The sequence below is a fragment of the Kitasatospora sp. NPDC092286 genome, from assembly GCF_044755565.1.
Taxonomy (GTDB): domain Bacteria; phylum Actinomycetota; class Actinomycetes; order Streptomycetales; family Streptomycetaceae; genus Kitasatospora.
The window spans coordinates 57,755-115,267 of sequence record NZ_JBIVRD010000020.1 but is presented as its reverse complement, the minus strand read 5'-3'; the positions used below and the strand labels follow the sequence as shown (position 1 = coordinate 115,267).

45 protein-coding genes (1 of these 45 running past the window's edge) are annotated in these 57,513 nt (G+C 74.4%); 23 read left to right on the top strand and 22 right to left on the bottom strand.

What is annotated here, in order from left to right; all coding sequences use genetic code 11:
- Positions 1-540 carry the 3' portion of a hypothetical protein gene (locus tag ACIQIB_RS21505; protein ID WP_363609892.1) on the top strand. It extends 66 nt beyond the left edge of the window, so only the last 540 of its 606 coding nucleotides appear in the window; its start codon lies off the left edge, out of view; its stop codon occupies positions 538-540.
- Between the two features lie 7 nt (positions 541-547).
- Positions 548-2,113, top strand: coding sequence for an AAA family ATPase (locus tag ACIQIB_RS21500; protein ID WP_363609894.1), 1,566 nt, complete (start codon positions 548-550; stop codon positions 2,111-2,113).
- 63 nt (positions 2,114-2,176) lie between these two features.
- Here ACIQIB_RS21500 and ACIQIB_RS21495 read toward each other — a convergent pair whose 3' ends face one another.
- The 3 genes from ACIQIB_RS21495 to ACIQIB_RS21485 form a co-directional block, all read right to left on the bottom strand.
- Positions 2,177-5,137 carry an AAA family ATPase gene (locus ACIQIB_RS21495; RefSeq protein WP_400759784.1) on the bottom strand — a complete coding sequence of 987 codons (2,961 nt, stop codon included), beginning with the start codon at positions 5,135-5,137 and terminating at the stop codon, positions 2,177-2,179.
- Positions 5,138-5,388: 251 nt separating this feature from the next.
- Positions 5,389-5,580 carry a hypothetical protein gene (locus tag ACIQIB_RS21490; RefSeq protein WP_400655376.1) on the bottom strand — a complete coding sequence of 64 codons (192 nt, stop codon included), beginning with the start codon at positions 5,578-5,580 and terminating at the stop codon, positions 5,389-5,391.
- A gap of 306 nt (positions 5,581-5,886) precedes the next feature.
- Positions 5,887-9,030, bottom strand: a complete 3,144-nt coding sequence (locus tag ACIQIB_RS21485) for a type 2 lanthipeptide synthetase LanM family protein (protein WP_400759781.1) — start codon at positions 9,028-9,030, stop codon at positions 5,887-5,889.
- Positions 9,031-9,576: 546 nt separating this feature from the next.
- On the opposite strand from ACIQIB_RS21485, the gene ACIQIB_RS21480 reads away from it, so the two are divergent.
- The 6 genes from ACIQIB_RS21480 to ACIQIB_RS21455 all read left to right on the top strand — a co-directional run bounded on the left by ACIQIB_RS21480 (position 9,577) and on the right by ACIQIB_RS21455 (position 15,317).
- Complete coding sequence (locus ACIQIB_RS21480) at positions 9,577-10,416, top strand: sigma 54 modulation/S30EA ribosomal C-terminal domain-containing protein (RefSeq protein WP_400759779.1); 840 nt, start codon at positions 9,577-9,579, stop codon at positions 10,414-10,416.
- 32 nt (positions 10,417-10,448) lie between these two features.
- On the top strand, positions 10,449-10,931 hold the full coding sequence (locus ACIQIB_RS21475) for a pyridoxamine 5'-phosphate oxidase family protein (protein WP_400759832.1): 483 nt from the start codon (positions 10,449-10,451) through the stop codon (positions 10,929-10,931).
- A gap of 288 nt (positions 10,932-11,219) precedes the next feature.
- Positions 11,220-12,995: a cytochrome c oxidase subunit I gene (gene ctaD, locus ACIQIB_RS21470; protein ID WP_400759776.1), complete on the top strand. Its 1,776-nt coding sequence runs from the start codon at positions 11,220-11,222 to the stop codon at positions 12,993-12,995.
- Between the two features lie 246 nt (positions 12,996-13,241).
- Entirely contained in the window at positions 13,242-13,769 is a 528-nt protein-coding gene (locus ACIQIB_RS21465) for a hypothetical protein (RefSeq protein ID WP_400759774.1), read from the top strand.
- Between the two features lie 141 nt (positions 13,770-13,910).
- Entirely contained in the window at positions 13,911-14,642 is a 732-nt protein-coding gene (locus ACIQIB_RS21460; protein ID WP_363609905.1) for a response regulator transcription factor, read from the top strand.
- A gap of 246 nt (positions 14,643-14,888) precedes the next feature.
- Entirely contained in the window at positions 14,889-15,317 is a 429-nt protein-coding gene (locus ACIQIB_RS21455) for a pyridoxamine 5'-phosphate oxidase family protein (RefSeq protein ID WP_400655387.1), read from the top strand.
- Positions 15,318-15,438: 121 nt separating this feature from the next.
- On the opposite strand, the gene ACIQIB_RS21450 is transcribed toward ACIQIB_RS21455, so the two are convergent.
- Positions 15,439-17,136 carry a GAF domain-containing protein gene (locus tag ACIQIB_RS21450; RefSeq protein ID WP_400655390.1) on the bottom strand — a complete coding sequence of 566 codons (1,698 nt, stop codon included), beginning with the start codon at positions 17,134-17,136 and terminating at the stop codon, positions 15,439-15,441.
- Positions 17,137-17,637: 501 nt separating this feature from the next.
- Here ACIQIB_RS21450 and ACIQIB_RS21445 point away from each other — a divergent pair.
- Together ACIQIB_RS21445 and ACIQIB_RS21440 are read left to right on the top strand one after the other, a co-directional pair.
- Positions 17,638-18,534 (top strand): universal stress protein, encoded by an 897-nt coding sequence (locus tag ACIQIB_RS21445; protein WP_363609911.1) that lies wholly within the window; start codon positions 17,638-17,640, stop codon positions 18,532-18,534.
- Positions 18,535-18,798: 264 nt separating this feature from the next.
- Positions 18,799-19,797, top strand: coding sequence for an Acg family FMN-binding oxidoreductase (locus ACIQIB_RS21440; RefSeq protein WP_363609913.1), 999 nt, complete (start codon positions 18,799-18,801; stop codon positions 19,795-19,797).
- Positions 19,798-19,921: 124 nt separating this feature from the next.
- Here the strand turns inward: ACIQIB_RS21440 and ACIQIB_RS21435 are convergent, their stop codons facing one another.
- The 3 genes from ACIQIB_RS21435 to ACIQIB_RS21425 form a co-directional block, all read right to left on the bottom strand.
- Positions 19,922-20,425, bottom strand: a complete 504-nt coding sequence (locus ACIQIB_RS21435; protein WP_363609915.1) for a copper chaperone PCu(A)C — start codon at positions 20,423-20,425, stop codon at positions 19,922-19,924.
- A 32-nt stretch (positions 20,426-20,457) separates the two neighbouring features.
- Entirely contained in the window at positions 20,458-22,854 is a 2,397-nt protein-coding gene (locus ACIQIB_RS21430; RefSeq protein WP_400759771.1) for a heavy metal translocating P-type ATPase, read from the bottom strand.
- A 368-nt stretch (positions 22,855-23,222) separates the two neighbouring features.
- Positions 23,223-25,304 (bottom strand): TerD family protein, encoded by a 2,082-nt coding sequence (locus ACIQIB_RS21425; RefSeq protein WP_400759829.1) that lies wholly within the window; start codon positions 25,302-25,304, stop codon positions 23,223-23,225.
- 326 nt (positions 25,305-25,630) lie between these two features.
- Between ACIQIB_RS21425 and ACIQIB_RS21420 the strand changes: the two genes are divergently transcribed.
- From ACIQIB_RS21420 to ACIQIB_RS21405, 4 genes are all read left to right on the top strand, one after another.
- Positions 25,631-26,287: a hypothetical protein gene (locus ACIQIB_RS21420; RefSeq protein WP_363609919.1), complete on the top strand. Its 657-nt coding sequence runs from the start codon at positions 25,631-25,633 to the stop codon at positions 26,285-26,287.
- A gap of 178 nt (positions 26,288-26,465) precedes the next feature.
- Positions 26,466-27,887 carry a hypothetical protein gene (locus tag ACIQIB_RS21415; protein ID WP_400759768.1) on the top strand — a complete coding sequence of 474 codons (1,422 nt, stop codon included), beginning with the start codon at positions 26,466-26,468 and terminating at the stop codon, positions 27,885-27,887.
- Positions 27,888-27,971: 84 nt separating this feature from the next.
- Positions 27,972-29,234 carry a MoxR family ATPase gene (locus ACIQIB_RS21410; RefSeq protein WP_363609923.1) on the top strand — a complete coding sequence of 421 codons (1,263 nt, stop codon included), beginning with the start codon at positions 27,972-27,974 and terminating at the stop codon, positions 29,232-29,234.
- A complete protein-coding gene (locus ACIQIB_RS21405; RefSeq protein ID WP_363609925.1) occupies positions 29,231-30,487 on the top strand; it encodes a DUF2201 family putative metallopeptidase in 1,257 nt (418 codons plus the stop codon). The genes ACIQIB_RS21410 and ACIQIB_RS21405 overlap by 4 nt, the downstream gene beginning before the upstream one ends.
- A gap of 226 nt (positions 30,488-30,713) precedes the next feature.
- Here the strand turns inward: ACIQIB_RS21405 and ACIQIB_RS21400 are convergent, their stop codons facing one another.
- Positions 30,714-31,142 (bottom strand): hypothetical protein, encoded by a 429-nt coding sequence (locus ACIQIB_RS21400; RefSeq protein ID WP_400759766.1) that lies wholly within the window; start codon positions 31,140-31,142, stop codon positions 30,714-30,716.
- A 395-nt stretch (positions 31,143-31,537) separates the two neighbouring features.
- Here ACIQIB_RS21400 and ACIQIB_RS21395 point away from each other — a divergent pair, with 395 nt between their 5' ends.
- A complete protein-coding gene (locus ACIQIB_RS21395; protein WP_400759763.1) occupies positions 31,538-32,359 on the top strand; it encodes a lipase family protein in 822 nt (273 codons plus the stop codon).
- 84 nt (positions 32,360-32,443) lie between these two features.
- On the opposite strand, the gene ACIQIB_RS21390 is transcribed toward ACIQIB_RS21395, so the two are convergent.
- The 9 genes from ACIQIB_RS21390 to ACIQIB_RS21350 all read right to left on the bottom strand — a co-directional run bounded on the left by ACIQIB_RS21390 (position 32,444) and on the right by ACIQIB_RS21350 (position 40,159).
- Positions 32,444-32,647, bottom strand: a complete 204-nt coding sequence (locus ACIQIB_RS21390; protein WP_363609931.1) for a hypothetical protein — start codon at positions 32,645-32,647, stop codon at positions 32,444-32,446.
- A 186-nt stretch (positions 32,648-32,833) separates the two neighbouring features.
- Positions 32,834-34,054 carry a saccharopine dehydrogenase family protein gene (locus tag ACIQIB_RS21385; protein WP_400759760.1) on the bottom strand — a complete coding sequence of 407 codons (1,221 nt, stop codon included), beginning with the start codon at positions 34,052-34,054 and terminating at the stop codon, positions 32,834-32,836.
- Positions 34,055-34,217: 163 nt separating this feature from the next.
- A complete protein-coding gene (locus tag ACIQIB_RS21380) occupies positions 34,218-34,811 on the bottom strand; it encodes a DUF6461 domain-containing protein (protein WP_400759757.1) in 594 nt (197 codons plus the stop codon).
- Positions 34,812-34,884: 73 nt separating this feature from the next.
- Positions 34,885-36,516 (bottom strand): ISL3 family transposase, encoded by a 1,632-nt coding sequence (locus tag ACIQIB_RS21375; protein WP_400759755.1) that lies wholly within the window; start codon positions 36,514-36,516, stop codon positions 34,885-34,887.
- Positions 36,479-36,838, bottom strand: coding sequence for a hypothetical protein (locus ACIQIB_RS21370; RefSeq protein WP_400759752.1), 360 nt, complete (start codon positions 36,836-36,838; stop codon positions 36,479-36,481). The genes ACIQIB_RS21375 and ACIQIB_RS21370 overlap by 38 nt, the downstream gene beginning before the upstream one ends.
- 196 nt (positions 36,839-37,034) lie before the next feature.
- Positions 37,035-37,547: a DUF1877 domain-containing protein gene (locus ACIQIB_RS21365; protein ID WP_400759749.1), complete on the bottom strand. Its 513-nt coding sequence runs from the start codon at positions 37,545-37,547 to the stop codon at positions 37,035-37,037.
- Positions 37,548-37,730: 183 nt separating this feature from the next.
- Complete coding sequence (locus ACIQIB_RS21360) at positions 37,731-38,279, bottom strand: GNAT family N-acetyltransferase (protein ID WP_363609935.1); 549 nt, start codon at positions 38,277-38,279, stop codon at positions 37,731-37,733.
- A gap of 17 nt (positions 38,280-38,296) precedes the next feature.
- Positions 38,297-38,713, bottom strand: coding sequence for a PPOX class F420-dependent oxidoreductase (locus ACIQIB_RS21355; protein WP_363609937.1), 417 nt, complete (start codon positions 38,711-38,713; stop codon positions 38,297-38,299).
- A 105-nt stretch (positions 38,714-38,818) separates the two neighbouring features.
- On the bottom strand, positions 38,819-40,159 hold the full coding sequence (locus tag ACIQIB_RS21350; protein WP_400759827.1) for a D-alanyl-D-alanine carboxypeptidase family protein: 1,341 nt from the start codon (positions 40,157-40,159) through the stop codon (positions 38,819-38,821).
- 279 nt (positions 40,160-40,438) lie between these two features.
- On the opposite strand from ACIQIB_RS21350, the gene ACIQIB_RS21345 reads away from it, so the two are divergent.
- Both ACIQIB_RS21345 and ACIQIB_RS21340 read left to right on the top strand, forming a co-directional pair.
- Positions 40,439-41,707, top strand: coding sequence for an MFS transporter (locus ACIQIB_RS21345; RefSeq protein ID WP_400655425.1), 1,269 nt, complete (start codon positions 40,439-40,441; stop codon positions 41,705-41,707).
- A 10-nt stretch (positions 41,708-41,717) separates the two neighbouring features.
- Positions 41,718-41,924, top strand: a complete 207-nt coding sequence (locus tag ACIQIB_RS21340) for a hypothetical protein (protein ID WP_400759747.1) — start codon at positions 41,718-41,720, stop codon at positions 41,922-41,924.
- On the opposite strand, the gene ACIQIB_RS21335 is transcribed toward ACIQIB_RS21340, so the two are convergent.
- Positions 41,921-42,715 carry a TetR/AcrR family transcriptional regulator gene (locus ACIQIB_RS21335; protein WP_400759745.1) on the bottom strand — a complete coding sequence of 265 codons (795 nt, stop codon included), beginning with the start codon at positions 42,713-42,715 and terminating at the stop codon, positions 41,921-41,923. The genes ACIQIB_RS21340 and ACIQIB_RS21335 overlap by 4 nt on opposite strands.
- Positions 42,716-42,811: 96 nt before the next feature.
- Here ACIQIB_RS21335 and ACIQIB_RS21330 point away from each other — a divergent pair, with 96 nt between their 5' ends.
- Entirely contained in the window at positions 42,812-43,711 is a 900-nt protein-coding gene (locus tag ACIQIB_RS21330; RefSeq protein WP_400655429.1) for a siderophore-interacting protein, read from the top strand.
- Between the two features lie 64 nt (positions 43,712-43,775).
- Here the strand turns inward: ACIQIB_RS21330 and ACIQIB_RS21325 are convergent, their stop codons facing one another.
- Positions 43,776-44,606 (bottom strand): hypothetical protein, encoded by an 831-nt coding sequence (locus ACIQIB_RS21325; protein ID WP_400759743.1) that lies wholly within the window; start codon positions 44,604-44,606, stop codon positions 43,776-43,778.
- Positions 44,603-45,133, bottom strand: a complete 531-nt coding sequence (locus tag ACIQIB_RS21320) for a SigE family RNA polymerase sigma factor (RefSeq protein ID WP_400759741.1) — start codon at positions 45,131-45,133, stop codon at positions 44,603-44,605. The genes ACIQIB_RS21325 and ACIQIB_RS21320 overlap by 4 nt, the downstream gene beginning before the upstream one ends.
- A 197-nt stretch (positions 45,134-45,330) precedes the next feature.
- On the opposite strand from ACIQIB_RS21320, the gene ACIQIB_RS21315 reads away from it, so the two are divergent.
- Both ACIQIB_RS21315 and ACIQIB_RS21310 read left to right on the top strand, forming a co-directional pair.
- A complete protein-coding gene (locus ACIQIB_RS21315) occupies positions 45,331-48,756 on the top strand; it encodes a S8 family serine peptidase (protein WP_400759738.1) in 3,426 nt (1,141 codons plus the stop codon).
- Positions 48,757-48,899: 143 nt separating this feature from the next.
- The gene (locus ACIQIB_RS21310) at positions 48,900-49,877 is read left to right on the top strand and encodes an alpha/beta fold hydrolase (RefSeq protein WP_400759735.1); all 978 of its coding nucleotides are present in this window, start codon (positions 48,900-48,902) and stop codon (positions 49,875-49,877) included.
- 34 nt (positions 49,878-49,911) lie between these two features.
- On the opposite strand, the gene ACIQIB_RS21305 is transcribed toward ACIQIB_RS21310, so the two are convergent.
- Together ACIQIB_RS21305 and ACIQIB_RS21300 are read right to left on the bottom strand one after the other, a co-directional pair.
- Positions 49,912-51,360 (bottom strand): VWA domain-containing protein, encoded by a 1,449-nt coding sequence (locus tag ACIQIB_RS21305; RefSeq protein ID WP_400759732.1) that lies wholly within the window; start codon positions 51,358-51,360, stop codon positions 49,912-49,914.
- Positions 51,357-52,229, bottom strand: a complete 873-nt coding sequence (locus ACIQIB_RS21300; protein ID WP_363615170.1) for a MoxR family ATPase — start codon at positions 52,227-52,229, stop codon at positions 51,357-51,359. Before ACIQIB_RS21300 ends, ACIQIB_RS21305 begins: the two co-directional genes overlap by 4 nt.
- 314 nt (positions 52,230-52,543) lie before the next feature.
- Here ACIQIB_RS21300 and ACIQIB_RS21295 point away from each other — a divergent pair, with 314 nt between their 5' ends.
- From ACIQIB_RS21295 to ACIQIB_RS21285, 3 genes are all read left to right on the top strand, one after another.
- On the top strand, positions 52,544-55,936 hold the full coding sequence (locus ACIQIB_RS21295; protein ID WP_363615172.1) for an ALF repeat-containing protein: 3,393 nt from the start codon (positions 52,544-52,546) through the stop codon (positions 55,934-55,936).
- 121 nt (positions 55,937-56,057) lie between these two features.
- Positions 56,058-56,444 (top strand): hypothetical protein, encoded by a 387-nt coding sequence (locus ACIQIB_RS21290; RefSeq protein WP_363615174.1) that lies wholly within the window; start codon positions 56,058-56,060, stop codon positions 56,442-56,444.
- Between the two features lie 255 nt (positions 56,445-56,699).
- The gene (locus tag ACIQIB_RS21285; protein ID WP_363615176.1) at positions 56,700-57,224 is read left to right on the top strand and encodes a hypothetical protein; all 525 of its coding nucleotides are present in this window, start codon (positions 56,700-56,702) and stop codon (positions 57,222-57,224) included.
- Positions 57,225-57,513 lie beyond the last annotated feature (289 nt).

The window sequence follows — 57,513 nt, the reverse complement described above, 5'->3', positions numbered from 1 at the left end:
GCGGACTACCTGGAACGCTGGTCCGAGGGCGCGCCGGAGGACCCGGACGGCCTGCCGGCGCTCGACCCGGCGCGCTACCCGGCCGACACCCTGGCGCGGCTGGCCGGGCGGATCTCCGAGGCGCTGGGCGCGCGGTTGCAGGGCTGGTCCGACGCCCTGGTGTCCGCGCTCAACGCGACCGGCGACGAGTTCGCGTTCGGCCGGGCGCTCACCCAGGCGCGTACCGGGCTGCACCGGATCCGCGCCCTGGCGGCCCACCCCGGTCTGCCCGAGGACCTGCGCACCCGGCTGACCGCCACCGTGGACGAGCAGGTCCGGCGTGTCCAGGAGGACCTGGAGCGGGGCCTCGACCGCCGCAGCGCCGCGGGCCGGGACCCGGGGTGGGTCGAACAGCGCCGCCGCACGCTGCGCGACAACCCGCTCACCGCCGTCCTCGCCCAGCGGCCCCCGGCCGATCCGGCCGGCTGGGCCTACGACCACGCGGCGGCCCCGGGCCGCCGCGTCGTCCCGGGCACCCCGCCCCGCCCACCGAAGGACTGACGCCACCATGCCGAACTACGCCGAGAGCCTCGCGGACCTCGACAGCTACCTCACCGCGCGGGTGCCGGTCATCGGCCTGCGCAGCATCGAACAGCAGCGCGCGCTGCGGCTGGTGACGGAGATCGCCACCCGGCCGCGCCGCAGCGGCCAGCAGTTCTGGATCTACACCAGGGCGACCGGCCTGCGCGATCTGCGGACCAACAGCACCGTCCAGGACGACCGCTCGCTGACCGGGGCGATGGAGTTCGCCGCGGCCCAGTTCACCAGCCGGGCGCAGGCCACGCTGATCCTGGTGGATCCGGACGGCCTGGAGAACGACACCCCGTTCACCCGCCATGTCGCCGAGCTCGCCCGGCTCGCCGACGCCAACGCGGGCTGCATCGTGCTGATCACCGACAGCCCGATCTGGAGCGGCCTGCAACGGCTCGGGATGAGCCTGCAGCTGGACCTCCCCGACGCCGACGAGATGTACCGCACCGTCACCGGCTTCCTGGACGACCACCGCGGCGTGGTGCCGATCGACTGGAGCGAGGACGACGCCCGGCGGGCGGCCGAGTTCCTGATCGGCGTCACCGAGGCGGAGGCGGTCAACCTGATGGCGACCGTGGTCGCCCGCGGGGCCGTCCGGCGGGAGGACGTGATGGTGCTGGCCAGTGCCAAGGACCGGATCTTCAGCGATCTGGCCGGGCTGGAACGGGTCCAGCTCAAGGACGCCGACTACGCGGTCGGCGGGCTCGCCAGCCTGCGGGCCTGGCTGGACCGCAAGCACCGGCTGATGCACGCCGACCTGCGCGGCAGCGGGCTGCGGCCGCCGCGCGGCGTCCTGCTGGTCGGTGTGCCGGGGTGCGGCAAGTCGCTCTCGGCGAAGGCGATCGCGTCCCAGTGGCGGCTGCCGCTCTACCGGCTGGACATGGCGAGCATCCACGGCAAGTACCTCGGCGAGTCCGAGGGCCGGATGCGGGAGGCGCTGGACACCGCCGACCGGGTGTCGCCGTGCGTGCTGTGGATCGACGAGATCGAGAAGGGGCTGGCGGGCCGCAACGACGGGACGGGCGTGCCGCAGCGCGTCATCGGGCACTTCCTGTTCTGGCTCCAGGAGTCGCGGTCCCGGGCGTTCGTCGTCGCCACCGCCAACGACGTCCGGGGGCTCCCCCCGGAGCTGCTGCGCAAGGGGCGCTTCGACGAGCTGTTCTTCGTCGACCTGCCCGACCCGCAGGACCGCCGGGAGATCATCGAGCTGTACTACCGGCGCTACCTCAAGGCCGAGCCGGCCGGCGACCAGGTGGACCTGCTGGTGGACCTCTCCGAGGGCTTCGCCGGGTCGGACATCGAGGCGGCCCTGCACGAGGTCGGCGCCGAGGTGTTCCTCAACGGCGGCGCCGAGCGGCTGAAGCCCTCCTTCGTGCTGGACACCTTCGCCAACACCACACCGTTCAGCCGGACCAACCCGGAGCGGATCGAGGAGATCCGCGCCTGGGGCCGTGACCGGGCCGTCCCGGCGGGGCGTTCGACGGTCGCCGGGCCGGCCGGGCCGGCCACCGGCGGCCGGCGGGTGGTGTTCATGGGGGACTGACCGGGCCGCCCCCGTCCGGCTGCCCGGGCGGGCCTGCCGGATCCGGTGCGCGCCGCCCGGCCGCTACCCGCGGGTGTCGAGTTCGGCCGCGAGTTCGCAGAGCGCCGCGCGGTCCGGGCGGCCGGTCTTGCCGAGCAGGTTCGCCATGTGCTTCTCCACGGTGCGCGGCGAGATGGACAGGTTCCGTGCGATCTGCTGGTTGCCGGGCCGGTCCGCGAGCATGACGAACACCTCGTACTCGCGCAGCGTCACCCCGCAGGCCCGCAGCCGGGCCGGGATCTGGTCCCGGCCGCCGCGGTGCTGGGCGACGCTGGCCCCGGCCCGGCGCAGCAGTGCCCGGCAGGCCCCGGCCACCGGCTGGATCTCGGTGTCGTGGAAGTACTCCTCGGCGGTGCGCAGCCAGGACACCGGGTCGCCCCAGCCGTCGGCGAGCGCGGCCTCCGCGGTGAGCCGCAGCGCCAGGTGGTGGGCGAGCGGGAACGGCCCGGCCGCCGCGCGGGCCTCCTCGACCGCGCGGGCGGCGTCGTCCCGGCGGCCCTCGCGGCCGAGCAGGACGGCGTCGGCGAACCCCAGGAACTGGCGGTTCCAGGCGAGTTCGGCGGCCGGGGCGGCGGCGGCCTTCTCGAAGTCGGCGCGTTCCCAGGCGCCGTCCGTGACCTCCAGCAGCGGGTGCAGTCCATGCCGTCCGGCCAGGTAGAAGACGCTCGGGTGCTCCTCCTCCCAGGCGAGGCCGGCGGCCAGTTCGGCCCGGGCCCCGGCGCGGTCCTCGGCCAGCAGCGCGCCGACGGCCCGGCAGAGGCCGTACCGCAGCGGCATCAGGAGCGACTCCTCGCCGCCGGCCTGCCGGAACCGGGCCAGCTCGCGCTCCATCTCGCGGCCGCGGCCCAGGTGGGCGGCGAGGGTGGCGGAGGTGAGCAGCAGATAGCGGTGCGCGGAGAGGTTGCGCAGCCGGGCGGTGGCGTCCAGGCAGCGGTCGATGATCTCCCGGCCGGTGCGCCACTCGCCGCGCAGGACGGCGTTCATGGCGAGCAGCCCGTCCACGGTCTGGGTGAGGACGATCGCGCCGAGCCCGGCGGCGGCCTCCCTGGCCCGTTCGAGCCGGGCGCCGTCGCCGGTGCGCATGAAGGCGTTGGCGCCCAGGCGCAGCAGCGCCTCCACCCGCCAGACCGGCAGGGCGTGGGCCTCGGCGACGGCCAGCATGCGCTCCAGGCAGGCGTCGGCCGCGTCGAAGCCGCGTTCGCGGGCCAGCAGGGCGAGCAACTGCCAGGCCTGGCAGGCGACCACCGGAAGGCCGGCCCGCTCGGCCACCTCGGCGGCCCGGCGGGCGCGCCGCTCGGTCTCGACGAGCCGGCCGCGTCCGTCCGTCCCGCCCTGGCTCTGGTCGGGGAACAGCGCCAGATGGCCCTCCACCACGGCGAGGGCGGCGTCCTGTTCGGGGCGCGGGCGGGTGCCCGAGAGGGCCCGGGCGGCGGCGATCTGCGGGACGGCCTCGGTGATCCGCTCGACCATCACGGCCACCCAGGCGAGCCGGGTGTGCAGGTGGATCCGCCGGTCGACGGCGTCGGAGCGGCCGGCCGCCGGGTCGGCGTGGACCGGCGGAAGGGTGCGGACCAGCTCGAACGCCCGGTCCAGCTGCCCGGATTCGGCCAGGGCCAGCAGCAACCGCTCGGTGACGGCGGTGCGTTCGGCGTCTCCGGCGAGCTCGTGCGCGCGTTCCAGCAGGACCACGGCGGACCCGGCGGCGCCCGCCTCCAGCACCCGCCGTCCGGCCTCGGCGAAGTGCACGGCGGCGCCGGCCCGGTCGCCGCTCGCCAGCAGCAGGGAGGCGACCAACTGTCGCCTTTCGTCCATGAGTTCGGGATCGGCCCGGATGATCGCCCGGGCCGCCCGGCGGGCCACGGCGGCCCGTTCGGCGGGTGCCAGGGCGGCGGTGACGGCGTCGGCGGTGAGCGTGTGCCGGAAGGCGTAGCGGTCGGGAGCGGCGCCGTCCGGCACGATGACATTGGCCTCGGAGGCGGACCGCAGGTTGCTGAAGAGCGTCCGGTCGTCGTACCCGGTGATCAGCTGGACGGTGGCCACCGAGAACCGGCTGCCCAGGGTGGCGGCGGTCAGCAGCAGTTCGCGCACCTGCGGGTCGAGCTGGTCGATCCGCCGGCCCCAGCTGCGGACGATGGTGCTGGGCACTCCGGTGCCGAGACCGCCGATCACCTGCCACCGCCCGTCCTCGCGCCGCAGTGCCTCCGAGGCGAGCATGTCGGCGAGCAACTCCTCGACGAGGTAGGGGGATCCGTCGGCGCGCTCGACCAGCTGGTCCAGTACGGCCGCGGGCACCTCGGCGGTCTCGGCCTCCAGGACGGCGGCGGCCATCGCCCGGACGTCGGCGGGCGGCAGCGGCCGCAGCTCCGCGACGGCGGCCGCCCGCCGCCGCTCGGCGGCCCGGACCAGGTCCAGCGCCGGGCCCGGCTCCGCCCGCAGGGTGCCGACCAGCAGCACCGGCAGGCCCGCCAGGTTGTCGACCAGGTACTCCAGGACGGCGACCGTCTCCGCGTCGGTGTCGTGCAGGTCCTCCAGCAGCAGGACGCAGCCGTGCTCCCGGCCGAGCACCGCCAGCAGCCGCAGCAGCGCCTCGGCGAGCTCGACCACCGTCTCCGGGTACGCGCCCGCCCCGGCCGCCGCGGCGGCCTCACCGCGCCACTCCGGCACCAGCCGGGCGAGCGCGGGACGGTACGGGTCCAGCTCCGGGTCGGAGGGCGTCCCGGAGGCCCGGAAGCGCGAGGAGAGCGCCTCGATCAGCGGCCGGAACGGTGTCACCGTCCCGGTCGAACTGCCCCGGCCGCGCAGCACCGGCAGGCCGAGCCCGTACGCCTGGAACGCGCACTCCCCGGCCAGCCGGGACTTGCCGATACCGGCCTCGCCGAGCAGGAAGACCGCCCGTCCGGACCGCTGCCGGGAGGCGGCCAGCGCGCTGCTCAGCAGGCTGGTCTCGGCTGCCCGGCCGACGGTGATCGACGAAGTGGTCCGCATGGCCGCAGGCTACTTGACGGCCCATCCGTTCTGTAGGGTATTGAACCGGCCACTGCGCGGGCACACGGTCGTCACAGGTCGATTACCGTGCGCCCGCATCAGGGGCGCCCCGGTCCGCTCCGCCACCGGGGCGCTGCCCGGTCCCCGGTGGCGGACGGCCGGCCGCGTCGTCGCGGGCGGACCGCCCGGTGGGCGTCGCGGGGAGTCCCCGCGGTGCCGGCGACGTCGTCGGGTGCCCTCGTCGGCGCAGGTCAGATCGGTACGGTCATGGTCGGGAACTCGAAGACCGGCGGCACCGCGCCCCCGCCTCCGGCCAGCAGCTGGGAGCGCAGGCCCAGCCCGCCGCCCGCCCGCAGCCGGATGTCACCCGCGGGGTGGTCGACGGCCTCGTCCGGCCGGCCCTCCGGCCGCTTCCAGCTCAGCACCAAGTCGCTGTCGTTCATGCGTTCCTCTACTCCCATTCGTCGTTGAAGTGAGTGGTTTCCAGGGGGTGGTACCGGAGCAGGCCCCGGTACCCGGGCGAGGGTGCTCGCCCGCCGCGCCGGCCCGCTCGTACGGACTCGTGCTCGGCGGCACCCGGCCGTACCGAGTCCTGCCGAGTGCCGCTGGGTCGTACCGAGCCGTACCGAACGGTGAACGGTGGAGCGGTCAGTGCGGCCCGCGGGCCGGTGTCGGTCGAGTGGCAGGGGTGGTCACGAGGGCCGGTCGCCGGGGCGGCCGCGGGGCCGGGGTGTCGGGGCGGCGGGCGGTCACGGGGCCGGGCGGGCCGGTGCGGGCGCCCGGGGGCGGAGCAGCAGGGCCGGCGGCACCCGCTCGGGGAAGCCGAGCCGCAGCAGTCCGTGCCCGATCCCGGCCAGCCCGGTGAGCAGCCCCGGATGCGGGACGAACTCCGGGGTGCCGCACCGCGGCCCGTCCTGGTCCACCCCGGCCAGCAGCGCGCCCGCCCGCCGCACCCAGGGCGTCCGCCCGGACGGCGGCCCGCCGCGGCCGAGCAGCTCCAGCACGCCCAACTCGCCGTGGCAGAGGCTGTGGTCGGGCAGCGGCGCGGCGCGCGCGGTGTTCCGGACGGCGCGCTGCGCCCAGTCGGCGAGCCCCTGGTCGGCCAGGGCGGCCGGGCTGTCGGTGACGGCGAGCGCGGTGCCGGGCCGGCCGCGGCACCAGGAACCCTCCCGGGACCGGAGGGCGGTGGCGGCGCGCAGGGCGGCCAGGCCCGCGTGGTGGTACGGCCCGCCGGCGGGCTCCGCGGCGGCCTCGGCGAACCGCAGCAGCGCCCAGCCGACGCCCGCCGAGCCGTGGGCGAAGCCGGTGACGGCGGGTGCCGGTACGGCGGTGAGCCGCTCCGCGCACAGGGCGGCGGCCCGGAGCGCCTCGGACCGGCCGGTGGCGGAGTGGACGGCGAGCATCGCCGCCAGCCCGCCGGCCGTGCCGCTGTGCACGCCGGTGTCGGTCTCGCGCTCGGCGGCGGCCGCGGTGAGCGCCACCGCGGGGCCGGTCCACTGCCGGATCAGCGGGTCGTCCAGGGTGCGGGCGATCTCGGTGAGCGCGTAGGCGATGCCGCCGAGCCCGGCGAACGCGCCCGAGCCGACGGCGGCCGGCCCGTCGGGGTGCCCGCCGAGGGTCTCCAGCAGGGCGGGGAGGGGGGCCAGCGCCCGGCGGGCCACCTCGGCGTAGCGGTCGGAGCCGGTGAGCTCGGCGAGTTGGGCCAGGAACAGCGCCGTGCCGGTGTACCCGCCGGCCAGGTCGGCGCCGAGCGGCCGGACCCGCCAGTACCGCTCGGCGAGCAGCTCCAGGCCGAGCCAGTTGGTGCGGGACCGGCCCCGGTAGGCGAGGGCGACCAGCTGGTCGCCCACCCCCCGTGCGGCCGTGAGGAGTTGCTCGGGCTCGGGCGCGGTGGCCCAGACGTTCTCGGGCACCGGCCGCCCGGGCCGGTGCGCGGGGGTGCCGGCGGCGCCCGCCATGGCCGCGCGGATGATCCATTCCTGGTCCTTGCGGTCCACGCCGCCCAGCGCGGCGAGTTTCGCCTCGGCGCGCGCCAGCCCGGGCTCGCCCAGCTCGCCGGGGAGCCGGAGCCCGGTGGCGGTCCACAGGTCGCGGCTGCCGGGACGGGTGGTGAACAGCGGGACGTCACCGGCCCACAGGTCGGTGAGCTCGTGGTCGGCCAGCCCGGGGCGGCCCGGGTCGCCCACCGCGTCCGTCCGCAGCAGTTCCAGGACGGCGCTCCGGGCGGCGGCGTCGCGCAGGACGTCCGGGTGGGTGGACTCGTCCAGCAGCCGCGCGTAGACCCGGGTGGCCCGCGGTACGACCCGCACCTCGTCCCCCGCGAAGGCGTTCAACAGGCCCTCCGGCCCGACGAGTTGGTCGCGGCCGGCGGCGAGCGCCGCGTAGCCGGCCCGGAAGCCGGCCACCAGCTCCTCGGTGTACCCGGCCGGATCGACGGGCGCGCCGCCCAGCCGCGGCCGGTTGCGGGCCTCGCCGAACGGGCGGGCGCGCCGCACCAGCCGCATCTCGTCGGTGCCCGCGCCCGCCCAGTCCACGCCCTCCACCGGGGACGAGGCCGGCCGGCCGCCGCTGCCGCCGCCGATCCCGGAGACGTCCACCGCGCCGTCGTCGCCCAGCAGCAACTGCGGTAGCAGCCCCACCCGGTGGACGGAGCCCTGGAGCGCCCGGGCCGCCGGATCCTCCCCGGGGCCGGCCGGGGCCGACGGGTGGAACAGCGTCTCCACGTCCACCAGCACCGGCTGGTCCCCGCAGGCGACCAGGTTCTCGAAGTGCAGGTCGGTGCCGTCCAGGACGTGCAGCAGCGCCAGCAGCGCGCCCTGCCGCCGGTAGAACCGCTCGACCTCGTACCCGGTGTGGCAGGGCCGCGCCTCGGCGTACTCCGTCCAGCCGTAGCCGACCCGGTCGAGCACGGCGAGCGCGCGCAGCCGGGGCACCCCCGGCTGCGCGTTGTACCAGCCGAGCAGGCCGTTGAAGTGCCGGTGCGCGGCCGGGGGCCGGGGGCGGTGGACGACGGCGGTGCCGTTGGCGAAGTGCAGCACCGCGACCGTACGGCCGCGCCGGTGGCGGTCGCCTGCCTCGGACTCCAGGGCCACCAGCGGCCCGGGGTCGGTGCCGCGCAGGAGTCCGGAGACCAGCAGCGGCCGGTCGGCGGCGAAGTGGAGGAGCAGTTCGGCGTGCGCGTCGGCGGTGTCCAGGCAGGTCTGGGCGAGCAGCCGGGCCAGTACCGGGTACTCGCGCAGCAGGGCGGCGAGCCCCTCGCGGCGGGCGGTGAGCGCCAGGAAGGAGCGGAACCGCTCCTGCGGGGTGCCGCCGCTGAGCCGGCCGCTCACCCGGGCCACGTTCAGCTCCAGCACCAGCGTGCGGGCGGCGATCCGGCTGAGCCGCCCGGTGAGCCGGGCGGTGAAACCCGCGCGGAGGGCGGGCAGGTCGAGGTGGTCCCCGGCCCGGACGTCGCGGGGGAGCGCGGCGAGCAGCCGGACCAGGGCGCGCTCGGCGAAGGGCGCGAGGACGAGGGCGAAGCCGCTGAGGCCCGGGTACCCGACCCTCGGCACGATGGGCCGCACGGGTGCGGCGGCGACGGCGGCCTCGGTGAACGCGGCCCAGTCGGGACGGGTCCCGGGGACCGGCTGAGCAGGCGTCAGCCCGCGCTGCCACCAGGGCGACCGGGTGGCGCGGCCGGTCCGGCGCCGAACCGGCAGCGCGCGGGCCGGGAGCTCACGCGCGGGGAGTTCGCGCACCGGGAGGTGGGGTGCCTGGAGGCCGCGCGTCTGGAGGCCGTGGACCGGGGGCTCGCCGGGCATCGGAGTGTGCGGGGTCGGAACGGCTGCGGTGGCCACCGGTGCGACCGGGCCCTGAACCGGTACGCCGCCCCCGTCGAGGCGCGCTCTGCGCACGGCGTTCACCTCAGCCACCACCGCACCTCCGATGCCGGGAGGGGGCGCGCTGCCGTCGAAGACGCTGCCCCCCGGTGCTGATCCTTGCCCCGGCGTGGCCACCGGGGCATGGGGGACCGGCCCCCATCTTTGTGACGTTCGGCCCGCATGATCCGGGGCCGGACGCCCGGGTCGGGCGGGATGGCCCGGCTGCGGCCGGTCGGTGGCGGGCCGGTGGCGGCTCGGTGGTGGGTCGGGGACGGGTCGTGGCAGGGGCATGGACGGCGGGCGGCGGGGCGGTGACGGGATGACGACAGGGCGGTGACGGGACGGTTCAACGGCCCTGATGGGGCCGTTCGGCCCTTGTGGGCACCGCGCGGTGGCGGGAGGGTGATCGCCGCGTGGGTATGCGGGCCGGCCGGGGGCCGACGTGACCGGCGGGGCCGTACCCGGTACGGGGAGCGCCCCGTGCGGAACGGGCCCGGTGGTGCGCGAAACGGATTCGGCAGTACGTGGAACGGGCGTGGCAGTACGTGGAACGGCGTGGCGGAACGGGAGAGGCCTGACATGGGCGAACTGGTCACGGTGCAGGTGTGCGAGGGAATTTCGCGGAACTTCGCGATCGACGCCAAGGCCCGGGTCGCGGCCGTGGTGTGCGGCGCGGACGCCCTCGTCGAGGCACTGCGGGTACGGGTCGGACTGGTCGGCGCGGCGACCGTGCTGGCGCAGGTCAACGCCGAGGTCGACGGCCGGCGGATCCGCGTCCAGGAGGCCGCCGCCGACCTCGGCGAGGCCCTGGACCGGCTGGCCGACGGGCTGCGCGGCCGGATCGCCGCCGTGACCTCGGGCTGGACGCCCAGGCCCTGGCCCCGCCGGGTGCGCGGAAGGGGGCTGCTGGCCACCGTCCCCGCGCAGGGTGCCGTCCCCGCGCAGGGCGCCGCACCGCGCGCCGAACGGCTGCTCGTACCCGTTTCGGCGGGCGGACCGGGCGACCACCCGCGCGCCGAAATCCCCTACGCCGCCGGGGTGCAGGACATCGTCCGGCGCAAGCAGGCGGGCCTGGTGTGGTGTTCACCCGACGCGGCGGCCCGGACCATGGACGCGATGGACTTCGACATCCACCTGTTCACCGATCCGGCCACCGAGACCGATGCCGTCGTCTACCGGGTCGGGCCCACCGGCTACCGGCTCGCCCGCACCGCGGCCGCCGGGCCGCCCAGCCGGCCGAGCGTCCCGCTCACCCTCAGCCCCTGCGGCGCACCCGAGTTGACCGAGCCGGAGGCCGTCGACCGGCTCGCCGCGGCCGATCTGCCCTTCCTGTTCTTCGCCCAGCCGGGCACCCGGCGCGGCCGCGTCCTGTACCGGCGCTTCGACGGCCGGCTGGGCCTGATCGCGGCCGCCTCGTGAACGACGAGGTCGTCCGCCGCCGGCTCCGGGCGCTGCGCCGCTCCGGCGGCCGGCCACCCGCCCGGTCGTTCCCGCCGGTCGGCGAGGCCCCGCCGCGCCATCTCGTGCCCCTCGAACGGGCGGAGGCGATGCGGCTGTTGGGGAGTGTGCCGTTGGGCCGGATCGTGTTCACCGCGCGTGCCCTGCCGGCCATCCGCCCGGTCAACCACCTGCTCGTGGACGACACGATCGTCATCCGCACCCACGACGGTGCGGCGCTCACCACGGCGACGCTCGGCGCGGAGGCGGCCGGGGTCGTGGTGGCGTACGAGGCCGACGCCATCGACCCGGTGACCCACCTCGGGTGGAGCGTGGTCGTCACCGGCTTCGCCCGCGCGGTCACCGATCCCGGTCAACTCGCCCGCTACCGGGCTCTGCTGCGGCCATGGGTGAATGCCTCCATGGACCACACCGTGGCCATCCAGCCCGACCTGGTGACCGGCTACCGGCTCACCGCGGGCGCCGCCGCCTCGTAGCGCGCGGCGGGAGCCCGGTAGGGCTTTGACCGGTTCCGGAGCGCACCGGTGCGCACCCGGGGGAGAGCCCGACTCCCCGGTGCGCACCGGTGCTTCGGCATGTCCGGAGCCGGCCGCGGCCGCCCGGCGGAGGCTCCGGCGCGCGGCCTGACGGAGGGCCCTGGTCGGGGTCCCGAACGCAGGCCCACCGGCCCCGGTCGGCTGGGCCCAACGGCCCTAGGGCGCAAGGCCGTCGAGTTCTGATCATGGATCGCCATCCATCCGCAGAAGTTTCGAAGGAGTGCGTCCTTGAGCGCCATCGAGGCAAAGGGCGACAGCGCGCTGCCGCCGTCCGCCGCCAGGCCGGGGGGAGTCCGGGTCGGAAGGCCCGGCTCGTCCGTGGTCAGGCTGCTGACGACCACCGACCACAAGACGATCGGCTCCATGTACCTGGTGTCGTCGTTCGGGTTCTTTCTGATCGGCGGCATTCTCGCGCTGGTCATGCGCGCCGAGCTCGCCCGGCCGGGGACGCAGATCCTCTCCAACGAGCAGTTCAACCAGGCCTTCACCATGCACGGTTCGGTGATGCTGCTGCTGTTCGCCATGCCGCTGTTCACGGGCTTCGCCAACTGGATCATGCCGCTGCAGATCGGCGCCCCGGACGTCGCCTTCCCGCGGCTGAACATGCTGGCCTACTGGCTCTTCATGTTCGGCTCGCTGATCGCCGCGGCCGGCTTCGCGACCCCGCAGGGCGCCGCCGACTTCGGCTGGTTCCTCTACGCGCCGCTCTCCGACGCCATCCACTCGCCGGGCGTCGGCGCCGACATGTGGATCATGGGCGTCACGCTCTCCGGCTTCGGCAGCATCCTCGGCGCGGTCAACTTCATCACCACGATCATCTGCATGCGCGCCCCGGGCCTGACCATGTTCCGGATGTCCATCTTCTGCTGGAACGTGCTGCTGACCTCCGTCCTGGTGCTCATGGTCTTCCCGGTGCTGGCGGCGGCGCTGCTCGCGCTGGAGTGCGACCGCAAGTTCGGCTCGCACGTCTTCGACCCGGCCAACGGCGGGGCGATGCTCTGGCAGCACCTGTTCTGGTTCTTCGGCCATCCGGAGGTCTACATCCTGGCGCTGCCGTTCTTCGGGATCGTCTCCGAGGTCATCCCGGTCTTCTCCCGCAAGCCGATGTTCGGCTACGCCGGCCTGATCGCCGCCACCGTCGCCATCGCCGGCCTCTCGGTGACGGTCTGGGCGCACCACATGTACGTCACCGGGCAGGTGTTGCTGCCCTTCTTCTCCTTCATGACCTTCCTGATCGCGGTGCCCACCGGGGTGAAGTTCTTCAACTGGGTCGGCACCATGTGGAAGGGCTCACTCAGTTTCGAGACCCCGATGCTCTGGACGGTCGGCTTCCTGGTCACCTTCCTCTTCGGCGGTCTGACGGGCGTTCTGCTGGCGGCCCCGCCGATCGACTTCCACGTCTCGGACTCGTACTTCGTCGTCGCCCACTTCCACTACACGCTGTTCGGCACCGTGGTGTACGCGATGTTCGCCGGCTTCCACTTCTGGTGGCCGAAGATGACCGGCAAGATGCTGGACGAGCGCCTCGGCAAGATCACCTTCTGGACGCTGACCATCGGCTTCCACTCCACCTTCCTGGTGCAGCACTGGCTGGGCGCCGAGGGCATGCCGCGCCGTTACGCCGACTACCTCGCGGCGGACGGGTTCACCGTGCTCAACACGGTGTCCACCATCGGCTCGTTCCTGCTCGGCCTGTCGATCCTGCCGTTCCTCTACAACGTCTGGAAGACCGCCAAGTACGGCGAGAAGGTCACCGCGGACGACCCGTGGGGTTACGGCCGCTCGCTGGAGTGGGCCACCTCCTGCCCGCCGCCGCGGCACAACTTCGTCACCCTTCCGCGGATCCGCTCCGAGTCCCCGGCCTTCGACCTGCACCACCCGGAGATCGCCGCCCGCGACTTCCTGGACAACAACGGCGAGCCGGCCAAGCACCTGGTCGGCGTGACCCCGGCCAACTACGACAACCCGGAGCTGCGCCGGGCGCCGAAGAAGCTGGACGGCTGACAGCCAACGGATGACGGATAACAGATTTCAACGTCTGTCATCTGTTATCTGTTGTCCATCACCGCGCCGGCCGACCCGGCACGGCGGCCCCGCGCCGCCCCCTGACGCCGTCCCCGCCCGTTTCGATGCCCCCGGGCGGGCGGGGACGGCTCCTCCTCGACCTGGCGGACACCCCGGCCCAGGTCCCCCATCACCGGCCCGCCCCGAGCAGGCGGCGCCGAACCCCTCGGCTGAGGAGCGAAAGGCATGTCCCACACCGTCCTGGCCATCGGCACGGCCGCGATCACGGCGTCCGGCTGCGTCTGGTACCTGCCCGCCATCTCCGACCTCCAGGCGGGCGACGACCGCCCCCGGTCGGCCCGCACCGCCGCCGCGGCCTGCATCGTCTGGTGGGCGGGCATGGCGCTCGCCGGCGGACTGCTGCTGGTCGTCCCCGACTGGCAGCCCGCCGCGCAGGTCGCCCTCGCCGGCCTCGTCGCCGGCGTCATCCTGCGCGTCCGGGCCCTCTGGTACCGCCGGGTCGAGCGGCACGAGGACGGACTGCGCTGGGCGATGCTCGACGCCGGGCCCGCGCCGAAGTCCCCGCGCCCGGCCGCCCTGACCTTGCTGGGCTGGCTGCTCGTCGGCCTGGCGATCTCCTCGCTCGGCGCGGTCTCCATCCTGATGGCCGGGGGTGGCTCGTTCGCCCCCCGTGTCGCCGCCGCGGCCGGCAGCGCGGTGGCGGTCTCCACCGCCTTCCTCCTGATCGGCCTCGGCAACGTGCGCCGGCACTGACCCCGGCCGCGGCCGCAGCCGGAACCAGGTCCGAGGCCCCGGTGAATGGGGCCGTTGGGCCCTGGGCCGCCGCGCGTCGATCGGCGATGATGCCGTAGTCCCGAAGCAGTGTGCCGGGCGCGAGGAAGGTGGAGCCGCGACATGGCGAGCGAGACGACCGGTACCGAGACGCCGGCACCGGTCAGGGTGTTCCTGCTGGACGACCACGAGGTGGTACGCCGGGGAGTCCACGACCTGCTGGACTGCGAGCCGGACCTCGAGGTGGTCGGCGAGGCCGCCACCGCCGAGCAGGCCCTCGTCCGCGTCCCCGCGCTCCGCCCGGACGTGGCCGTCCTCGACGTCCGCCTCGGCGGCGACAGCGACGGTGTGGCCGTCTGCCGTGAACTGCGCTCCCGGATGCCCGATCTGGCCTGTCTGATGCTGACCTCCTTCGACGACGAGGAGGCGCTGCTCGACGCCGTGATGGCGGGCGCCGCCGGGTACGTCCTGAAGCAGATCAGCGGCACCGACCTGGTCGCCGCCGTGCGTACCGTCGCCTCCGGCCGCTCGATGCTCGACCCCGGCGCGGCGACCCGCCTGCTCAACCGCCTGCGCAGTGACGCCGAACCGGAGCAGGCGACCACCGGCGGGCCGGAGCTGACCGTGCGCGAGCAGGAGGTGCTGGCGCTGATCGGCGAGGGCCTGACCAACCGGCAGATTGGCGAGCGGCTCTACCTCGCCGAGAAGACGGTGAAGAACCACGTCTCCCGCCTGCTGGCCAAGCTCGGCGTGGAGCGGCGGGTCCAGGCGGCGCTGATCGCCACCGAACTGCGCCAGCCGGCCGCCGCCCCGCAGCCGGCGCACCAGCGCTCCTACGGGGGCCTCCGGGGCTGACCCGGGGGAGCGCGCCGCCCCGTCGGCCGTGCACGCGGACCGGGGTCCGCGGCGGGCAGGTCCTCACCGGTGATCCGCCGGTGAGGACCTGCCCGTTTCCGTGTCCCCATCGACCCCGCCGCCGTGTCGGGGACGGTGGCGGGGCCGACCGGGGGCGGGCGTCCCGGCGGATCGGGGCCGGTCGGGACGGTTCACAGGACCATCGGCCCTCCCCCCGGCCCGGCCCGGCGAGTGACCATCGCTGGCATGAACCCCGATCTCGCAGCGTCGTCCCCGCAGGTGGAACCGGACGTGCAGCCGTGGCCGCTCGGCGTCCGGGACCTCGACGAGGCTCGGGCGATGGAACTGCTGGCCGGTACGGAGGTGGGCCGGGTCGTCTACACCGTCGGCGCCCTCCCGGCCGTGCTGCCGGTGCGCTTCCGGCTGGACGCGCGCGGAGGTGTGCTGCTGTCGGCGCGGGCCGGCTCGGAACTGGTCCGCGCGGTGGACGGCGCGGTGATCGCGTTCGAGGCCGACGAGGTGGACGGCGTGGACGGCACCGGCTGGTGCGTCACCGTCCTCGGCCGGGCCCAGGTGGAGCCGGCCGGGGCGGCCCGCCGTGCGGACGCGCATCGGGTGCAGATCCGCATCGGGGCGGAGCTGGTCGTCGGGCGGCGGCTGACAGCTGACAGATAACAACTAACAACTAACGGATAACAGATTTCGAATTCTGTCAGCCCGCTCTTGTCCGCCCGGGCCCCCCGCGCCCACCGGACCGTCGCGAACCGCGCGCGCCCGCGGCTCGCACCCGCCCGCCTCAGGCCCCCAGCGGTGCCTCCCACACCACCCGGGTACCGCCGCCCTCCGCCGCCTGGAGCTCGAAGCTGCCGCCCGCGCGCTCCGCCCGCTCGGCGAGGTTCCGCAGGCCGCTGCGCCGCCCGCCCTCCGGCACGCCCACGCCGTCGTCCGTGACCGTGAGCGTCACCCGGCCGCCGAGCGCCCGCAGCGCGACCTCCACCCGGCTCGCCCGCGCATGCCGCGCCGCGTTGCTGAGGGCCTCGCCGAGGACGGCCATCAGGTGTTCGGCGAGTTCCTGCGGCACGTCCGTGTCGAGCAGGCCCTCCATGCTGAGCCGGGGAGCGAACCCCAGCGTCGCCTGCGCCTCGCCCACGGCCCGGGTGGCGCGGGCCCGCAGCCCCCGGTCGGGCTCGTTGTGGGCGCGCAGCCCGAAGATCGTCGAGCGGATGATCTTGATCGTCTCGTCCAGGTCCGCGACCGCCCGGCTGACCCGGTCGGCCGCGGTCGGGCTCTCGATCAGCCGGCCCGCGCTCTGCAGCGTCATGCCGGTCGCGAAGAGCCGCTGGATGGCCAGGTCGTGCAGGTCCCGGGCGATCCGGTCGCGGTCCTCCAGCAGCGTCAACTGCTCGGCGTCGCGCCGCCGTTCGGCGAGCTCCAGGGCGAGCGCCGCCTGGTCGGCGAAGCCCAGCAGCGGGCCGGTCTCCTCCGCGCTGAACGGCGGCCGCCCGGCCTCCCGGGCCAGCAGCAGCACGCCCCGCCCGTAGCCCGTCCCGGTGCCCAGCGGCACCGCGACCGCCGGGCCCAGCCCGTCGAACCGCCCGGGCGGCCCGGCCGTGAACCGCGCGTCGCACTCCAGCTCGCCACTGGTCACCGGCGAGCCGGACACGTACGCCGCGCCGGAGAGCGTGCCGTCCACCGGCACCGTCACCCCGAGCCGGGCGGTCGGCTCGCCGCCCAGCGCCACCTCGACGGTCAGCTCGCTCGCCCGCTCGTCCGGGCCCGCCAGCGCCACCGAGACGTCCGCCAGCTCCGCGCCCGCGATCTCCCGCGCCCGGCGCGCGATCAGCTCCACGACCTCCAGCCGGTGCGCGCCCGACAGCAGACTGCGGGTGATCTCGGCGCTCGCCCGCAGCCAGCGCTGCTGGCGCTGCGCCTCCTCGTACAGCCGGGCGTTGTCGATGGCCACCCCGGCCGCGACCGCCAGGGTCGCGATGACCGCCTCGTCGTCGGCGTCGAAGTCCAGGCCGCCGCGCTTGTCGGTGAGGTACAGGTTGCCGAACACCTCGCCGCGCACCCGCACCGGCACCCCGAGGAAGGTGTGCATCGGCGGGTGGCGCGCCGGGAAGCCGACCGAGGCGGGGTGCTCGGACAGCACCGGGCAGCGCAGCGGCTGCGGATGGCGGATCAGCTCGCCCAGGATGCCCTGCCCGGACGGCAGCGGCCCGATCGCGTCGGTCTCCTCCTTGGTCAGACCGACCGTCAGGAACTGCGAGAGGGTGTGCCCGTCGGCGCCGATCACGCCGAGTGCCGCGTACCGGGCGTCCACCAGGTCGGCGGCGGCCTCGACGATCCGGTGCAGGGCCTGCGAGAGGTCCAGCTCGCGCCCGACCGCCAGCACCGCCTCCAGCAGGCTGTGCACCCGGTCCCGGGTGCCGCGCGCCGCGTCGATCCGCCACTGGAGCTCCTCCAGCAGCTCGTCCAGGCGCAGCTGTGGCATCCGCGCCGAACCGCCCCCGGCGGGCCGGCCCCCGGGGGGCGCGCCGTGGCCGGGCGCACCCCCAGCGGGCGCGGCACCGCCGGGCCCGCTGTCGGTGGGGGTGCCGCCTCCCGCGGACGCGCCGTCCATGGCGGCTGCCCCGCCGACGTCCGTTCGCGTCCCGTCCGCGCCGCCCACCGGCGTCCTCCTCGTCGCTCTGTACCGGTACGTCCGGTTCGGTCCCCGGTCGCCCGACCAGGAAGATTGTCGGATTCACGTTAGTGCCCGCCCACAGCGGCACGGAACGCCGGGTCCGTCATGTACGCACCCGACGGCCGCCGCGGACCCTTCCCGGCTCCCTCCCCGGACGGGACCTCCGGCCCTGCCCCGAGGGCCCAGCGGCCTCTGCCGCGCACCCCGCCGGGCCGTCAGGGTGGTGGTACCGGACGACACGTCAGGGTGCCCCGCCCGGTACCGCCGCCGCGCCACCCCGCGCCGCCCCGCCCAGTGAGAGGAACCCTCATGACGCCACCCGTCCTGGCCGGAGTCGACGGCTCGCCGGAGAGCACCGCCGCCGCCCAGTGGGCCGCCGGCGAAGCACTGCGCCGGGACGCCCCGCTGCGTCTGGTGCACGCCTGGCCCTGGCTGACCGACGGCCGGGCCGCCTTCGCCGACGCCGACGACCTGCCCGCCGTCGCCCAGCGGATGCTCGCCGCCACCGCCGACGAGGTGCGCCGCAGCCACCCCGGCCTCCCCGTCCAGACCGACGTGGTGCTCGACGCCGCCGTGGACGGGCTGGTGTCCGCCGCCGAGGACGCCGGTCTGCTGGTCCTCGGCTCGCGCGGCCTGGGCGGCTTCACCGGCCTGCTGGTCGGCTCGGTGAGCATGGCGGCCGCCGCCCGCTGCGCCGCGCCCGTGGTGGTGGTCCGGCCCGCCCCGGCGACCGGCGCCCGCACCGGGGAGGAGGCCGGGACCGGCGAGCAGGCCGGCACCGCCCCCGAGGTGGTCGTCGGCGTCGACGCCCACGCCCCGAGCGAGGACGTGCTCGCCTTCGCCTTCCGGGAGGCCGCCCTGCGGGGTGCCCGGCTGCGCGTGGTGCACGGCTGGGAGATGCCGCCGGTGTTCGCGTACGCGGGCTGGATCCCGCCGCAGACCGAGATGGCCAACCTCCAGGCGCTGGAGGCGAAGACGCTCAGCCTGGCGCTGGACGAGTGGCGTGACCGGTACCCCGACACGGTCCTGGTCGAGCAGGTCCGGCTCGGCGCGGCCCGCTCGCTGGTCGAGGCCTCGGAGGCGGCCGACCTCGTGGTGGTCGGACGGCGCCGGCGCCCGCACGACATCGGCCTGCGGCTCGGCCGGGTGGCGCACGCCGTCCTCCAGCACGCCCACGCCCCGATCGCCGTCGTACCGCACGCCTGACGGGCCACGCCTGCCGGGCTGCGCCCGTCGGACCCGCCGCCTGACGGCAGGCGCGGGCCCGACAGGCCCGACGGGCCCGGCAGCGCCGCCACACCGCCGAGCACGGCCGCCCGGCCCGGACCGCCCGGCCCGGACAGCCCGGGCCGAAAGCGGGCCGTTGGACCCTGTCGCCCGCCCATCGGCCGGGAGCACCCTCGGGAGTACCAGCCACTGCGGCGTGACTCCCGATGGCGGCCGTGCCCCCGAGGCAAGGAGAGGATCACCATGACCGAGCCAACCCTCACCGCGGCCGACCTGCGGCTGCTCGCCGCCGCCGGTGGTGCGGCGCCGTCGCTGCACAACAGCCAGCCCTGGCGGTTCCGTCCCACCCCGGACGGGCAGGGCCTGGAGGTGCGCGCGGACCCCGGTCGCGCCGTCCCGCTCGCCGATCCCAACGGCGCCGCGCTGCACATCTCCGTCGGCGCCGCCCTGTTCAACCTGCGGGTGGCCGCCGGCCGGCTCGGCCGCGAGCCGGCCGTCCGACTGCTCCCGGACGAGGACGATCCGCAGCTGCTCGCCGTCCTCGACCTCGCCGGACCAGCACGCGCCGAGCGGCTGTTCGGCCGGGACCTCTACCCCGCCATCGCCGAACGCCACTCCAGCCGCCAGCCGTTCGCCAACCGGGACGTGCCGGAGGCCGTGCTCGGCGAACTCGTCGCCGCCGCGCACGACGAGGGCGTCGCACTGGCCCCGCTGGAGGAGGCCGGGGTCCGGCGGGTGCTGGCGCTCACGGCGGAGGCCGAGGACCGGATCGCCCACGACCCCGCCCGGCAGGCCGAGACCCACGCCTGGCTCAGGCGGGACGCCGCCACCGATGGCATCCCGCTCACCGCCCTCGGCCCGCTGGACCACGACGCCCGCGTCCCGATGCGCGAGTTCGCCGGCCGCCCGCCGCACCGGGGTGACGCGCCCACCCAGCCGTCCCAGCGCTTCGAGGCGCTGCCGCAGCTCTGCACCCTGACCACCCCGGGCGACGGCCCGGCCGACTGGCTCCGCACCGGTCAGGCGCTGGAGCGGGTCTGGCTGCTGGCGACCGTGCACGGGCTCCGGCTGACGGTCTGGCATCAGGCCGTCGAGTGGGACGACACCCGGTGGGGCCTGCGCGACCCGGCCGAGGGCCCCGGCTACGTCCAGCTGGTGCTGCGCACCGGGTACGGCCCGCCCGGCCCGGCGACGCCCCGCCGCCCGGTCGAGTCCATTCTCGACCAGCCGGTCCGCCCCTGAGCCCGGAGGCCCGGCCGCTCCGACGTCCCTCGCGACGCCTCCGCACCGCGAGGGACTCCGTACCACGACGCCCCTGAACGCCGGTCCGCCCTCCCGCGGACCCGCGTTCAGGGGCGTCGCCGGTTCAGCCGGCGGGCCGTCCGCCCGGAGGTACGACCTCGGCCCTGACCCGCAGCTCCGGGCTGCTGCGGAAGCTGAGCGTGAACTCCACCCACTGCCCGGCCCGCAGCGCCGGCGGGTTGGTGATCATCAGATCGGAGTCCTCCGGCGACATCACCAGCTCGCCCCGCTCCGGTACGGACAGCGCGGTGACCGGCTCCCACCGGCCCGACGCGCCCTGGTGCTGATGCCGCTTCAGCGTGATCCTTCCGCCGAACTCCCAGCTGGCGCCTACGAGTTCATCGGGGACATCGCCGGGGTTGCGCACCGTGAAGAAGGCGGCCGTGGCGGTGGCCCCGCCGGCCGTCGGCAGCAGCAGCCAGCCCGGCCCGGCCTCCACCGGACGCTGCCGACCGGCCCCGCCGACCGCCGTCCACCCGGACAGCAGCGCCAGTGCCACCGCCGCCGCGGCCACCGGCGGCCCGACCACCCGCAGCCGTTCGCCCGTCCGCAGCCGTCCGGCTCCCACCGACCCCACCGTCCTCGCCGCCTTCGCCGTCCTCACCACGCCGCACCCGCCGAAGAACGGCGCCGCCCGCCCGGCCCCCGGCCGCTCCCCGCCGAACCATCGCCGTCGCCGTGCCCGCCCGAGGCGCCGCGCCCCGGCTGCCAGGTCCGCAGCCGCAGACTGTTCCCCACCACCAGCAGCGAACTCAGCGACATCGCCACCGCCGCCAGCATCGGGTTCAGCAGCCCGACGGCCGCCAGCGGAATCAGCACCACGTTGTAACCGAAGGCCCAGAGCAGGTTGGCCCGGATGGTGGCCAGCGTCCGCCGGGCCAGCCGGACGGCGTCCACCACCGCCTCGATGTCGCCCCGCACCAGCGTCAGCCCGGCCGCCCCGATCGCGGCGTCACTGCCCGAGGCGAGCGCCACCCCGAGGTCGGCCGAGGCCAGTGCCACCGCGTCGTTGACGCCGTCGCCGACCACCGCCGTGGTCCGCCCGGCCGCCCGCAGCTCCGCGACCACCTCGGCCTTGCGTTCCGGCGAGGCCGAGGAATGCACCCGCTCGATGCCGAGCTCGTCCGCGACGGCCCGGGCCGCGCCCGCGCCGTCGCCGGTCAGCAGGACGGTTTCCAGACCCATCCCGCGCAGCCGGTGGAGGGCCCGCCAGCTGCCGGACCGCAGGGTGTCCCCGATCGCGAGGACCGCCACCGCCCGACCGTCCAGCTCGACGACCACCGGTGTCCGGCCGGCCTCACCGGCCTGTGCCAGCGCCGCGTCCAGCTCGGGCGGCAGCGGGCCGCCGGCGTCGTCGGGCCGGACGACCCGTACCTGCCGGCCCTCGACCGTCCCGGACACCCCGACCCCGGCGGTGGCCGCGAAGGCGGTCACCGCCGGCAGGCCGTCGGCCCCGCACAGTTCCCGGGCCGCCCCCACGACGGCCCGGCCGATCGGATGCTCCGACCGGTGCTCCACTGCCCCGGCCAGCCGCAGCACCAGGTCCGCGTCCACCGCGCCGGACGCGCCCGCGCCCGTACCGGTACCCGCACCAACGGCCGCGCCCGTACCGGCGCCCTCGGCGACCACCACCGACGCGAGCTCCATCCGCCCGGTCGTCAGCGTCCCCGTCTTGTCCAGCACCACGGTGTCGATCCGCCGCAGGCTCTCCAGCACCTCCGGCCCGCGCACCAGCACGCCCAGCTCGGCGCCCCGGCCGGTGGCGGCCAGCAGCGCCGTCGGCGTGGCCAGCCCCAGCGCGCACGGGCAGGCCACCACCAGCACCGCGACCGCCGCCGTCACCGCCGCCTGCGGATCGGCGCCCGCACCCAGCCAGAAGCCCAGCACACAGACCGCCACCGCCAGCACACACGGCACGAAGACCCCGGCCACCGCGTCCGCCAGCCGCTGCGCCCGCGCCTTGCCGGCCTGGGCGTCCGCCACCAGGGCGGTGATCCGGGCCAGCTGGGTGTCCGCGCCGACCGCCGTCGCCCGCACCACCAGGGCGCCGCCGACGTTGACCGTCGCGCCCGCCACCCGGTCCCCGGGGGCCGCCTCGACCGGCACGCTCTCGCCGGTCAGCAGGCTCAGGTCGAGGGCCGAACTGCCGTCCACCACCACGCCGTCGGTCGCCACCCGCTCGCCCGGCCGCACCACGAACTCCTGCCCGGGCAGGAGCTGTTCGATCGGCAGCAGCCGTTCCTGCCCGGTCTCCGGATCCCGGACGCACACCTCCTTCGCGCCCAGCTCGGCCAGCGCCCGCAGGGCCGAGCCGCTGCGCCGCCGCACCCGGCCCTCCAGCAGCCGCCCGGCCAGCACGAACAGCGGCACCCCGACGGCCGCCTCCAGATAGACGTGCGCCGCGCCGCCACCGTCCGCGGTCAGCGAGAACGGCATCCGCATGCCGATCTCCCCGGCCCCGCCGAACACCAGCGCATACGCGGACCACCCGAACGACGCCACCACCCCGAGGCTGACCAGGGTGTCCATGGTGGCGGCGGCATGCCGCAGGCCCTGCCAGGCCCGCCGGTGGAACCCGGCCGAACCCCAGCTCACCACCGGTACCGCCAGGGCGAAGCAGACCCACTGCCAGGCGGGGAACTGCAGTGCCGGCACCATGGAGAGCACCACCACCGGCACCGCCAGCAGCGCCGTCACCAGCAGCCGCCACCGGTCCCCGGCGCCCTCCGCCTCCCCGCCGTCCCCGACCTGTCCGGCCGAGGCCAACTCGGCGGTGTAACCGGCCCGTTCGACCGCGGCGACCAGTTCCTCGACGGCCACGCCGACGGGGTGCACCACCCGGGCCCGTCCGGTGGCGAGGTTGACCCCGGCCGTCACCCCGTCGATCCGCGCCAGCCGCTTCTCGACCCGGCCCACACAGGCCGCACACGTCATCCCGCCGACCGCCAGATCCGTACTGACCAGCGCCCCGGCGTCCGCACCCGCGACGGAACTCAATTCCCCGCCCCCATGTCGTGCCCGCTCATCCCGGGTTTCCCGCCGCCGCCCCCGGGCGTCAGCCCCGGGGACACCGGTCCGGCCCCCCGCCCCACGGCGAAGGCCGCCACGAACACCACCACCAGCAGCAGGGCGAACCCCGCCAGCACACTCAACGGCCGGACACCCGGCGACTTCGCACTCACCCCCCACCAGTCGGCCCGCGACCCCCTTTGGTTCCCCTACGTTCCGAATTGCCCCACCCGATCCCCCGCCGCCCCTCCTGTCCCGCCCTGCCCTGTCCCTCCCCGCCCTTCCCGCCCTTCCCGCCCGAACGCCGACAGGGCCGGGGCCCGTCCTGCGGCCCCGGCCCTGCTGACGGTTCGCCCCTACACCCGACGGCCCGCCCGGTGGTCGAGGTGGGCGACCACACCCGAGTGGAACCGCTCGACGGCGGCGTCGACACCCCGGATGAAGCCGGTCTCGGCGTTGCCCCGGGTGCTTCCCACCGACTTCGCGAGGGAGAGCCGGAACCCGGTGATCTTCGACGAGTCCTTCGGCAGCAGATTGCCCGGCTCGGGCCGCAGCTTCTCCAGGGTGCCGCGAGGTCCGGCGGCGGCACCGTCCGTCAGGGTCTCGACGTGCAGGTCTGCCGGTGCCTCGGCGAGCTGGCGGACCAGTCGCTTGACCCAGCTCAGCGGGTAGCCCTGCTCCGGAGCCGGGATCTCGATCGAGGTGCGCAGCTTGCCGAGACGCAGGTCCGCCGTGATGGTGACGGTGCCGACGGTGTCCTCGATCCTGATCTCGGCGTTGAGCCGGCCGTCCGCGCAGAGCCGGTCGGCGAGCGCGGCGCGCCGGTCCCGGGGGCCCTCGCCGCGGCGGGTTCGCTGGACGGGCTGGACCTTGACGCCGAGTTCGCCGCCGAGCTGGAGGCAGACCTGGCGGATGAGCCGCTCCCAGCTCTCGACGACCTGGACGGCGCGCTCGTCCCCCTGGGTGAGCGTCTCGTCGTCGATGCCGTTGCGCACCGGCACCCACGCCGGGCCCATGTTCTGGAAGCCGTGGCAGCCCGAGTTCTCGTGCTGGAGGTAGTGCAGCAGCTCCTCCAGGAGCCACCCGTGCGCCGGATTGGTGAGGCCCTCGTGACGGATCAGCATCTTCGCCTGGAAAGCGACCTCGGCCCAGGACAGGTGGCAGAGCATCACCTTGTGCTTGCGGCGCCCGTCGATCTTGACGGAGACGAGCGGGCTGCCTTCCAGCGCGACATCGTTGGAGAGGGTGATGACCGCTTCGTAGCCGCGCCGGGCGGCGATGTCCATGTAGTCCTGGACCTGCTCGGCCTTCAGCGGGTTGCCGTTGGTCTTGCTCTCCAGCAGGGCCGTCCAGAGCCGCCCGGCGCGATCGACCCGGATGACGCCGTCGGGGCGCTTGGGGGAGTCGCCGTGGGGGAGCGAGACCTCGGCGAAGGTCTCCATCCGGCCGGCCGGCGCCCCGAACGCCGCGGTCAGCCGGCGGCCGAACTCCGGCACCTGTGCCATCACCGACAGCAGGACGGAGGTGGCCCGGACCTCGCGCTCCCGGTCGCTCTTGAGGCTGGTCGCGGGGAAGAGACGGGCACTGCGCCAGGAGTCGTTCTCGGCCAGCGACGGCCTGGCACTCCTGGGCCGGGTCACCTTCTTCCTCGCGGTGCGCAGCCGCTTGGGCGCGGCCGGTGCGGAGGGCGCCCCCTCGGCGGCCGGCGGCTGGGCCTGGGCCGGTACCAGCACCTTGGCGGCCGGACCCGCGCCGTCCGGAGCGGCGGGCGCCTCGCCGACGGCGGACGGCTGCGGCGCCCCGGGGGCCGTCGCCTCGTCACCCGTGCGCCCGCCGACCCCGTCGTCAGTCCCTTCCTCGGTCCCTTCCTCGATCCCCTCGCCGACCCCGTCATCGGTCTCGTCGTCGTCGATCTCGATGCCGAAGTCGGTGGCGAGCCCGGCCAGTCCCGAGTCGTAGCCCTGCCCGACGGCGCGGAACTTCCACTCCTGGTTGCGCCGGTAGATCTCGCCGAAGACGAACGCGCTCTCGGAGTCCGCGTCCGCGATGGGGAAGGTGAGCAACTGCTCCCCGGCGCTGTCGGCCAGCCCCAGCCGGAGGTTGTCCAACTGGCCGAACGCCGCGCGCTGGTGACGGCTGGCCGCGATCACCAGCCGTTCGACGCCTGCGGGCACGGCGGTCAGGTCGAGCTGGATGCGGTCCTCGGTGCCGACCTCCGTCGGGGTCTGCCCGAGCAACTGGACGCTTCCGTCCTCGGCCGCCGGGTTGTTGTAGAAGAAGAAGTCCGCGTTGCTCCGCACCTTGCCGTCCGCGGCCAGAAGCAGCACCGAGACGTCGGCGTCCCCGTCGCCGCCGGGGCTGCTCCAGCCAAGGCTCACTATGACGGAGTCGGTGCTGTCGCTCAGCGCCGCCAGCCCGACGTTGGAGCCCTTGACCATGTCCTGCACGAATGTCCCCCAGGGAAACCGGGCCGCGCCGCCGGAGTCGGTGCGGTTGTCGACCGTTGTCACCGCTCGGCTGGTGCCAGGGCGGCCAGCAGGGAGCCTAGTGCCTCCGGTGCGCACGCTGGTGGGGGTTTGAGCGGGTTGTGTGCATGCAACCGGAACGTTATCCGCCGGAAACGGAGGTGCGCTGCCGTCCCGGGCAGGGGGCGGGCGGGCACTCGAACGGGTCAGCAGCTTTCGCCGCGGCGGCGGTTGTTGCCAAGCATGGGGAGGTAAGGGCCCAAGCGCCGCCGGTCACCGAACAAGAAGAGGGATCCTCGGTGCGTGAACTCCATACCCTCCCGAGCCGTCCTGGTACGAGCGTCCGCCGGCGGTGGACGGCACACCGCAGGGGGGCGCTGCTGGCCATGCTCGGAGGCGCGGCCGTGCTGGCCGCGTGCAGCAGCTCGTCGACCAATCCGTCGATCGGCGCCTCAGGCCCGGAGACACCCTCCACGCTGAGCACCGCACCCAACCCGTCCGCGTTCTCGGGTGAGCCGCCGTCCGCGCTGGCCTCGACGGTCGAGTCGGCCCTCGCCTCCGCTTCGGCGGCGAGGGCGTCCTCCTCCGCGGCGGCGGCCTCCTTCGAAGCCTCGGTCGCGGCGCAGGGCGCGCAGGCGAACGCCAAGGCGGCCTCGGTGCTGAGCGGGGTGGAGGACGGGGGCAACGCGCTGGGCGCGGTCACCCTCACCGGGCTGCCGCGCGCCAGCACCGGTGGCCTGCACGCCGTCGTGGTCACCATCGCCAACACCGGCACCTCCGCCGCGTCGTTCGCCGTGCAGGTGGACTTCACCGACACCAGCGGAAAGACGGTGGACAGCGCGATCGTCGGCGCCGACGACGTCCCCGCCGGGGGCAAGGCCTCGCCGGTCGCGTTCAGCACCCAGCCGGCCGACGTCACCCTGCTCCCCGTGGTGGTCAAGGCCGTGCGGTACTGACCGCACTGACGCCACGCCGGTGTTGGGCACAGCGGGGTCACCGCGTTCGCCGACAGGGCCCAGGAGACGGTCCGGCCTGGGGCAGCTGACAGATCGCGAAGAGGAGCGCTATGATCCTCGCGATGACGACTCATTCTGTTACCAGATTGGGGGTCCCATCCGCGCAAGGTGAGTGCTGATGCTCACTCGGACCGCGAATGGGGATTCCCACCTTTCCCTCTGGCTGCGCGTGCGCGAGTTCGCCGTGCCGCCGTCCATGATCGAGACTGCGACAACCCGCCGGTGTGCCGGAGACTGGGCCGGGGCGTGCGCCGCCGCAGGCATCGACGTCGACCTCAACCTGCGTTCCCTGGCGCGTACCCATGGCCAGGACCTCGTGGCCCGGGTGCGGGCCGACCTCCGCCGGCTGGCTCCTGACCTGTTGCGCTGGCACATGCCGAGGATCGCTTCTGACGGGCTGCTGCGCCCGGGTCTGACCATCGCGCTGGCCCGGTACGACGCAGCCGGGCGTGACGGCGAATGCCCGGTGCACCTCGTGGCCCGGACTCCACCGGCCTGGGCGGATGCCGGTCAGCGGATCAGCCTCGCACTGTGGGACGGATCCTCCGCGGAGGCCGTCACCGGCCGTTATCCGCATCCCCGTCCCAGCCGGCGGTTCCGCCTCGACCTGCACCGCCACCTGTGGGACGTGGAAAGGGCTGATGAGCTGCGGATCCGGTCCGGGGCCGACCGGCCGCCCGCCGACGGCCGGCCTGTGCTGAACCGCGATTCGACGGGGCTGGTGCCACGGTGGCGCCGCTGCGCCGTTGACCGATGGGCGGCCGAGGCGGGGATTCTGCTCCACGCAGAGGGGCGGCCCACCGATACCGTCGCCGTGTGGCTCGGGGCCCGACGCCGGCTGTTCCTGGACCTGGCCGTGGACCGGGACGGCCTCGGGCCGCCTGCGGTGCGGATCGCGGCGACGTCCACGGACGGCGGTGCCTCCGCGCTGCCGGTCCTGCCCGACGCGGCGACCTGGGCGCTGCCCGACCTGGAACTGATCCGCACCGGTTCGATCGAGGCCGATCGGCTGCACCCGCTGGTCGCCTCGGCACTGGTACCGGGCCATTCGCCGGCCGGTCCGTCCCGGACTCCGGACCGGCCGGGACAACCGCGCCTCGTGGAGTGCCGTGGAGCTCAGCACCGGATCGGTCTGGTCGACGGGGTACTGGCTCCGCTGGACCATGACCCGGCCGAGGTCCGCCGGGAAGAACTGCTGGCCGCACTGACCGGTACGCCGCTTCCCTGCCTCCAGGCGATCGATCTGGCGCACCGTCGTCCGGACTGCCTCCCGGGGGTTCGCGAACGCCTGGACCACGGAGACACCGCCGGTGCGCTGGCCGTCGTCGAGGGCCTCCTGGGCCCCGACGCGCTGCTGCGCAGCGGCGATCTGCGGGACGAACTGGAGGCGGCCGCGCTGAGGCGGATCACCTACGGACTGTTCAGGGCAGGCCTGGTCGGCGCCGGACCCGGACCTGTGGCCGGACCCGGATTCGGCCGCGTGGATCGTGGCCGTTCGGGCGACCGCCGTTCCCGCCCGCGCCACGCGCTGACCCGCTGACCCACTGGCCCACTGGCCCACTGACCCCGGGGACCCCGTTCCCCGCATCTGCTCGACCCACCACCAACCGACAGGTGATCAGACATGCCCGCACACACCCGGCCTGCCGCCACCGGCACCCCCTCCGGCCGAGCCCATGCCTCCCAACTCGACGTCGCCGGCGAGTTGCTGGTCCTGCTGCGCGACACCACCACCGAGCCGCGCCCCGACACCCAACTGGAGGCCCTGACGCTGGCCGTGGCCGCCGACCTGCCCGTGCTCCTGTGGGGTGAGCCGGGAATCGGTAAGACCGCGGCCCTGACACAGCTCGCGACGGCTCTGGATCTTCCGCTGACCACAGTGATCGCCAGTGTGCACGAGCCGTCCGACTTCTCGGGGCTGCCCGTCGTCGGTGACGATCCCGCGGAACAGGGTGTCCCGATGGCTCCGCCGGACTGGGCTGTGCGACTGGTCCGGGCCGGCCGCGGGCTGCTGTTCCTGGACGAGCTGTCCACCGCGCCGCCGGCCGTTCAAGCAGCCCTGCTCCGCCTCGTACTGGAGCGGCGGATCGGCACCCTGCAACTGCCGCCCGGGGTCCGGATCGTGGCCGCCGCCAATCCACGCTCCTCGGCGGCCGACGGCTGGGAGCTGAGCCCGCCGTTGGCCAACCGGTTCGTCCATCTTCAGTGGACCCACGACCACGAGGTCGTAGTGCGCGGCCTCGGCGGGACATGGCCCCGGGCAACACTTCCGCGGCTCGCCCCCGAGAGGCTGCCGGAGGCCGTGGACTTCGCCCGCCGCGCGGTGTGCGGGCTGCTGGCCGCCCGTCCGGGGCTGGTGCACCGGCTGCCCAGCAGTGAAACCCGTCGGGGCGGGCCCTGGCCGTCACCCCGAAGCTGGGAGATGGCCCTGTGTCTGATCGCCTTCGCGACCGCGGCCGGCTCCTCCAGGGAGGTTCTTTCCTTGCTGGTCAGGGGCACGGTGGGGGACGGCCCGGGGCTGGAGCTGCTGGCCGGCCTGGACCGGATGGACCTCCCGGACCCCGAGGCGCTTCTCGCCGACCCGGCGGGTGCCGTGCTGCCCGAGCGGGGGGATCTGCGCCAAGCCGTGCTCGACGGCGTGGTGGCGGCGGTCCGCAACCGCCCGGAGAAGTCCCGCTGGGACGCGGCGTGGGCGCTCCTGGTCCGGGCGTTGGAGACCGGAGCCCCGGACCTGGTGGTCGTCCCCGCGACGACACTCGCCTCGCTGCGCCGGCAGGACTGGGACGTTCCGGCGTCGATCGAGCGGCTCGCCGGAGCGGTGTCCCTGTCCCGGCGAGCAGACCAGGCGGCGGTCCGGGCCGCGGCCGCCGCGAAGGCCGGCCGGTGATCCCGGAGGCGCCGGGGACCTTGGACCTCGACAAGCTCTTCGCCGCCCGGCTGCACGCCGCGCGGGTCCGGCCCTACTTGGCGACGGCGCTGTTCGCCCTGCACACCGTGGAGTCGCGGCGGGTACCGACGATGGCCGTCGACCGGCACTGGCGGTGCTACGTCTCGCCGGCGTTCGTGGCTCGGACGCCGGTGGAGGAACTGGCCGGCGTATGGGTGCACGAGGTTTCGCACCTGCTGCGCGACCACCACGGGCGCAGTGACCGGGTCGCGCGCGAACGCGGGCTGAGCGGCCCGGGGGAGCGGCTTCGGATGAACATCGCCGCGGACTGCGAGATCAACGACGACGTGTTCGGTGACGGGCTGGTCAAGCCCGAAGGCGCCGTCGAGCCAGGGCTTTTGGGGCTGTCCGAGGGCGAGCTCATGGAGGACTACCTGCGGCAGTTCGGGCTCGGGCCGTGCACGGAGAGCCTGGCCTGGCTGGACTGTGGCAGTGGCGCCGACGGACTGGAACGGGAGTGGGACCTGGGGCCGGACGGCGCGCACGGCCTCAGCGCGCAGGAACGGGACGCGGTCCGGTTCCGGGTGGCACAGGGCATCACCGCCCGTCCGGGGCACACTCCGAAGGGGTGGCGGCGGTGGGCGGAGGAGGCATTCCACCCGCCGCAGCCATGGCGGGAGTTGCTGGGAGCGGCGATCCGCTCGGCGACCTCCGGCGCCGGCGCGGGCGAGGACTACACCTACGGCAGGCCTTCGCGGCGCTCGGCCGGGGTGCCCGGCGTCGTCCTGCCGAGCCTGCGGCGCCGGCCGCCGCGGGTCTGCGTGGTCATCGACACCTCCGGGTCGGTCAGTGACGCCGAACTGGGCAGCGCACTTCTCGAAGTCGCTGCGATCTCCCGCGCCGTGGGCGGCCGTCGCGACCTGATCACCGTGGTGCCGTGCGACGCCTCGGCCCGGATCGCCCACCCGCTGTGCCGTGCCGAGGGAATACCACTGGTGGGCGGTGGGGGCACCGATCTACGCACCGGCTTCGCCAGGGCGCTTCGGATGGGGTCCCCACCGGACGTCATCGTGGTCCTGACCGACGGGCAGACGCCCTGGCCGAGCACGCGACCGCCGTGCCGGACCGTGGTGGGCCTGTTTCCCCGGCGCCGGGCCCGGTCGTGGGACGAGGACGATCCCGACTACGTGCCGGACTCGCCGCCCGAGTGGGCACGCGTGGTTGACATCGGGTCGGCTCCCGCTGCCCGGTGAGCCCCCTGAGGGCGGCGGGGACGTGTCTCCTGCGCCCGATTGATCTCGGATCCGGCTCGGCCAGGGCTGCGGCGCCGGCCGGCACGGTGGCGAGGCGGTTCATGGGGTTCTCCCGTACCGCCGCTCGCGGTCCTCTCCTGGAACGGCGACGCCGACTCGCGCTTCCCCACCGGGGGGATCACCCGGGCCGGCCGCCGTCGGGCCGGCCCGGGTGGCGGGCGTGCCGTCAGCAGGTGACCGGGACGGTCACGGTGGCGGTGGACGGCGCCCAGCCCCACTCGGTGACCTTGAACTCGCCGGTGACGCTGGAGCCGCACGGGGCGGTGCCGGTCACGTCGCCGACGCGGGTGCCGCCGCGCGGGACCAGGACGCTGGTGTTGAGGGTGCCGAGCGAGGCGCCGCCCACCACGGAGCCGGAGAGGCTGAACGCCACCTGACGGGCCGACCAGCGGGGGTCGGTGTCGGCGAAGCCGTAGAACTTCACCTGGTTGTCGGTGACGTCGGCGCAGATCGTGGTCGCCAGGACTCCGGCGAAGCCGGCGGCGCACGTGGTCGTGGGGGTCGAGGTGGTGAGGGGGGCGGCCGAGGCCGTTGCGGTGCCCAGGGTGGTGAGTGCGGCGGGGCCGACGAGGGCGGCGGCGAGGGTGCGCTTCATCAGGGTCCTCTTCCAGGAGTATTAGTGGAATGTGAAATTTCACGCCTCACATGGCACTAAGGATGGCATGTCTTCGAACGCCCCAGTCGCCTTTGGGGATTGATTGGTGCTCAGAAGAGGGTTTCGGCCTTCGATTGACCGGAAGTCAATCCCCGCTGCTCGCTGACGACAACCGGAACCGCCGGTGCCGTCCCGGTGGCGCGGCGGGTGGGCAGACGGACGACAGGTGGGCCGGGTCTCTCCGGCAGACGGTCGGCCGCCTGTGGCCTTTCGGGTGATGCGCGGGGCGCGGTGGCCGAGGCCGGCGGGCTCGGGCCGGTACGACAGGGGACGACACCCGTGCCGTCGGCCTGCTCGGAGCGGTGCCGACCGGAGTTTCGAGAAGGAGCCGCACCATGCCGGTGCCCACCGCCGTCGACCACCACGCCGAGGGCTACAGCCTCTCCCAGGCCTACTGGCTGGCCAGGGCCGCCGACCTCGCCTACAAGGGCGAGGACACCATCGAGGAGCAGGCCCGCGCCTGGGGCTTCACCACGGTGCGCCACCACCGGACCGGCTTCACGCCGCCCTTCCCGCTCGAGGACACCCAGGCCTACACGATGGCCGGCGACTACATGATCGTCACCGCGTTCCGGGGCACCGAACCGCGGGAGATCCGGGACTGGCTCTCCGACGCCACCACCCCGCCCTGGCCCGGCCCCGCCCGGACCGGCTACGTCCACTACGGCTTCGCCGAGGCCCTCGAATCCGTCTTCCCCGACATCCGGAAGGCGCTCGCCGAACTGCGCACGGACGGTCAGAGTGTCTGGTTCACCGGCCACAGCCTCGGCGGCGCGCTGGCGATGCTCGTCGGAGCGCGCATGTACCTGGAGGAGCCGCGCCTGCGGGCGGACGGTGTCTACACCTTCGGCCAGCCCCGCACCTGCGACCGCACCCTGGCCGCCGCCTGCAACCAGGGCTTCAAGGACCGGATGTACCGCTTCGTCAACAACAACGACATCGTTCCGCAGCTGCCGCCCGAGCCCGCCTTCACCCATGTCGACACGCTCAAGTACATCGACTCCGCGGGCAGGGTGCACGACTCGATGAGCCTGGCCGGCGGTCTCGCCGACCGGGCGAAAGGCCTGACCGCCGACGCGTTCGCCCCGGCCGGCGACGGTGTGCGCGACCACTTCATGCGCAACTACCTCGCGGCCCTGGAGAAGAACCTCGCCTGATCCGCGCGGGACGAGGTCGTCGGAGTCGGCGTCCGCCCGCGCGAAGCGCGGGCGGCCCGGTTCGGGGCGTGCCGAAGGACGTTCCTAGTCACCGCCGTCGCCGTCGCCGGAGCTCCGGTTCAGGCTCCGGCGCCGGTTCTTCCCGGAACGGCGCAGCAGCGAGCCCGCGGCGAGCGTCACGGCCGCCACGGCGCGGACCCAGCGGGGCCCGCCGCGTTCCGCCCACACCACACATGCGCACCCTCCGATGACGAGCGCCAGGACGCCGAGCAGCACCAGACCGGTCATGTTCCCCACTCCTGCGGTCGTTCGTACGGTCCTGGTGATCGTCTCAGCTCGGGAAGGCGCGTCCCAGCGGGCTGTCCGGCCGGAACCCGCGCCGCCGCACCGCGGCGGACGGCCCGTCCGGCCAGGTCGACGCCGGTGGTGGGGGGCGTGGCGACTTCTCCCGGTTCGGGACTCGTGTCTCCTGCTTCACCCGATCGGGGTCACGTCGATGGCCACGCCGTCGAGCGGGCCGTCGCCACCGGGAAGGGCGGGCACGTGGCGCGCCAGATCGAGAAAGAAGCGTTCGGCGTCGATGGCGGTCTCCGGCGGGTGGACGCCGGGGCGGCGGGCGGTGCCGTCCAGCAGTTGCGCGAGCCCCAGCGCCAGCGGGATCCCGGTCGCCTCCGCCATGTCGTCGATCAGCGCCGAGGCGCCGGGTGTATCGGCGAGCCGGGCCAGAACGGTGACCGGGCGGCCGTGGCGGGAGCCCGTCGCGGCGGCGAAGAACGGCGGCAGCGACCCGGGCCCCTTGCGGCCCACGGCACCCGCCGTGGCCCGCAGTGTGCGAAGCGGTGAGGGTTTGGCCAGGTCGGCCGCGGCGGTCTCGTTGGTGAGTCTTCCGGCGTCGATGTCGCGGCGCAGGACGTCGAGGTAGGCCACCGTGCCCGGGGTGACGACCATGAGACTGGCGGCCTCGCCGGCCGGACGGAAACTGCGGTGCAGGGTGACCGGCTCGGGATGTCCGACGGTGTAGGCCGTGCCGGAGCGTCCGGTGGGGACGGCGAGGGTGACCGGCAGCAGCGGCCGTCGGTGGACGAGCCGCCCGCCGCTGACCACCGCCACGTCCCCGCTGATCTGCTCCATCCAGTGCACGGCGGCCGCGCCGGGGCGCCCGTCGGGGTCGCTCAGCTGTTCGTCGTCCCCGCTGCCGGAGACGTCGACGGGCCAGGCGGTGTACAGGTCCTGGAGGTGGTCCAGCCGCCGGACGGCGCGGGCGGCCAGCAGGTTGCTGACCCCGGGGCTGGCGCCCATGCCCACCACGGCGCAGACCCCGGCGGCCCGGGCCTCCCCGTCCAGGTCGAGCATCCGCAGGGTCGGCTCCCAGTCGTCGCAGATGTCCAGGTAGTGGGTTCCGGTCGCGATCGCGGCCCGCAGCACGGTCATGCCGAAGCGGTAGTACGGACCGACGGTGTTGAGGACGACGTCCGCACCGTCGAGCGCGGCCCGCAGCGCGGCGTCGTCGGTCACGTCCACCGTGAGCGCCCGCATCGGCGTGCCTCCGGTGCCGGCGAGCCGACGGACCAGTGCCCGGGCCGCGTCGAGGTTTCTGTCGGCCACCACGATCTCGGTGACGCCGGGGAGCCCGGCCGCCACGCGGACCGCTACGGCCCCCATCGCTCCGGGGCCGCCGAGAGCCAGGATCCTCATCGTGCACTCCGTCCGCCGCTGTCCGCCGCTTTGAAAGTGATCGTAACCCATACGATCGTATTGATGGCGAGCTATTATTGGCGGAGGGGAATCAGGCTCTGGCGAAGATCTTGTGATCAGAGTCGTGCAGAACCTCGATGTTGTGGGCAAGGCCCTGCTGGAATCAGCGGATCTTGACAGACCCGCAGGTGAATGTGGTTGTCTCAAGGAACCCCGGCGTCAGACGAACTTCGGTCATCGCGTCCGCGAGGGCGAAGGCCGCGGCCACCGACTGGTCGATCTCCGGCTCGTCGGCGCCGAAGTGGAAGCCGACGCGGTGCATCCTCTCCAGTTGGTCATCAGGGGTGTTGCCCCAACGGGAGTCGGGGAACATCGGCTCGAAGGCCAAGCGCATCGCGGCATCCTCGGCCCAGAGGAACGAGTCCAAGCCGTTGACGTTGCAGAAGTGCGAGATCCAGGTGGTTCCAGCAGAGGCCGGCAAAGCCCATTCCTCGCTGACACCGAGATAGCCGTTCGGCTCGATCATCAAGGTCCACGAGCCGAGGCCGGCCATCGCGACCAGCTGCTGCGTATCGCCCGGGTCGTAGGCGGCCTCGACGACTGCTGTCACTCCGGACAGCGCGGGGTGTTCTTGCCCCTTGAGGCGTTGCAGCAGTTCGGAGGGCGCAAGGTCGTTCACGAGCGTGAAGCAGTACGCCTCGGCCAGGTCTGGGAATCTGTCCTCGAACCACAGGTAGTCAGCAGCAGTCACCGTCATGACGCAGATCTTCGCCCATGCGTCCGACAGCCCGGCACGACGGGAGCGATCTTGCGATCTGGAGCGGACTGGGTCAGGGTGCGAGGAGTATGCGCCGACGGAGCAGGTCGAGGTTGGCACGGCCGTAGCCCTTGCGCTTGAGGAGCTTGATTCGCGTGACATGGCCTTCGACCTGGCCCGAACTCCAGGTGCTGGACAGTCCCGCGGCGACGGCGTCCTGGTCGCGGCGGAGGCCAGTGACCAGGGAGTGGAGAGCTGGAAGGTCGTCGGCGAGAACTCGGGTCATCCACTCGGGCAGCAGGTCGCCGCGTCGGTCATGGAGCATGGCGGCGAAGTCTCGGACGTGCCCGGCCGTGGCATCGAGGTGAGGGTAGTCGGCCCGGATCTCCTTGAGCTCCTGAGCGTCGTCGGCGGTGAGGCGGGCTGGGTCGGTCATGATCCAGCGGACCACTCGGCGGGGCCTCGGGACGGGCCGAGATACCGATGGGAGGCCGTGTTGCTTGGCTTCCCGGAGGTGGCGGCGGACGGTCTGGACGCCTCCGGGGAACCCGAGTTCCCGGAGTTCACGGTGAAGCAGGGGAATGTCGTGACAGCCCTCATTCCAGCGTTGGTGCAGGTAGGACTTGTACTTGTCGAGGATGGACTGCCGGTTGACCGCCTTGACGAGCAGCTCGTCGATTTCGCCAGCGCGGGCGAAGCGGCGCACGGTGGAATGGTCCAGCCGGAGCTCCCGGCCGATCGCGGCCAGCGACTTGCCGTCGGCCAGTCGTTCCTGCACCGCCGCATAGCGTTCCCTGGTGCGGGCGACCAGGCGCCTCGGGAGACCGAGGACATCGCGTATCCCATCTGGAGGGTTGAAGGGCCGGGCGGCAGCATCCGACGGGCCCGGCTCTTCGGGCCGACTCGCGGCGAACGCGGAACGGATGCAGGAGTGGTGTGAGCCGACGGTCTTCTCGACCGCCTCCGCCAGGTTTCGCCAGAGGTGCCAGCCGTCGGCTACCTGGACGGCCTGCGGTGCGCCGGTTCTGGCACCGTCCGCGTAGGCGCCGGCCCGGTCCCTGCAAATGATCTCGACCTCCGGGTGCTCGGCCAGCCAGGTGGCCAGGGGTCCGGCCTCCCGGCCCGGCAGCACGTCGATCGGTCGACGCGCTTCCAGGTCCACCAACACGGTGGCATACGAGTCGCCTCTACGTAGCGCGAAGTCATCAGCCCCTAGTACTCGCACTGGAGTTGCTGGTGGCTCGGGCATTGAGCGAAGCAGCTGAAGCAGGGTGTCTTTCGCAACGCGGATACCCAGCAGTGCGGCAAAGCGTGCACCGGAACGGCCAGCGAGCGTGCAGGCGACGGGCGTCAGGATCGACCGAAGTAGCGGGGTCTTGCGGGCGTGCGGGGAGGTCAGCCCCTCGATCTGTTCTGCGAACGTCACCGCAGCGCAAGCGGTGTTCAGGCAGCGGAAGCGGCGGACCAGCAGCTCGACGACCACCGACTGGCCCCCGATCGCCGCATCCGCCAGACGACGGACAGAGCGACCGTGCACGCGCCGCGACGATCTTCGGCACCGCGGGCACACGCCACCAGCCGCACGCGCATGGGCATGAAGGACGATCTCGGCGGCCGACTGCTGTACGCACTCGACTACAACAGCAGACAAATGAGGAAGAACAGCCTCAATACTTCGCGAACCACACCAGTGACAACCCGTCATGCCACCTGGCAGACACGGGTCCGATCACAAGATCTTCGACAGAGCCGAATCGCGTGACCGTCCACAAGACGACGTTCGCACCGCGACGGCTCGGCCGCGATGTCAACTCCCTTACACAGAAGGCGATATGCGCGCGGTTCGCGGTGACTGGGTCGACAGTCTCCCGCTCGCACATCAGCAGGTACTCGGCCATTCCGCGGGCGTAGGCGTCGATCGTGCGGGGCGCATGCCCGAGATCGGTCCAGATCTCCAACCAGGCCGCTGCCTGCTCATGTCGGCCCAGCACCGGCCACTTCTCCGTCAGCACCGTCGTGCCGCTCAAGCCATCTCCCAAGTCCGTGGTTACACCGAGGAGACATGATCATCCCCGGCAGATTCCACGTAACTTTTAAGCTGATCAAGCGCAAGGACTACGGCCGCGCCAACCTCGACCTTCTCCGCCGACGGATACTCCTCGGGGACTGATTCACCCACTCCTTCGGGCAAGTCAGCGAGCGGTCACCAGTCGACCCGGGAGATCAGTCCCACCACAAGACGACGGCAAGGCCCCGCTTCGAGGCTTCCGCATGGAACTCGCGAAGCGCGTCGAAATGGACCGTCAGATACGTTCTGAGCCCTCGAAAGCCATCTTCAGCGGCGATCAGCGCCCCTGCCGCATGATCGTCGGACGGCAGCGCCGCCAGAACGGCCTGGAAGTCGATCCCTGTGACCAGGTCGGAGACTCGCTCGACTTCGAAAGGCGCGAGGGCTGCCGGCGCGGGCCCGAAGGGCCCGATGTGCGGGTCAGCGAGGAAGCCGACATCCAGCACCGCGCCGCCGTCGGTGGCCCGCCTGAGCCCAGCGAGGCGGGAGTCGTCAACTCCCGCGATCTCGCACACGCGGGCAAGCATTGACGGGGCCCAGTCCAGGTCGAGGCTGTCAGCCGCTGGCGGGTCCCACTGATGATCGCCATCGGACGACTCCTCGGCGCGCGTTCGACAGGCTTCGAGATACTCCACCGAGACTCGGGCAAGCTGCTGGGTGACGGCCATGACAAGCAGTATCCCTGGGGCGTCTACTCCATTTGTCGAGCACCCCGAGCATCACAAGATCTTCGACAGAGCCGGGAATCATGGCCGGCCCGCGCGGCACGGATCGGGGCCGGACCGGTGGCCGTGGACCTCAAGAGCCGCGCGGCGGACGGCCCGCCGCCCGGTCCACTACCTGACGGGGCGTCAACTGTCGCCAGGCGCTGGGAGGACGTACAGCACCTGCGGCTCGCCGTACTCGGTGAGCCGCTCGGCGGGGCGGAGGCCGAGGTGTTCCAGCAGTGACCGGGAGCGGGTGTTGGCAGCCTGGGTCACGGCGACCACCGGCCACCCCGCCGGGGCGGTCGCGACGGCCCAGCGGACGGCTTCGGCCACCGCCTCGCGGGCCTGGCCGCGGCCCTGGTGGCGGGGGAGGAACTGGTAGCTCAGCTCGGTGCGTCCGGCCGCCCGGTGGTCGGCGTCCAGGCTGACCAGTCCCAGGAGCGGTCCGGCCTCCGGGCGTGGGCCGTCCGTGCGGGGCGTGACCGCGAAGGCGCCCGGCGCCCCCTCGGCGGCGGCGAGCCGGACGGCGATCCGCTCCTCGGGCACCGGGCCGCCGAGGTGGCGCCGGACCTCCGGGTCGCGGCACAGCTCGGCGAGGGCCGGCAGGTCGGGCGCGGCGAGCGGGCGCAGCGTCAGACGCGGTGTGGTGAGGGTGAGCGGCCAGTGCGGGACGAGCCAGGAGGGCGGGGTCATGCGGGTGGAGCGTACCCTCAGTCCGTCAGGGTGAGCCGGATGCCGACGGTCGCCCGCTCGCCGCGCCGCAGCCGGCTGCCGAGCAGGGTGAGCACGCCCAGCAGTCCGTACTTCTGGCGCAGCAGCGTCCGGTAGGCGGCGGTGCGCTCGGGGCCGAGGATCTCGGCGGTGGCCGGGTACTGCTCGCCGGTCGGGTTGCCCCGGACGTCGCACGGGCCGACCAGGACGTCGGCGCGGTTGCGGATCCGCCTGACCTTCCAGGAGTCCGCGACGGTCCAGATGCCGAGCGCGTCGCCGTCACGGACCACCCAGACCGGGGTCGGCACGCCGGTGCCGTCCTTCTTGTACGTGGTGACGAGCAGGTAGCTCCCGGCGGAGAGCCGGACGAGGCGTTCGAGCCTCTCCTGCGGGCTGGGGGGTGTGGCGGCGCTCATGGCCGGAAGTCTAGGCGTCATCGGCCCGGCGTCCCGCCACGGCCGGGGGCGGCCCGCACCGTGCGCCCGCGGTCGGACCACCGGGGGCCGACGGCCGCTGACCGGTCAGCGGTGCCGACGGGCGCGCAGCCGGCGGCGGGCCGACACCAGCAGCGTCCGGGCCCGCCGACCCGGTCGGCGACGGCCGCCGCCGACCACCGTCGAGCCACCGAGAGCGGTGACCTCCGGCCGGGTGAGGGGGAGGGACGGCGCCACGGCCTCGGCGGCGGCGGTCCCGGCAGCGGCGGTCTCGGTGACCGCCGTCTCGGTGACGGCCGGGGCGCCGTGCCGGCGGCGGGCCAGCGCGCGCCCCGAGGCCCAGAGCGCCAGGGCCACGGAGAAGGCGACCGCCGTCCAGCCGCCCGGGCCGAGCGCGTGGTCGGCCTGCCGGATCGCGCGCGGCAGGACCCCGGCCGGGGCGGAGGAGGCGGGTGCGTCGGCACCGGCCTCGTCCACCAGGCGGCCGACCGGCTCGACCCGGCCCGCCGCCGCGAACCCCCAGTCGAGCAGGCTCGCCGCCTCGTCGTACACCTGCTGCTGCGACTCCGGGTGCATCACCGTCACCAGCAGGGTGCGGCCGCCGCGTACGGCAGCCCCGGTGAAGGTGGCGCCGGCGTTGGTGGTGTAGCCGTTCTTCACCCCGATCAGCCCGGGGTACCTGCCCAGCAGCCGGTCGGTGTTGGCGATGTCGAACGAGGTGCGCAGACCGGTCAGCTTGTCCACCCCGCCCGGGAAACGGGCCGTGCGGGTGGAGCAGTAGGTGCGGAAGTCCTTGTTGCGCAGGCCGGCCCGGGCGAACAGCGTCAGGTCGTAGGCCGAGGACACCTGGCCGTCCTGGTCGTAACCCTCGGGGGAGACCACATGGGTGTCCCGGGCCTGCAACGCCTCGGCGCGGTCCTGCATCTGGGCGACGGTCAGGGCGAGGCCGCCGTTCAGATGGGCGAGCACGTGCACCGCGTCGTTGCCGGAGCTGAGGAACACGCCCCGCCAGAGGTCCTCGACCCGGTACGGCAGGTCCTCCTTGATGCCGACCAGGCTGCTGCCCGGGCCCAGTCCGGCCAGCTCGGCCGACGTGACCTTGTGCTCCAGCGACCGGTCCAGCCGGGGCAGCACGGTGTCCGCGAACAGCATCTTCAGCGTGCTGGCGGGCGGTATCGGGAGATGGGCGTCGCGCGCCGCCAGCACCTCCCCGCTCGTCGCGTCGGCCACCAGCCAGGACCGCCCGGTCAGCGTCGACGGCAGCGCGGGCGCCCCGGCCAGCGGCGCCACCTGGACGGTGGAGCGGGCCAGCCGCTCGCCGCCGACCACGGTGGCCGAGTCCTGCCCGGAGGCGGCCGGAGCCACGGCGGCGAGTACCAGCGCCGGGCCGACGGAAACCGCCGCCAGCCTTCTGACCTGGGAGGACATCTGCTGCACACGGCGAACGTACCCGCGTGGCCGTCCGCCCGCCCGGCCCGCTGCTCCGTCCGGGCCCCTCCCCGGGGCGCTGCTCCCTAGGGACCCTGCCGCTGTCCGCCCCGGGCTGCCGGGGCGGACGGCGGGCCTGGTACGGTACCGGGCATGTTCCTCCCCCGTGCGTAGTGGACCCGCCACGACCGTGCCCCCTCGCCGGGCACGGCGCTCCGGTGTCCCCGCACGCCTTCGGGTACGGCCCCGCCCTGCCCGCCTCCGCCGAGGAACGTCTCCTTGTCTTCGCAGTCTTCGCCGCCTTCGTCTTCGCGGTCTTCGCACACCCCCTCCTACGCCGCCGTCCTGCGGACCCCGCACGCCCGCCGCACCTTCGGCGCCGCCCTGCTGGGCCGGCTCTCGTACGGGATGGTCCCGCTCGCGATGATGCTGGCCGTCCGGGACTCCGGCGGCTCCTACGCGGTGGCCGGCACCGTGCTGGCCCTGTTCGGGCTGACCAGCGTCTTCCTCTCGCCGACCCGGGCCGCCCTGGTCGACCGGTACGGTCCCCGGCGCGCGCTGCCGCCGATGGCCGCGCTGTACGCCGGGCTGCTGGCCCTGGTGGCCTGCGCCACCTGGCGGCCGGGCGCGCCGCCGGTCCTGACGGGCGCTCTGGTGGTCGCCGCCGGTGCCTGCACCCCGCCACTCGGGCCGGTGATGCGGACGCTGTGGCGCCGGCTGCTGCCGGACCGGGCACTGCTCCAGCGCGCGTACAGCCTGGACACCGTCGCCGAGGAACTGCTGTTCGTCAGCGGCCCGTTGCTGGTGGGTCTGCTGCTCACGGTCGCCGGTCCGGCGGCCGCGGTGGCGGCGGGTGCCGGACTCGTCCTCGCCGGCACCCTGGCGCTGGTCTCCACCCCCGTCGCGCGGGAGGTGGACGGGACCGGGCCGGCCGTGTCCGGGGAGCGCCCGGGCGGCGGGGGAGCGCTGCGCCGGGCGGTGCTCGCCTCGGCCGCGACCGGGCTGGCGCTCGGCGCGCTGGACCTGATGGTGGTGGCCTTCGCGGAGGCGCGCGGCCAGGCCGGGGCGGTGGCCTGGATTCTGGCGGCGCTCTCGGCGGGCAGCGCCGTCGGCGGTCTCGCCTACGGCGCCGTCACCTGGTCCGCCCCGAACCGGGCCCGGCTGCCGTTGCTGGCCGCCGGGCTGGGCCTGGCGCTGGCGGGCGCGGGGCTGGCGCCGAACCTGCCGGCGCTGGCCGCGGCCGTCGCCCTCGCCGGGCTGTTCGTCTCACCCGCCGTCACCACCGCCTATCTGCTGGCCGACGAGGCGGCCGCGCCGCAGGCCCGCACCCGGGCCGGTGCCTGGGTGAACACCGCCTTCAACGCCGGTTCGGCGGGCGGCACCGCCACCGTCGGCCTGCTGGTCGGCCGGCTGCCGCTGCCGCTCTGCTTCGCCCTGGCGGCCGCTCCCGCGCTGCTCTCCGCTGCCGCGGGTGCCCGCCGGGTGCGCGACTTTGGTGGCGGCAGGTCGCTCCGAAAGTCGGATACCGGCGCTGACCTGGGTCTCTAGGCTCAGGGGCATGAAGAATCTGCTCGGTTTCGTGAGCTTCGCCCTCGTCGTCGGAGGGATCAGCGGCCTGCTCTCCGACCACCTCGGGGGCTTCCGCCTCTTCGGCTTCGTCCGCTACCTGGTCCCGGGCGGTCACGAGACCGCCGGGTACGCCGTGCTGGTGGTGCTGGGCACCGCCCTGGCCGTCGTCACCGGGCGGATCGGCCGGGCACGCTAGCGTCCGTCCGGCCGGGTGACCGCGGTCCCGACCCCGTCCAGCAGGACGGCGAGGCCGGTGCGGAAGCTCTCCCTGGTCTGGCCCTCCAGGTAGCCGCCGTCCTCCGCCGCGGGGGCGGCGGCGCCGCTCTCCAGGGCGGTCAGCAAGGGGAAGCGATCGGCGAAGTCCGGTGCGAGTTCGGCGAGTTGGGTGGACCGGGCGGACCACCACTCCTCGTCGGGCACCCCGGTGGCGGAGGCGGCCGCGCGGGTGTCGGCGGCGACCTGCGCCATCCCGCGCACGAACTGCCAGAGCGTGCTGACCACGCCTCGCAGCAGCCGGGGCTCCAGGCCCGTCCCGTGCAGGATCCGCAGCACCGTCTCCATCGCGCCCAGTTCGGACGGGCCGAGCACCGGGCGGGCCTGCGAGACCTGGAGCATCCAGGGGTGGCGCAGACAGCAGGCGAAGAGGTCCTCGGCCCAGGTGGTGAGGGCGGGCCGCCAGCCGGCGGCGAGGTCGTAGTCGGTGGGCAGTTCGGCCAGTGCCCGGTCGTGCATCAGATCGACCAGTTCGGCCTTCCCCGGCACGTAGGTGTACAGGGCCATGGCGGTGCGGCCCAGCCGCTCGCCGACCGCGCGCATCGACAGCGCGCCCATCCCCTCGGCGTCGGCCACCGCGAGGCCGGCCGTCACGATCGCGTCCACGCTCAGGCCGGGCTTGGGGCCGCTGCGCCCGGTGCGGGGCCGGTCCGGCGCGCGCCAGAGCAGGGACATCGAGCGGCGGGCGTCGCCCTGTCCGGCGAAGACGACCACGGTGGCAACTCCTTATGCCGTAAAGTATCCTCGGTCGAGGTAACTCCTTATGGCGTAAGGTTATCAGTCGGTGGAACGGAACCGGAGGGTTCGACAGTGCTACTGCCCGTCACGTTCATCCAGGTCACCCAGGTCGAGCGGCTCACTCCGCGGATGGCCCGGGTCACCTTCGAGGCCGAGACCCTCGACGAGACCGTCGGCCGGCTGCCGGACCAGCAGGTGAAACTCTGCTTCCCCCGGGAGGGCCAGGCCGAGCCCGTCCTCCCGGCACGGAGCGAGGACCCGATGGGCTGGTACCGGGCCTGTCTCGCGGTCCCCGAGGCCGAGCGGCCCTGGCTGCGCAGCTTCACCGTCCGCCGCCGCCGGCCCGGTACCAGGCTGCTGGAGATCGACTTCGTCCTGCACGGGGACAGCGGGCCGGCTTCCGGCCCGGACAGCGGTCCTGACGGCGGCCCGGCCGCCGCCTGGGCGCGCCGCGCCCGGCCCGGGGACCGGCTCGGCATGGTCGGGCCGTCCGAGCTCTACGCCCGGCCCGTCCCGCTCGCCACCGCCGTCGCCGAGGCCGACTGGGTACTGCTCGCCGGGGACGAGACGGCGCTGCCCGCGATCGGCACCCTGCTGGAGGCCCTGCCCCCGGGCACCGGGGCGGTCGCGTTCATCGAGGTCGCGGAGGAGGCCGAGCGGCAGCGGCTGGACAGCCGGGCCGACCTCACCGTCCACTGGCTGCACCGCGACGGCGCCGCCCCCGGCGGACCGCTGACCGCCGCCGTCCGGGCCGCCGACCTGCCCGGCGGCACACCGTTCGCCTGGCTGGCGGGGGAGGCCGCCGCCGTCCGCGCGCTCCGCCGCCATCTGGTGGAGGAGCGCGGGCTGGCCAGGCCGTCCGTCGAGTTCGCCGGGTACTGGCGGCACCGGCTCACCCAGGACGACGCGCCCACCGAGGAGGACCTGGCCGACGCCCGGGAGAAGCTCGCCCAGGCCGCGCGGGACCAGTAGCGGCGGCGACGGCCGGACCGGCAGGGCCGGGGTGTCCGGGCGCGGGCCCGGACACCCCGACCGCTCAGAACCGCCAGGCGGGATCGTTGGCGATCGCCAGCAGGGCGGCGGTCTCCAGGGCGGCCTCCGGGCGGGCGGTCCACTGCTGCAGGGTGACCGTCCGGCCGTCGGCGCGCTGCACCCGGACGTACTGCGAGCCGCGGCCGTCCTGCGGGAAGGTCAGCGTGACCGTCTCCGCCCGGGCGCCGTCGGCGAGTTCGACCACCTGGCAGTCGTTCGTCGGCACCACGTCCGCCGGGGCGGGCACGCCGGGCCGGGCGGTGACCTTCGGCAGGGCGATCCGGGCGCAGAACGGGACCTTCGGCGCGTCGGCGGTGCGGTCGGCGCCGCCGATGAACTCCACCGGGCCGGTGCCGCCGTCCCAGTCCACCCGGAAGGTCCGGCCGGGGATGTCGCCCTCGCGCACGGTGGTGGCACCGGACGGGAGCAGCCCGGCCAGGGCGTCGCCGAGCTGCCGGCTGGTCCAGTCGGTGGGGCGGCCGGTGCCCGGGCCGAAGGAGTCCGGGCGCAGCGTCTGCGGGGCGTCGCCGGCCGAGCCGGCCAGGACCAGCGGCCCGGCCAGCGGGTCGGCGGCGGCCACGGCGGCCGGGCCCGGTGTGCCCGGGGCGGCGGGCGCCCCACCGGTGCCGGGGGTGGCCACCACCAGCGCGGTCAGCGCGGCGGTGGCCGCCACCCCGGCGCCGGCGCGGGCGTGGCGGCGCCGCGCGCCCCGGCGGCGGCCGGCCGCGACCGCCGCGCCGACCGTGTCGGCGCGCAGCGGCGGTTCGGCGCCGAGCCCGGCCGCCAGCAGGGTCCGGACCTCGTCGTGCTCGTTCAGGGCGTCGTCGATTCTCACAGGGCTTCCTTCAGTGGGGTGGGGGTGGCGAGCTCGCCGAACGGGTCGGTCTCGCCGAGCAGTTCGCGCAGCCGGACGAGGGCCCGGGCGCTGTGGCTCTTGACGGTGCCGGCGGTGCAGCCGAGTGCCTTGGCGGTGGCCGCGATGTCCAGGTCCGCCCAGAACCGCAGCACCACCACCGCGCGCTGACGCGGCGGCAGGGCGGCCAGGGCGGCCCGGATCTGGAGGCCGAGCGAGGGGTCCGTCCCCGGGCCGGCCCGGTCGGGCAGCTCGGGGGTCGGGTCCTCGCGCCGCCAGCGGCGCCGGGTGTGGTCGATGCAGGCCCGGGTCAGCACCCGGTGGGCGTAGGCCTCCAGGTTGTCGATCCGGTGCCGCTTTCCCCACACGGCGTACAGCTTGGCCAGCGCCGTCTGCGTGATGTCCTCGGCGTGGTGCCAGTCACCGCACATCAGGTACGCGGTCCGCCGCAGGTGCGGCAACCGGTCCTCGGCGAAGCCGCGGAATTCCTCCAGGTCTGCGGTACGCACAGCGCACGCCCTCCGTTCGTCTCTGATCACTCCGACGGAGCCGGCCACCCCGGGGGATGACACCGGACCACGAAAATCTTTTCGGATTTTTTCTGCCGCCCCAGGACATCCTCCGGCCCCGGCACTTCCGTCGATCCCTCGGCAGGACCAGTGAGCGGCACCCGAACCGAGGGCGCCGCCCGACCGAGAGGATATGAATGCAAGGCATACGGACGGCGGGCCGGTGGACGGCCGCCGTACTGGGCGCGGTGCTGGCCGCCACGGCGGTCACCCCGGCCGCCTCGGCGGCACCCGCACCGGCCGGGGAGCACCCGGGCACCGCACCGGGCCGCCTGGTGCACGTCACCCTGATCACCGGCGACCGGGTCACCGCCCGGATCGGCGCCGACGGCACGGTGACGGTCGTCGCCGTCAAGCCCGGCACCGGCCGCGAGGAACTGACCTTCAGCCAGGAGCCCGGCCCCTTCGGCACGCTCGGGCTCATCCCGCAGGACGCCGCCGAGCCGCTGCGCGCGGGCCGCCTCGACCCCCGGCTGTTCGACATCGCCGGGCTGGTCGCCCAGGGCTACGACGACGAGCACAGCCCCGACCTGCCGCTGATCGTCGGCTACGACACGGCGGGCGGAAAGAGCCTCGCCCCCGCCGCCCCGCCCGCGGGCACCAAGGCGGTCCGCGCGCTGGACAGCGTGCACGGCAGCGCGCTGCGCGCGGAGAAGAGCCGGACCGGCGAACTCTGGCGACAGCTCGGCCAGTCCACCAGCGGCCGGTCCATCACCGGGTCGGCCCCCGGCGGAGTGCACAAGGTCTGGCTGGACGGCAAGGTCGGCGCCGCGCTCGACCGCTCCACCGCGCAGATCGGCGCCCCGCAGGCCTGGCAGTCCGGCTGGACCGGAGAGGGCGTCAAGGTCGCCGTGCTGGACACCGGCATCGACGCGGGCCACCCCGACCTCGCCGGCTCGGTCGGCGAGACCTCCGACTTCACCGGACAGCCCTCGGGCGTCGCCGACGGCGACGGGCACGGCACCCACGTCGCCTCGATCGTCGCGGGCGACGGCGCCGCCTCCGACGGCCGCTTCAAGGGCGTCGCCCCCGACGCCGAACTGCTCGTCGGCAAGGTCCTCGACGACGAGGGCCACGGCCAGGAGTCCTGGGTGCTCCAGGGCATGGAGTGGGCCGCCGCCCGCGCGCCGATCGTCAACGTCAGCCTCACCGGCCCGCCCACCGACGGCACCGACCCGATGGCCCAGGCCGTCAACACCCTCTCCGCCCGCTACGGCACCCTGTTCGTCGCCGCCGCCGGCAACAGCGGCAGGGCCGGCACCGTCGGCACCCCCGGCTCGGCCGACGCCGCGCTCACCGTCGGCGCCGTCGACCGCGACGGCACCCTCGCCGGCATCTCCAGCCAGGGCCCGCGCACCGGCGACCACGCCGTCAAGCCGGACCTCACCGCGCCCGGCACGGGCATCGTCGCCGCCCGGGCGGCCGGCACCGACGGCCAGAGCCCGGTCAGCGACCGCTACACCGCCATCTCCGGCACCTCGATGGCCGCCCCGCACGTCGCGGGCGCCGCCGCGCTGCTCGCCCAGCAGCACCCGGACTGGAAGGGCCCACAGCTCAAGGCAGCCCTCACCTCCTCCGCCCGGCCGGCCGCCGGCCAGAGCGCCTACCAGCAGGGCGCCGGACTGACCGACCTCGCCCGCGCCACCGGCCAGAGCGTGTACGCGACCGCCGACGGCACCGGGATCCACTTCGACGGCCCACCTGCGGGCCCGGCCGTGACCCGCACCGTCACCTACCACAACCCCGGCCAGGCGCCGGTCACCCTCGACCTGGCCGCCGCCGTCACCGACCGCGCCGGTGCCGCGGGCCCGGCCGGGGCGTTCACCGTCACGCCCGCCCGGCTGACCGTCCCGGCCGGCGGCACCGCCGAGGCCACCGTCACCGTCGACCCGGGCCGCGTCCCGGCCGGCGCCTCGCTCACCGGGCGGCTGGCCGGCACCGCCCCCGGCGGCATCGCCGTCGGCACCGCGTACGCGGTGAGCCGGGAGGCCGTCCGGCACACCGTCACCGTCCAGGCCGTCGACCGCAACGGCGCACCCGTCGGCCCCGGCGACCGGGAGAACGGCGCCTCCCAGGTCCGGCTGCTGGACCTCGACACCCACGAGTCGTACGGCCTGACCTTCGACAACGGCACCGCCACCGCCACCGTCCCCGAGGGCCGCTACAACCTGGGCGGCAAGCTGGTCACCCCCGGCGCCGACGGCGTCAAGCCGACCAGCACCATGTTCCTCCAGCCCGAGATCGAGCTGCGCCGCGACGGCCTGCTCACGCTGGACGCCCGCCAGGGACGCCAGATCACCGTCGCCGTGCCGGACCGGCGCGCCACGCCGTACTCGCTCTCGGCCGGCTACTGCTACCGGGCCGTCAAGGACGGCGACTGCACGGACGTCGCCCTGATGATCGCCCGGCCCGGCAACCTGTACGTCATCCCCGGCGGCCGGATCACGACCGGGACGCTCGACTTCTCCGTCCAGAGCATCCAGCACGGCCCGGCGACCGGCACCGGACCGCTGCCCGACCGCTACGACCTGCTGCTGCACACCACCGGACCGCTGCCCGACCCCGCCTTCACGGTCGGCCGCGGCGACCTCGCCACCCTGAAGACCGTCTACTACGCGTCGGCGCCCGGCACCGCCGGCAGCCTGAGCAGCTACGCCGAGGCGGGCGGGATCGGCGGACTCTCCATCGTCGAACCCGACTTCGCCCTGCCCGCGGCCCGCACCGAGTATGTCACCGTCCGCGACCAGCGGCGCGAGACGTCCTTCGGCCAGCGGACCGGCCCCGGTGGCGAGTACTACCCGTCGGCCGTCACCCAGAGCGGCACCGTGCTCTGCGCGGCCGGTGCCACCTGCGTCGAGCGGTGGAACGCCGCCGTGACCGGCCCCGGCCTCGCCCCCGTCAAGAACGGCGCGCCCGCCGTCGCCCGCGGCAGCGACGGCACCCTCACCGTCTTCCCACAGCTGTTCACCGACGCCGCCCCGGGCCACTACGGCTCCCCGCTGCCCGACCTGCTGGACGACACCGTCCACCTCGAACTGGAGCGGGACGGCAAGCGGATCGGCGCGAGCGACCAGCCGGCCGCAGACTTCGCCCTCCCGGCCGCCGACTCCGCCTACCGGCTGACCGCCAGGGGAACCCGGGCCGAGCCCTGGGCGCTCTCCGGCACCGTCGAGGCGGTCTGGACGTTCCGCTCCGCCGCCGTCGCCCCCGGACCGGGCGGCGCCCCGCGCACCGCCCCGCTGCCGATCGGCGTCGTCCGCTTCAACGCCCCCGTCAACGCCGAGAACCAGGCGCCGCGGGACCGGCACACCCTCACCGCCAAGGTCGAACGGCAGGCCGGCGCGCCCGCCGCCAGGACCAAGCGCCTCACCGTCCAGGTCTCCTTCGACGACGGCGCCGGCTGGCAGGACGCCCCGGTCACCACCACCGACGGCGTCCACCGGATCACCGTCACCCCGCCCGCCGGGGCCGGCCCCTTCGTCTCGCTGAGGACGACCGCCGAGGACGCCGACGGCGGCACGGTCCAGCAGACCGTGCTGCGCGCCTACCGGCTGAAGCCGTGACAGCCGCCCCGCCGTCCGGCCGCACCCGGTCGGCCGGACGGCGGGGCGCCCCGGGCCCGGGGATTCCCGGGCGACGCCGCTGGGCAGGGTCGTCAGCGAACGGCCGGACGGGGTCCGGCCCGGTGACGACCTGAGGAGCGGGTGTGGACAACGCGGTCGAACACAGCCACGTCGAGGTGAACGGTGTCAGGCTCCACATCGCCGAGCAGGGCGAGGGACCACTGGTCCTGCTGCTGCACGGTTTCCCGGAGAGCTGGTACTCCTGGCGGCACCAGTTCGCCCCGCTCGCCGCGGCCGGCTACCGGGTCGTCGCCCCCGACCAGCGCGGCTACGCCCGCAGCGAGCAGCCGGCCGATGCCGACGCCTACACCCTGCTCCACCTGGTCGGCGACGTCACCGCCCTGATCCACGCGCTCGGCGAGGAGCGGGCGGTGGTGGTCGGCCACGACTGGGGCGCACCCGTCGCCTGGACCACCGCGCTGCTCCGCCCCGACCTGGTGCGCGGCGTGGCCGGCCTGAGCGTGCCACCGCTGCTGCCCGGCGGGCTGCCCCCGCTGCGCCAGGCCCGGGAGAACTACGGCGAGGGCTTCTACCAGATCTACTTCCAGCAGCCGGGCGTCGCCGACGCCGAACTCGCCGAGGACGTGCGGTCCACCTTCCGCCGCATCCTGGGCAGGGGCTCCGGAGGCGGCTCCGGCCGGCCGCGCCCCTGGGTCGTCCCGGCCGGGCAGCGGCTGCTGGACACCGTCCCCGAGCCGGAGCACCTGCCCGACTGGCTGACCAAGGACGACATCGAGGCCTTCGCGGCCGACTACGCCGGGCACGGCGGAGACGCCTTCACCGGCCCGCTCAACTGGTACCGCAACATCGACCGCAACAACGAGCTGCTCGCGCCCTTCGGCGGCCTCGCCATCACCGTGCCAGTCCTGTACGTGCTCGGTGAGCAGGACATGGTGAACGCGCTGGTCGGACCGGACCGGATGCGGACGGCCCTGGAGCGCTTCGCGCCCCGGCTGCACCGGCACGTCACCCTGCCGGGCACCGGCCACTGGACGCAGCAGGAGCGGCCGGCCGAGGTCACCGCCGCGCTGCTGGACTTCCTGGGGCAACTGGACGGCTGAACCGGACGCGCCCGGCGGCTGCCGTGACCAGGCGTCAGACCGGCAGCAGCCGGGCGATCAGCTCGCCCAGCCGGCGGGCGTTGCGGCAGGAGTGCATCTCCACCACCTCCGCGTAGGCCGGTGCGGCGGAGTCGCCCGCCCCCCAGAGCGAGGGCTGCTCCGGGTTGAGCCAGTGCACCCGTCGGGCCCGCCCGGCGATCCGGCGCAGCGCGGGCAGGTTGGGGTCGCGGTGGTTGTTCCGCGCGTCGCCGAGGATCAGTACGCCGGTGCGCGGGCCGACCGCGTCCAGGTGGTGCTCGGCGAACTCGCCCAGGGCGGAGCCGTAGTCGCTGTTGCCGTGGTGGCCCATCACCTTCGTCTCGGTGAGGATGCGCCGGGCCAGCAGCGCCGGATCGCCGTCGCCGCCGGAGAGCAGACCGGTCACCTCGGCGGTGCGGTTGACGAAGGCGAACACCCGGACCCTGCTGAACTGGTCGCTCATCGCCCGCACCAGCAGCATGGTGAAGTCGGCGAACCCGGCGACCGAACCGGAGACGTCGCAGAGCAGCACCAGCTCCGGACGGGCCGGCCTGCGCACCCGGTAGGCCGGGCGCAGCGGCACCCCGCCGGTGCCGAGCGAGCGGCGCAGGGTGCGGCGCAGGTCGATCCGCCCCCGGGCCGCCCGGCGGCGCCGGGCGGCCAGCCGGGTGGCCAGCTTGCGGGCCAACGGCTGTACGGTGCGGCGCAGTTCGGCGAGCTGGTCGCGGCCGGCGGCGAGGAAGTCGATCCGGTCGGCGCTGGGTGCGACGGCGCGCTCGGCGATCCGCTCGGCGCCGCGCAGCTCGGCCACCCGGCGACGGGCCTCGGTGCCGACCAGGGCGCGGAAGTCCTGGACGCGGCGGCGGACCTCGTCGGCGAGGAGACGGTCGGAGAAGTCCGGGGCGGTGCCGTCGCGCAGGGCCGCCAGGACGCGGGCGAGCAGGGTCTCCGGCGCGAGGCGGCTGAGCGTCTGGTGGGCGGACCAGCCGTCCGAGCCGGGGGTGGCGCCGGTGCCGTACCGGCCGAGCGCGGCCACCGCCTCGCCGGCCAGCCGGGCCTGGGCCGCCCGGTCGTCGGCGGCGAGGGCGGCGGCGAGGCGCTCGCGCAGGCCCTCGCGCACCTCCTGGTACGGGTTTCGGCGTGGGTCCCGCTGTTGGTCCTGCCGCGCTCCGGGGCCCTGCCGCGGGTCGGTCGGCGGGTGGGCCCGGGCGGCCTCCGGTGCGCCGACGCCGAGCGGGAAGAACAGGTCGAAGGTGGCGTCGAACACCGCCCGCTGCCCGGCCGAGCGCAGGAGCGCGGCGGCCAGGCCGGCCCTGGCCTGCTCCCGGTCGTCGAGGCCGAGGACGTCGAGCACCGCCGCCGCGTCGACGGTCTCGGCCGGACCGGTCCGCAGCCCGTGGCCGCGCAGCGCCCGGACGAACGCCGTCAGGCGTGCGGCGGTGTCGCCGGCCGGGGGAGCGCTCACGCCAGGGTGAGTTTCTGCGCGGCCTTCCGTACGTCGTCCTGGTGTTTGAGGATCACCCCGAGGGTGTCCCGGACCATCGCCTCGTCCAGCGTGTCCGCGCCGAGCGCCAGCAGGGTGCGGGCCCAGTCGATGGTCTCGGCCACCGACGGGGCCTTGCGCAGGTCCATCGCCCGCAGCGCTCCGACCACCCGGACCAGCGACTCGGCGAGCGCCGCGTCCAGGCCCGGCACCTTCAGCCGGACGATCCGGCGCTCCAACTCGGCATCCGGGTAGTCGAGGTGGAGGAAGAGGCAGCGGCGGCGCAGCGCCTCGGAGAGCTCGCGGGTGGCGTTGGAGGTGAGCAGGACGAAGGGCCGGCGGCTCGCGGTGACGGTGCCCAGCTCGGGCACGGTGATCTGGAAGTCGCCGAGCACCTCGAGCAGCAGGGCCTCCACCTCGACGTCGGCCTTGTCCATCTCGTCGATCAGCAGCACGGTCGGCTCGTCGCCGCGGATGGCGGTCAGCAGCGGCCGGGGGAGCAGGAACTCCTCGCCGAAGATGTCGCCGCGGGCCTGGTCCCAGCTCTCGTCCCGGCCGGCGGTGATCCGCAGCAACTGCTTGGCGTGGTTCCACTCGTACAGGGCGCGGGCCTCGTCGATGCCTTCGTAGCACTGGAGCCGGACCAGCCTGGCCCGGCCCACTTCGGCCACCGCCTTGGCGAGTTCGGTCTTGCCGACCCCGGCAGGCCCCTCGACGAGCAGCGGCTTGCCCAGGCGGTCGGCCAGGAAGACGGTGGTGGCCACCGCGGTCGAGGCCAGGTAGCCCGTCCGCGCCAGTTTCGCGGCCGTGTCCGCCACCGATTCGAAGAAGCCCGTCCCGTCGCCGCTCATCCGCGCTCCGCTCCCCGTCACCTTGTTCCTGTGCGTCACCCTACCGGTGAGTCACTTCGCTGTCCCGGGTGCGGAGACGGGCCGGTCGGGGCGATGGCCCGGACCTCCGGATGTCGCCGGGTGTTCGTGGCGGATATTCCCGGATGTCGTTCTCCGTGAGCGAAGCAAGGTCTAGAACAAGCCAGTTGACGGGATATTCGGCCGAACTGAAGTGATAAGACCAATTCCGCTTAGTTCGAACTAGGATCCTCGCGGTGCCAGGACAAAGGTCCTGGCACAAACCGGCCTTGACGGCCAGGGGGAACTGAGGGGATATGACCGACACGACATCGAGGGTGGGGCCACCGCAGCGGCGGCGGGTGCGTGCCAGGATTCTGGGCATCACCGCCCTCGCACTGGCCGCGACCCTGGCGGGGACCACGGTCGCGCAGGCGCTGCCGGGCGACGCCGGACCGGAGCCGCTTCCGGCGGACTACCGGGCGCAGGTGGTCGACGCCTGGCAGGGCGGCGGCAGCGCGACGAAGGACGCGGCCGAGAGGGCGCTGACGGGCTCGGACGCCGACATCACCAGGTTCCTGGGCAGCACACTGAGCCGTGCCCAGGCGGAGGACGAGCGCTTCGCCGTCCTGAAGATGCTGAGCAACACCGGCAAGGGCGTCCGTGACGCGGCGTCGGCGGCACTGAGCGGGACCGACGCCGACGTCCACGCGTTCGTCAGGACCGGCTGGCAGAACCCGATGAACGACGACCGCCGGGCGGCGATCGTCACGCTCATCGACGGCGCCGACACCGCGGTCCGGACGGCGGGGAGCAAGGCGCTCGCCGACGGCTCGGCCCAGGTCATGGACGACTTCCTGACCACCGGCCGGGCCAAGGCGCAGGAGGAGGACGACCGGGTCGCCGTCCTTCGGCTGATGGACCTGAACACCGGCCCGGAGTACACCAAGCAGGCCGGCCGGGCGCTCAGCGGCACCGCCGCCGACGTCCGCGCGTTCCTGGAGAGCGGCCAGTACCTGGCGCAGGCCAGGGACCAGGAGACGCTCTCCGTCAAGCAGCTCGCCCAGGTCGCGACCGACGCCACCAAGCGGGCCAAGGCGGAGACGGCCGCCGCCAAGGAAGCGGGCGACCGGGCCGAGAAGGCCGCCGGCGACGCCAAGCTGGCCGCGCAGAAGGCCGCCAACGAGGCGGCCCAGGCCAAGGACGACGTCGAGAAGGCGGGCGCCGCGGCCAACAGCGCCGCCGAGGCCGCCCAGGCCGCGGCGCAGGCCGCGCAGACCGCGATCGACGCCTCCAACACGGCGGTGTCGGCTGCCAGGACGGCTGCCACCGCGGCGAGTTCGGCCGCCTCGGCCGCCGCCGCGGCAGGCCGGGCCGCCAGCCGTGCGTACAACGCCGCCGCGGCGGCCGCGGGCGACGCGACCCAGGCCAAGAACGCCCGCGAGGCCGCGCAGGGTGCGCGCGACGCGGCGGCCGGTGCCCGTGACGCGGCGTCGGCCGCGGCGTCGGCCGCCGAGGCCGGCGCCCAGGCCGGCCGTTCCGGTGCCGCCGCGGCCCGCGCCGCGGGGAACGCCGCCGCCGCCGCCGAGGCCAGCGCCCAGGCGAGTGCTTCGGCGGGTCAGGCGACCGCGCAGGCCACCCGGGCCCGGAACGCGGCCACCACGGCCCGCAACGCGGCGAACGCCGCCACCGCGGCCGCGAACCGTGCCGAGAGCCTCGCCACCGCGGCCGCCACCGCGGCCGGCGAGGCCAAGACCCGGGCCAACAGCGCCGCCGACCACGCGGAGAAGGCCGCCAAGGCGGCCGACGACGCGGCCGACGCGGCCGGGCAGGCCCAGGACTGGGCGAACCAGGCGACGCTGCACGCGAACGCCGCGGCCGACGCGGCCAAGACCGCCGCCGAGGCGGTCGACAAGGCCCAGGAGATCGAGAAGATCGCCCGTGAGGCCGAGGCCGCGAAGCTGGAGGCGGACAAGCAGCTCGGCCTCACCCAGGCCGACCTGCTGCTGAAGGACGAGCAGGCCACGCAGCTCCGGTTCGACCAGCAGCAGACCGAGGCCGCCTCTCAGGACGCCGCGACGAAGGACCTGGTCAAGCAGGCCGCGGCGCCCGGCGCCGACACCAAGACGGCGGCCCAGGCCGGCCGCAAGGCGGCGGTCAACCTGCTGAAGTCGACCGGCTCCTGGACCCGCGGGGCGGCCCAGGCCGCGCTGGCCGGGCCCGACGAGGCCGTGGTGACCTGGGCCAAGTCGGACTACCAGCGCAGCCTGCGGCTCGACGACCGGGAGAAGGTCCTCGCCGTCTCGACGGTGGCCAAGGCGCCGCTCGCGGCCGCGGCCCAGAAGACGCTGGAGAGCACCGATCCGGCGGCGGTCGAGACCTTCCTCAGCGGCGGGGCGCTCAAGGCCCAGGCCGAGGACATGCGGATGCAGATCGTCTCCCTGATCTCGGGCGGCGGCAAGGCCGTCCAGCGGGACGGCGGTGCCGCGCTGACCGACGGCAGCGTGCCGGTCATGGCGGCCTTCCTGGCCAACGGCTACGCCAAGGCGATGGCCGAGGACGACCGGGTCGCCGCGGTGGTCGCCGTGGACGCCGGCGGGCCGAACGTGAAGGCGGCGGGCGCGGTCGCCCTGGCCGGGCCGGCCTGGATGCAGCACGACTTCGTGACCAAGGTGCAGTACAAGGCGGCGCAGCAGGACGCGGACACCGACGTCCACGTGTCGTCCGTGCTGAGCATGATCGCCAACGCGGCGAGGGACGCGGCCACCGCGAGCGAGAGCGCCAAGCTGGCGTACAAGATCGCGGCGGACGCGCGCCACGCCTCGGATGAGGCCGCGGACTGGGCGAACCAGGCCAAGCAGTCGGCCCAGCAGGCAAAGGGGTACGCGGACGACGCCAAGGCCAAGTCCGCCGCCGCCGACGCCTCCTCGGCGGCCGCTGCCGCCGCGGCGCAGAAGGCCAAGAGCGCCTCGGCCACCGCGCAGACGGCCAACCGCCAGGCCAACTACTCCCTCACCCAGGCGAACGCCTCCGCGAAGCAGGCGGTCAGCTCGGCGTCGAGTGCCAAGGCATCGGCAGCGCAGGCCTCGGCCAGCGCGAGCGCCGCGGGCAAGGACGCGGCCGCGGCCTCCCAGGCCGCGAGCGAGGCGCACTCCATCGCCGCCCAGAAGCGGGAGCAGGAGCAGGCCGCCGCGGCTGCCGCTGCCGCCGCCCAGGCGAAGGCCAACGAGACCAACCACGTCGACCCCGTGAACACGCCGAAGAACGACTCGGTGACGACCCCGGTGACCGACAAGCAGCAGGCTCCGGCTCCGGGTTCGCCGCCGAAGGACGACAAGCAGCTCTTCAAGGACTACGGCGACTTCCTGGGCCAGGTCAGCACCTGGACGGGGGCCGCGGCGGCAGTCCTCATGCTGATCCCGGGTACCCAGCCTCTCGCGGCGGCGCTCGGCACGGTGTCGTTGATAGCGGGTGTGGCCGGGGCCGTCTACACCGGGTTCGGTTACGGCTGGAGCAGCGACAAGTTCATCGGTGCCACGGCCAGTGTCGGCCTCTCGCTGATCGGTGGCCGGGTGGTCGGCGCGATCGAGAAGGGCGGGAAGGAAATGGCCAAGTACGGAGTGAAGGTCGCCGAGTCGGTCGGTGAGAGGCTGGTGAAGTCGGGACACAGCGCCGTCTCGTCGGTCGTCAGCTGGTTCTCGTCCGACTGAGGCCGGGCCCACGGCTAGGCTGTGGTCGAACGGACGTCCGTGATCGAACGTCCGTGATGGAACGGAGCTGTGGGGCCCGCGCCCGGCGCGGGCCCCACAGCCGGAACAAGGGGGGTCTTCGATGTATCCACTGGGACTCGGCGTCGTGTCGTGGTGGTGGATCGCCATCCTGGCGACGGCCGTGTTTCTGGCGGTTCTGGTGCCGGGGATGCCCACCCGCGAGCACCGGATCATGACCGCGCTTGCTCCGCTGGCCGGGGCGGTCTTCATGTTCGCGAGCTACCACGTCAAACACATGGAGCCGGCCGAAGCGCTCGTCATGTATACGACGGTGGTGCTGATCGCCCCGTTGGGCATGATCGGCCACCGCAGGGAGCTGGCACGGCGGTTGATGGAAGCGAAGGAGAAGGGCGAGTCGGAGGAGAAGGTGGCGCCGATTGCCATGAACGTGCAGCTCCTCGTGTCCGTGGTGGTGCTCGGTGTCGCGATGTTCTGGATTACCCGGTAGCCCGTTTCGTCCACAGTTCACCGGTTCGTAGCTTCCCTTCCACAAAAATATATATATCGCATACGAACATTCAGGGGTGCTGGGCTTCCGGTGCCGGAACTGATCTTCCGGAACCCGATCCGCTCGTGATAGCAATAGTGCCGGTCGGACCGGGGGCGGCCGAGGAGTTGCCCGGCTGTGTTGCCCGTGTGCGCACCGACTCAGGATGTCCGCAGCAAATCAGCAGCAATTAACGGCTAGTAGGGGGATTTACCCATGCGTTCCATCACCAGGATGTTCACCGTCGGCGCGGTCGTGAGCGCGGTCGCGCTGTCCGGCGTCGTGGTCGCCGCCGCGGCCGACGGTACCCCCGCGGCCCCGAAGGCGGCGGCTGCCGCCGGCGACACCCCGCCGCCGGCCGTGGAGGACTTCGCCTACCCGAACGCGGACCAGATCTTCCAGGACCGCGGCATCAAGCTGAGGAGCGGTGACGGCCACATCGTCCTGACGACGTGTGCTCCGGGCCTGCTGGAGGTCGACGCCCGCGGTCTGGCGGAGATCGACAAGGTCGGTGGCGGCCGGTTCTGCTTCACCACCACCGGCACGTCGGGCCGGCTGAGCCTGGAGCTGCCCTCCACTTACGCCGTCTCCACCTCCGACTACTCGGTTCACCTGACCATGGTGACCGGCACCGAGACCAAGCTCTTCGACCTGAAGCCGAACACCTGGAACAAGGTCGGCGAGCTCACCGACCCGCAGCAGCGCCCGTTCACCCTGCTGGAGATCACCACCTCCAAGTGACGGCCTGAGGCCCGCGCACCTCCACGATCGTTCGAACGAGGAGTTCCGTCGTGTTCCGCACCCGTCCGCCCGGCGGGCCCGGAGTGGGGCGTGCCGGTCGGCCAGGTGGGCCGTGGCCGTGCGTTCACCGACCAGGTCCGGACCTTCCGGCCCGGACGGACGGCGGTGACACGCCGAGCGGCGGGGGGGGGGGGGCGCGGGCGGCCGGAGGACCGCACGCGTGGAGCGGCGGAGCGAGAGGGAGGCGGGCGGGGTGGTTGCAGAATGCGACGGTGTGGTCGGGGGGGAG

Excerpts from the sequence above, each read along its gene's own strand:
- ACIQIB_RS21500 (WP_363609894.1), top strand. The coding sequence starts at position 548 with ATGCCGAACTACGCCGAGAGCCTCGCGGACCTCGACAGCTACCTCACC.
- ACIQIB_RS21495 (WP_400759784.1), bottom strand. The coding sequence starts at position 5,137 with ATGCGGACCACTTCGTCGATCACCGTCGGCCGGGCAGCCGAGACCAGC.
- ACIQIB_RS21490 (WP_400655376.1), bottom strand. The coding sequence starts at position 5,580 with ATGAACGACAGCGACTTGGTGCTGAGCTGGAAGCGGCCGGAGGGCCGG.
- ACIQIB_RS21480 (WP_400759779.1), top strand. The coding sequence starts at position 9,577 with ATGGGCGAACTGGTCACGGTGCAGGTGTGCGAGGGAATTTCGCGGAAC.
- ACIQIB_RS21465 (WP_400759774.1), top strand. The coding sequence starts at position 13,242 with ATGTCCCACACCGTCCTGGCCATCGGCACGGCCGCGATCACGGCGTCC.
- ACIQIB_RS21460 (WP_363609905.1), top strand. The coding sequence starts at position 13,911 with ATGGCGAGCGAGACGACCGGTACCGAGACGCCGGCACCGGTCAGGGTG.
- ACIQIB_RS21455 (WP_400655387.1), top strand. The coding sequence starts at position 14,889 with ATGAACCCCGATCTCGCAGCGTCGTCCCCGCAGGTGGAACCGGACGTG.
- ACIQIB_RS21450 (WP_400655390.1), bottom strand. The coding sequence starts at position 17,136 with ATGCCACAGCTGCGCCTGGACGAGCTGCTGGAGGAGCTCCAGTGGCGG.
- ACIQIB_RS21445 (WP_363609911.1), top strand. The coding sequence starts at position 17,638 with ATGACGCCACCCGTCCTGGCCGGAGTCGACGGCTCGCCGGAGAGCACC.
- ACIQIB_RS21440 (WP_363609913.1), top strand. The coding sequence starts at position 18,799 with ATGACCGAGCCAACCCTCACCGCGGCCGACCTGCGGCTGCTCGCCGCC.
- ACIQIB_RS21425 (WP_400759829.1), bottom strand. The coding sequence starts at position 25,304 with ATGGTCAAGGGCTCCAACGTCGGGCTGGCGGCGCTGAGCGACAGCACC.
- ACIQIB_RS21415 (WP_400759768.1), top strand. The coding sequence starts at position 26,466 with ATGCTCACTCGGACCGCGAATGGGGATTCCCACCTTTCCCTCTGGCTG.
- ACIQIB_RS21410 (WP_363609923.1), top strand. The coding sequence starts at position 27,972 with ATGCCCGCACACACCCGGCCTGCCGCCACCGGCACCCCCTCCGGCCGA.
- ACIQIB_RS21400 (WP_400759766.1), bottom strand. The coding sequence starts at position 31,142 with ATGAAGCGCACCCTCGCCGCCGCCCTCGTCGGCCCCGCCGCACTCACC.
- ACIQIB_RS21395 (WP_400759763.1), top strand. The coding sequence starts at position 31,538 with ATGCCGGTGCCCACCGCCGTCGACCACCACGCCGAGGGCTACAGCCTC.
- ACIQIB_RS21390 (WP_363609931.1), bottom strand. The coding sequence starts at position 32,647 with ATGACCGGTCTGGTGCTGCTCGGCGTCCTGGCGCTCGTCATCGGAGGG.
- ACIQIB_RS21385 (WP_400759760.1), bottom strand. The coding sequence starts at position 34,054 with ATGAGGATCCTGGCTCTCGGCGGCCCCGGAGCGATGGGGGCCGTAGCG.
- ACIQIB_RS21380 (WP_400759757.1), bottom strand. The coding sequence starts at position 34,811 with ATGACGGTGACTGCTGCTGACTACCTGTGGTTCGAGGACAGATTCCCA.
- ACIQIB_RS21375 (WP_400759755.1), bottom strand. The coding sequence starts at position 36,516 with ATGACGGGTTGTCACTGGTGTGGTTCGCGAAGTATTGAGGCTGTTCTT.
- ACIQIB_RS21365 (WP_400759749.1), bottom strand. The coding sequence starts at position 37,547 with ATGGCCGTCACCCAGCAGCTTGCCCGAGTCTCGGTGGAGTATCTCGAA.
- ACIQIB_RS21360 (WP_363609935.1), bottom strand. The coding sequence starts at position 38,279 with ATGACCCCGCCCTCCTGGCTCGTCCCGCACTGGCCGCTCACCCTCACC.
- ACIQIB_RS21355 (WP_363609937.1), bottom strand. The coding sequence starts at position 38,713 with ATGAGCGCCGCCACACCCCCCAGCCCGCAGGAGAGGCTCGAACGCCTC.
- ACIQIB_RS21350 (WP_400759827.1), bottom strand. The coding sequence starts at position 40,159 with ATGTCCTCCCAGGTCAGAAGGCTGGCGGCGGTTTCCGTCGGCCCGGCG.
- ACIQIB_RS21340 (WP_400759747.1), top strand. The coding sequence starts at position 41,718 with ATGAAGAATCTGCTCGGTTTCGTGAGCTTCGCCCTCGTCGTCGGAGGG.
- ACIQIB_RS21315 (WP_400759738.1), top strand. The coding sequence starts at position 45,331 with ATGCAAGGCATACGGACGGCGGGCCGGTGGACGGCCGCCGTACTGGGC.
- ACIQIB_RS21300 (WP_363615170.1), bottom strand. The coding sequence starts at position 52,229 with ATGAGCGGCGACGGGACGGGCTTCTTCGAATCGGTGGCGGACACGGCC.
- ACIQIB_RS21295 (WP_363615172.1), top strand. The coding sequence starts at position 52,544 with ATGACCGACACGACATCGAGGGTGGGGCCACCGCAGCGGCGGCGGGTG.
- ACIQIB_RS21290 (WP_363615174.1), top strand. The coding sequence starts at position 56,058 with ATGTATCCACTGGGACTCGGCGTCGTGTCGTGGTGGTGGATCGCCATC.
- ACIQIB_RS21285 (WP_363615176.1), top strand. The coding sequence starts at position 56,700 with ATGCGTTCCATCACCAGGATGTTCACCGTCGGCGCGGTCGTGAGCGCG.